This is a genomic window from Mycobacterium sp. IDUB_28 (assembly GCF_055419285.1).
In genome coordinates this window covers 1-54,868 of sequence record NZ_JBVAXK010000016.1, presented here as the reverse complement: position 1 = coordinate 54,868, position 54,868 = coordinate 1, and the positions used below count along the sequence as shown (strand labels likewise).

Annotated in this window: 63 protein-coding genes, 1 tRNA gene and 1 pseudogene (1 of these 65 cut by a window edge); 27 read left to right on the top strand and 38 right to left on the bottom strand. The window is 66.7% G+C overall.

Annotation, left to right across the window (positions count from 1 at the left end; genetic code table 11):
- Both ACZYZ9_RS24510 and ACZYZ9_RS24505 read left to right on the top strand, forming a co-directional pair.
- Positions 1-510 carry the 3' portion of an MMPL/RND family transporter gene (locus ACZYZ9_RS24510; RefSeq protein ID WP_081282177.1) on the top strand. The gene continues 2,574 nt to the left of window position 1, outside the view, so the window shows 510 of its 3,084 coding nt (coding positions 2,575-3,084); its start codon lies beyond the left edge, outside the window; its stop codon occupies positions 508-510.
- Positions 511-531: 21 nt separating this feature from the next.
- Positions 532-1,128 carry a TetR/AcrR family transcriptional regulator gene (locus ACZYZ9_RS24505; protein ID WP_065119148.1) on the top strand — a complete coding sequence of 199 codons (597 nt, stop codon included), beginning with the start codon at positions 532-534 and terminating at the stop codon, positions 1,126-1,128.
- Between the two features lie 230 nt (positions 1,129-1,358).
- Here ACZYZ9_RS24505 and ACZYZ9_RS24500 read toward each other — a convergent pair.
- Both ACZYZ9_RS24500 and ssd read right to left on the bottom strand, forming a co-directional pair.
- Positions 1,359-2,345: pseudogene (locus ACZYZ9_RS24500) on the bottom strand (TadA family conjugal transfer-associated ATPase); the annotation flags it as partial.
- The gene (gene ssd / locus ACZYZ9_RS24495) at positions 2,342-3,394 is read right to left on the bottom strand and encodes a septum site-determining protein Ssd (protein ID WP_463828774.1); all 1,053 of its coding nucleotides are present in this window, start codon (positions 3,392-3,394) and stop codon (positions 2,342-2,344) included. The pseudogene ACZYZ9_RS24500 and the gene ssd, both read right to left, overlap by 4 nt.
- Before the next feature lie 482 nt (positions 3,395-3,876).
- On the opposite strand from ssd, the gene ACZYZ9_RS24490 reads away from it, so the two are divergent.
- Positions 3,877-4,734 (top strand): HAD-IB family hydrolase, encoded by an 858-nt coding sequence (locus ACZYZ9_RS24490; protein ID WP_463828765.1) that lies wholly within the window; start codon positions 3,877-3,879, stop codon positions 4,732-4,734.
- 458 nt (positions 4,735-5,192) lie between these two features.
- Here ACZYZ9_RS24490 and ACZYZ9_RS24485 read toward each other — a convergent pair whose 3' ends face one another.
- Genes ACZYZ9_RS24485 through ACZYZ9_RS24465 form a run of 5 tightly spaced genes read right to left on the bottom strand, consistent with a single transcriptional unit; the run spans position 5,193 to position 10,964 of the window.
- Complete coding sequence (locus ACZYZ9_RS24485) at positions 5,193-5,945, bottom strand: Fic family protein (protein ID WP_463828773.1); 753 nt, start codon at positions 5,943-5,945, stop codon at positions 5,193-5,195.
- Positions 5,946-5,980: 35 nt separating this feature from the next.
- The gene (locus tag ACZYZ9_RS24480) at positions 5,981-7,615 is read right to left on the bottom strand and encodes a dipeptide ABC transporter ATP-binding protein (protein ID WP_463828764.1); all 1,635 of its coding nucleotides are present in this window, start codon (positions 7,613-7,615) and stop codon (positions 5,981-5,983) included.
- Positions 7,612-8,433, bottom strand: coding sequence for an ABC transporter permease (locus ACZYZ9_RS24475; protein WP_463828763.1), 822 nt, complete (start codon positions 8,431-8,433; stop codon positions 7,612-7,614). The genes ACZYZ9_RS24480 and ACZYZ9_RS24475 overlap by 4 nt, the downstream gene beginning before the upstream one ends.
- The gene (locus tag ACZYZ9_RS24470; protein ID WP_463828762.1) at positions 8,426-9,352 is read right to left on the bottom strand and encodes an ABC transporter permease; all 927 of its coding nucleotides are present in this window, start codon (positions 9,350-9,352) and stop codon (positions 8,426-8,428) included. The genes ACZYZ9_RS24475 and ACZYZ9_RS24470 overlap by 8 nt, the downstream gene beginning before the upstream one ends.
- A 1-nt stretch (position 9,353) precedes the next feature.
- Positions 9,354-10,964: a peptide ABC transporter substrate-binding protein gene (locus tag ACZYZ9_RS24465; protein ID WP_463828761.1), complete on the bottom strand. Its 1,611-nt coding sequence runs from the start codon at positions 10,962-10,964 to the stop codon at positions 9,354-9,356.
- A 26-nt stretch (positions 10,965-10,990) separates the two neighbouring features.
- Here ACZYZ9_RS24465 and acs point away from each other — a divergent pair, with 26 nt between their 5' ends.
- A complete protein-coding gene (gene acs / locus ACZYZ9_RS24460) occupies positions 10,991-12,943 on the top strand; it encodes an acetate--CoA ligase (RefSeq protein ID WP_463828760.1) in 1,953 nt (650 codons plus the stop codon).
- A 1-nt stretch (position 12,944) separates the two neighbouring features.
- Here the strand turns inward: acs and ACZYZ9_RS24455 are convergent, their stop codons facing one another.
- A complete protein-coding gene (locus ACZYZ9_RS24455; protein ID WP_463828772.1) occupies positions 12,945-13,607 on the bottom strand; it encodes a S1 family peptidase in 663 nt (220 codons plus the stop codon).
- 245 nt (positions 13,608-13,852) lie between these two features.
- Between ACZYZ9_RS24455 and ACZYZ9_RS24450 the strand changes: the two genes are divergently transcribed.
- Both ACZYZ9_RS24450 and ACZYZ9_RS24445 read left to right on the top strand, forming a co-directional pair.
- Positions 13,853-14,377, top strand: a complete 525-nt coding sequence (locus tag ACZYZ9_RS24450; protein ID WP_463828759.1) for a phage holin family protein — start codon at positions 13,853-13,855, stop codon at positions 14,375-14,377.
- Positions 14,378-15,322 carry an alpha/beta fold hydrolase gene (locus ACZYZ9_RS24445; protein WP_463828758.1) on the top strand — a complete coding sequence of 315 codons (945 nt, stop codon included), beginning with the start codon at positions 14,378-14,380 and terminating at the stop codon, positions 15,320-15,322.
- Here the strand turns inward: ACZYZ9_RS24445 and marP are convergent.
- The 4 genes from marP to nth are packed head-to-tail and all read right to left on the bottom strand — an operon-like array spanning position 15,315 to position 18,678.
- Positions 15,315-16,511 carry an acid resistance serine protease MarP gene (gene marP, locus ACZYZ9_RS24440; RefSeq protein WP_463828757.1) on the bottom strand — a complete coding sequence of 399 codons (1,197 nt, stop codon included), beginning with the start codon at positions 16,509-16,511 and terminating at the stop codon, positions 15,315-15,317. The genes ACZYZ9_RS24445 and marP overlap by 8 nt on opposite strands.
- 5 nt (positions 16,512-16,516) lie before the next feature.
- Positions 16,517-17,344, bottom strand: a complete 828-nt coding sequence (locus ACZYZ9_RS24435) for an NUDIX hydrolase (protein ID WP_463828756.1) — start codon at positions 17,342-17,344, stop codon at positions 16,517-16,519.
- Complete coding sequence (locus ACZYZ9_RS24430) at positions 17,341-17,988, bottom strand: TlpA family protein disulfide reductase (protein ID WP_463828755.1); 648 nt, start codon at positions 17,986-17,988, stop codon at positions 17,341-17,343. Before ACZYZ9_RS24430 ends, ACZYZ9_RS24435 begins: the two co-directional genes overlap by 4 nt.
- 9 nt (positions 17,989-17,997) lie before the next feature.
- Entirely contained in the window at positions 17,998-18,678 is a 681-nt protein-coding gene (nth, locus tag ACZYZ9_RS24425) for an endonuclease III (protein ID WP_463828771.1), read from the bottom strand.
- 183 nt (positions 18,679-18,861) lie between these two features.
- Here nth and ACZYZ9_RS24420 point away from each other — a divergent pair, with 183 nt between their 5' ends.
- Together ACZYZ9_RS24420 and crp are read left to right on the top strand one after the other, a co-directional pair.
- A complete protein-coding gene (locus tag ACZYZ9_RS24420) occupies positions 18,862-19,164 on the top strand; it encodes a hypothetical protein (RefSeq protein WP_463828770.1) in 303 nt (100 codons plus the stop codon).
- Positions 19,165-19,272: 108 nt separating this feature from the next.
- Positions 19,273-19,947 carry a cAMP-activated global transcriptional regulator CRP gene (gene crp, locus ACZYZ9_RS24415; RefSeq protein ID WP_463828754.1) on the top strand — a complete coding sequence of 225 codons (675 nt, stop codon included), beginning with the start codon at positions 19,273-19,275 and terminating at the stop codon, positions 19,945-19,947.
- Here the strand turns inward: crp and ACZYZ9_RS24410 are convergent.
- The 3 genes from ACZYZ9_RS24410 to ACZYZ9_RS24400 are packed head-to-tail and all read right to left on the bottom strand — an operon-like array spanning position 19,944 to position 21,358.
- On the bottom strand, positions 19,944-20,738 hold the full coding sequence (locus tag ACZYZ9_RS24410) for an MBL fold metallo-hydrolase (protein WP_463828753.1): 795 nt from the start codon (positions 20,736-20,738) through the stop codon (positions 19,944-19,946). The genes crp and ACZYZ9_RS24410 overlap by 4 nt on opposite strands.
- A 6-nt stretch (positions 20,739-20,744) precedes the next feature.
- Positions 20,745-21,200, bottom strand: a complete 456-nt coding sequence (locus ACZYZ9_RS24405) for a RidA family protein (RefSeq protein ID WP_463828752.1) — start codon at positions 21,198-21,200, stop codon at positions 20,745-20,747.
- On the bottom strand, positions 21,197-21,358 hold the full coding sequence (locus ACZYZ9_RS24400; RefSeq protein WP_120794267.1) for a DUF4177 domain-containing protein: 162 nt from the start codon (positions 21,356-21,358) through the stop codon (positions 21,197-21,199). Before ACZYZ9_RS24400 ends, ACZYZ9_RS24405 begins: the two co-directional genes overlap by 4 nt.
- A 76-nt stretch (positions 21,359-21,434) precedes the next feature.
- On the opposite strand from ACZYZ9_RS24400, the gene bagA reads away from it, so the two are divergent.
- Positions 21,435-22,457, top strand: a complete 1,023-nt coding sequence (gene bagA, locus ACZYZ9_RS24395) for an ATPase BagA (RefSeq protein WP_463828751.1) — start codon at positions 21,435-21,437, stop codon at positions 22,455-22,457.
- Entirely contained in the window at positions 22,454-23,596 is a 1,143-nt protein-coding gene (bagB, locus tag ACZYZ9_RS24390) for an ATPase BagB (RefSeq protein WP_463828750.1), read from the top strand. The genes bagA and bagB overlap by 4 nt, the downstream gene beginning before the upstream one ends.
- A 469-nt stretch (positions 23,597-24,065) precedes the next feature.
- On the opposite strand, the gene ACZYZ9_RS24385 is transcribed toward bagB, so the two are convergent.
- Positions 24,066-24,416 (bottom strand): WhiB family transcriptional regulator, encoded by a 351-nt coding sequence (locus ACZYZ9_RS24385; RefSeq protein WP_463828749.1) that lies wholly within the window; start codon positions 24,414-24,416, stop codon positions 24,066-24,068.
- A 360-nt stretch (positions 24,417-24,776) separates the two neighbouring features.
- Here ACZYZ9_RS24385 and ponA2 point away from each other — a divergent pair, with 360 nt between their 5' ends.
- From ponA2 to ACZYZ9_RS24365, 4 genes are all read left to right on the top strand, one after another.
- Entirely contained in the window at positions 24,777-27,209 is a 2,433-nt protein-coding gene (gene ponA2 / locus ACZYZ9_RS24380) for a transglycosylase/D,D-transpeptidase PonA2 (protein ID WP_463828748.1), read from the top strand.
- A 43-nt stretch (positions 27,210-27,252) separates the two neighbouring features.
- The gene (locus ACZYZ9_RS24375; protein ID WP_463828769.1) at positions 27,253-28,212 is read left to right on the top strand and encodes a metallophosphoesterase; all 960 of its coding nucleotides are present in this window, start codon (positions 27,253-27,255) and stop codon (positions 28,210-28,212) included.
- Positions 28,209-29,315, top strand: a complete 1,107-nt coding sequence (cds1, locus tag ACZYZ9_RS24370; protein WP_463828747.1) for an L-cysteine desulfhydrase Cds1 — start codon at positions 28,209-28,211, stop codon at positions 29,313-29,315. The genes ACZYZ9_RS24375 and cds1 overlap by 4 nt, the downstream gene beginning before the upstream one ends.
- Before the next feature lie 53 nt (positions 29,316-29,368).
- Positions 29,369-29,442 (top strand) — tRNA-Pro (locus ACZYZ9_RS24365).
- A gap of 65 nt (positions 29,443-29,507) precedes the next feature.
- On the opposite strand, the gene ACZYZ9_RS24360 is transcribed toward ACZYZ9_RS24365, so the two are convergent.
- From ACZYZ9_RS24360 to ACZYZ9_RS24340, 5 genes are all read right to left on the bottom strand, one after another.
- A complete protein-coding gene (locus ACZYZ9_RS24360) occupies positions 29,508-29,663 on the bottom strand; it encodes a hypothetical protein (RefSeq protein WP_463828746.1) in 156 nt (51 codons plus the stop codon).
- A gap of 72 nt (positions 29,664-29,735) precedes the next feature.
- On the bottom strand, positions 29,736-31,118 hold the full coding sequence (locus ACZYZ9_RS24355; RefSeq protein ID WP_463828768.1) for a cytochrome P450: 1,383 nt from the start codon (positions 31,116-31,118) through the stop codon (positions 29,736-29,738).
- Positions 31,119-31,143: 25 nt separating this feature from the next.
- Positions 31,144-31,443 (bottom strand): DUF4193 domain-containing protein, encoded by a 300-nt coding sequence (locus tag ACZYZ9_RS24350; RefSeq protein ID WP_463828745.1) that lies wholly within the window; start codon positions 31,441-31,443, stop codon positions 31,144-31,146.
- Between the two features lie 135 nt (positions 31,444-31,578).
- On the bottom strand, positions 31,579-31,872 hold the full coding sequence (locus ACZYZ9_RS24345) for a hypothetical protein (protein ID WP_463828744.1): 294 nt from the start codon (positions 31,870-31,872) through the stop codon (positions 31,579-31,581).
- A 158-nt stretch (positions 31,873-32,030) separates the two neighbouring features.
- Positions 32,031-32,309: a WGxxGxxG family protein gene (locus tag ACZYZ9_RS24340; RefSeq protein ID WP_463828743.1), complete on the bottom strand. Its 279-nt coding sequence runs from the start codon at positions 32,307-32,309 to the stop codon at positions 32,031-32,033.
- Between the two features lie 190 nt (positions 32,310-32,499).
- On the opposite strand from ACZYZ9_RS24340, the gene ACZYZ9_RS24335 reads away from it, so the two are divergent.
- Complete coding sequence (locus tag ACZYZ9_RS24335; RefSeq protein WP_463828742.1) at positions 32,500-33,039, top strand: cysteine hydrolase family protein; 540 nt, start codon at positions 32,500-32,502, stop codon at positions 33,037-33,039.
- Positions 33,040-33,072: 33 nt separating this feature from the next.
- Positions 33,073-33,243 (top strand): hypothetical protein, encoded by a 171-nt coding sequence (locus ACZYZ9_RS24330; RefSeq protein ID WP_463828741.1) that lies wholly within the window; start codon positions 33,073-33,075, stop codon positions 33,241-33,243.
- Position 33,244: 1 nt separating this feature from the next.
- On the opposite strand, the gene ACZYZ9_RS24325 is transcribed toward ACZYZ9_RS24330, so the two are convergent.
- Genes ACZYZ9_RS24325 through ACZYZ9_RS24305 form a run of 5 tightly spaced genes read right to left on the bottom strand, consistent with a single transcriptional unit; the run spans position 33,245 to position 37,056 of the window.
- On the bottom strand, positions 33,245-34,006 hold the full coding sequence (locus ACZYZ9_RS24325) for an endonuclease/exonuclease/phosphatase family protein (RefSeq protein ID WP_463828740.1): 762 nt from the start codon (positions 34,004-34,006) through the stop codon (positions 33,245-33,247).
- Positions 34,007-34,008: 2 nt separating this feature from the next.
- Complete coding sequence (locus tag ACZYZ9_RS24320) at positions 34,009-34,638, bottom strand: SAM-dependent methyltransferase (RefSeq protein ID WP_463828739.1); 630 nt, start codon at positions 34,636-34,638, stop codon at positions 34,009-34,011.
- Positions 34,635-35,387, bottom strand: coding sequence for a PIG-L deacetylase family protein (locus ACZYZ9_RS24315; RefSeq protein WP_463828738.1), 753 nt, complete (start codon positions 35,385-35,387; stop codon positions 34,635-34,637). The genes ACZYZ9_RS24320 and ACZYZ9_RS24315 overlap by 4 nt, the downstream gene beginning before the upstream one ends.
- Positions 35,384-36,331 carry an acyl-CoA dehydrogenase family protein gene (locus ACZYZ9_RS24310; protein ID WP_463828737.1) on the bottom strand — a complete coding sequence of 316 codons (948 nt, stop codon included), beginning with the start codon at positions 36,329-36,331 and terminating at the stop codon, positions 35,384-35,386. The genes ACZYZ9_RS24315 and ACZYZ9_RS24310 overlap by 4 nt, the downstream gene beginning before the upstream one ends.
- Positions 36,328-37,056, bottom strand: coding sequence for a glycosyltransferase family 2 protein (locus ACZYZ9_RS24305; protein WP_463828736.1), 729 nt, complete (start codon positions 37,054-37,056; stop codon positions 36,328-36,330). The genes ACZYZ9_RS24310 and ACZYZ9_RS24305 overlap by 4 nt, the downstream gene beginning before the upstream one ends.
- Positions 37,057-37,142: 86 nt before the next feature.
- Between ACZYZ9_RS24305 and ACZYZ9_RS24300 the strand changes: the two genes are divergently transcribed.
- Together ACZYZ9_RS24300 and ACZYZ9_RS24295 are read left to right on the top strand one after the other, a co-directional pair.
- Positions 37,143-37,682, top strand: a complete 540-nt coding sequence (locus tag ACZYZ9_RS24300; protein ID WP_463828735.1) for a hypothetical protein — start codon at positions 37,143-37,145, stop codon at positions 37,680-37,682.
- 29 nt (positions 37,683-37,711) lie between these two features.
- Entirely contained in the window at positions 37,712-37,855 is a 144-nt protein-coding gene (locus tag ACZYZ9_RS24295) for a hypothetical protein (protein ID WP_463828734.1), read from the top strand.
- Positions 37,856-37,862: 7 nt separating this feature from the next.
- Here ACZYZ9_RS24295 and ACZYZ9_RS24290 read toward each other — a convergent pair whose 3' ends face one another.
- A complete protein-coding gene (locus tag ACZYZ9_RS24290; protein ID WP_463828733.1) occupies positions 37,863-38,120 on the bottom strand; it encodes a DUF7218 family protein in 258 nt (85 codons plus the stop codon).
- A 185-nt stretch (positions 38,121-38,305) separates the two neighbouring features.
- On the opposite strand from ACZYZ9_RS24290, the gene mbp1 reads away from it, so the two are divergent.
- The 3 genes from mbp1 (at position 38,306) to ACZYZ9_RS24275 (ending at position 40,909) form a co-directional block, all read left to right on the top strand.
- Positions 38,306-38,536, top strand: a complete 231-nt coding sequence (gene mbp1 / locus ACZYZ9_RS24285; RefSeq protein WP_463828732.1) for a microaggregate-binding protein 1 — start codon at positions 38,306-38,308, stop codon at positions 38,534-38,536.
- Positions 38,537-38,725: 189 nt separating this feature from the next.
- Positions 38,726-39,922, top strand: a complete 1,197-nt coding sequence (locus ACZYZ9_RS24280; RefSeq protein WP_463828731.1) for a glycosyltransferase — start codon at positions 38,726-38,728, stop codon at positions 39,920-39,922.
- Between the two features lie 6 nt (positions 39,923-39,928).
- Entirely contained in the window at positions 39,929-40,909 is a 981-nt protein-coding gene (locus tag ACZYZ9_RS24275) for a helix-turn-helix transcriptional regulator (protein ID WP_463828730.1), read from the top strand.
- On the opposite strand, the gene ACZYZ9_RS24270 is transcribed toward ACZYZ9_RS24275, so the two are convergent.
- The 5 genes from ACZYZ9_RS24270 to ACZYZ9_RS24250 form a co-directional block, all read right to left on the bottom strand.
- Positions 40,910-41,548 carry a PAS and ANTAR domain-containing protein gene (locus tag ACZYZ9_RS24270; RefSeq protein WP_463828729.1) on the bottom strand — a complete coding sequence of 213 codons (639 nt, stop codon included), beginning with the start codon at positions 41,546-41,548 and terminating at the stop codon, positions 40,910-40,912.
- 49 nt (positions 41,549-41,597) lie between these two features.
- Complete coding sequence (locus ACZYZ9_RS24265) at positions 41,598-42,653, bottom strand: DNA topoisomerase IB (protein WP_463828728.1); 1,056 nt, start codon at positions 42,651-42,653, stop codon at positions 41,598-41,600.
- A 66-nt stretch (positions 42,654-42,719) separates the two neighbouring features.
- Positions 42,720-43,214, bottom strand: coding sequence for a DUF6328 family protein (locus tag ACZYZ9_RS24260; protein ID WP_463828727.1), 495 nt, complete (start codon positions 43,212-43,214; stop codon positions 42,720-42,722).
- 65 nt (positions 43,215-43,279) lie between these two features.
- Positions 43,280-43,678 carry a heme-binding protein gene (locus tag ACZYZ9_RS24255; protein WP_463828726.1) on the bottom strand — a complete coding sequence of 133 codons (399 nt, stop codon included), beginning with the start codon at positions 43,676-43,678 and terminating at the stop codon, positions 43,280-43,282.
- A gap of 287 nt (positions 43,679-43,965) precedes the next feature.
- Positions 43,966-44,334: an STAS domain-containing protein gene (locus ACZYZ9_RS24250; RefSeq protein ID WP_463828725.1), complete on the bottom strand. Its 369-nt coding sequence runs from the start codon at positions 44,332-44,334 to the stop codon at positions 43,966-43,968.
- A gap of 155 nt (positions 44,335-44,489) precedes the next feature.
- On the opposite strand from ACZYZ9_RS24250, the gene ACZYZ9_RS24245 reads away from it, so the two are divergent.
- From ACZYZ9_RS24245 to ACZYZ9_RS24220, 6 genes are read left to right on the top strand one after another with little or no spacing between them, the layout of a single operon-like run.
- Entirely contained in the window at positions 44,490-45,371 is an 882-nt protein-coding gene (locus ACZYZ9_RS24245; protein WP_463828767.1) for an STAS domain-containing protein, read from the top strand.
- Positions 45,372-45,382: 11 nt separating this feature from the next.
- Positions 45,383-45,772, top strand: a complete 390-nt coding sequence (locus ACZYZ9_RS24240) for an STAS domain-containing protein (protein ID WP_463828724.1) — start codon at positions 45,383-45,385, stop codon at positions 45,770-45,772.
- Positions 45,762-46,172, top strand: coding sequence for an anti-sigma regulatory factor (locus ACZYZ9_RS24235; protein WP_463828723.1), 411 nt, complete (start codon positions 45,762-45,764; stop codon positions 46,170-46,172). The genes ACZYZ9_RS24240 and ACZYZ9_RS24235 overlap by 11 nt, the downstream gene beginning before the upstream one ends.
- Before the next feature lie 31 nt (positions 46,173-46,203).
- A complete protein-coding gene (locus tag ACZYZ9_RS24230) occupies positions 46,204-46,803 on the top strand; it encodes a SpoIIE family protein phosphatase (protein WP_463828766.1) in 600 nt (199 codons plus the stop codon).
- Positions 46,800-49,019: a SpoIIE family protein phosphatase gene (locus tag ACZYZ9_RS24225; protein WP_463828722.1), complete on the top strand. Its 2,220-nt coding sequence runs from the start codon at positions 46,800-46,802 to the stop codon at positions 49,017-49,019. Before ACZYZ9_RS24230 ends, ACZYZ9_RS24225 begins: the two co-directional genes overlap by 4 nt.
- Positions 49,020-49,036: 17 nt before the next feature.
- A complete protein-coding gene (locus ACZYZ9_RS24220) occupies positions 49,037-50,056 on the top strand; it encodes an iron-containing redox enzyme family protein (RefSeq protein ID WP_463828721.1) in 1,020 nt (339 codons plus the stop codon).
- On the opposite strand, the gene ACZYZ9_RS24215 is transcribed toward ACZYZ9_RS24220, so the two are convergent.
- From ACZYZ9_RS24215 to ACZYZ9_RS24190, 6 genes are all read right to left on the bottom strand, one after another.
- Positions 50,049-50,255, bottom strand: a complete 207-nt coding sequence (locus tag ACZYZ9_RS24215) for a CDGSH iron-sulfur domain-containing protein (RefSeq protein ID WP_463828720.1) — start codon at positions 50,253-50,255, stop codon at positions 50,049-50,051. The two genes, ACZYZ9_RS24220 and ACZYZ9_RS24215, sit on opposite strands and share 8 nt — an antisense overlap.
- Positions 50,252-50,944, bottom strand: coding sequence for a HemK2/MTQ2 family protein methyltransferase (locus tag ACZYZ9_RS24210; protein ID WP_463828719.1), 693 nt, complete (start codon positions 50,942-50,944; stop codon positions 50,252-50,254). The genes ACZYZ9_RS24215 and ACZYZ9_RS24210 overlap by 4 nt, the downstream gene beginning before the upstream one ends.
- A 56-nt stretch (positions 50,945-51,000) precedes the next feature.
- Positions 51,001-51,561: a type 1 glutamine amidotransferase domain-containing protein gene (locus ACZYZ9_RS24205; protein WP_463828718.1), complete on the bottom strand. Its 561-nt coding sequence runs from the start codon at positions 51,559-51,561 to the stop codon at positions 51,001-51,003.
- 13 nt (positions 51,562-51,574) lie between these two features.
- Positions 51,575-52,744, bottom strand: coding sequence for a zinc-dependent alcohol dehydrogenase (locus ACZYZ9_RS24200; protein WP_463828717.1), 1,170 nt, complete (start codon positions 52,742-52,744; stop codon positions 51,575-51,577).
- Positions 52,741-53,577, bottom strand: a complete 837-nt coding sequence (locus tag ACZYZ9_RS24195) for an SRPBCC family protein (protein ID WP_463828716.1) — start codon at positions 53,575-53,577, stop codon at positions 52,741-52,743. Before ACZYZ9_RS24195 ends, ACZYZ9_RS24200 begins: the two co-directional genes overlap by 4 nt.
- 184 nt (positions 53,578-53,761) lie before the next feature.
- Positions 53,762-54,748, bottom strand: a complete 987-nt coding sequence (locus tag ACZYZ9_RS24190; protein ID WP_463828715.1) for an LLM class F420-dependent oxidoreductase — start codon at positions 54,746-54,748, stop codon at positions 53,762-53,764.
- Positions 54,749-54,868 lie beyond the last annotated feature (120 nt).

Genomic DNA, 54,868 nt, shown 5'->3' with positions numbered 1-54,868 from the left:
GTCGTCGGCCTCATCCTGATCGTCCTACTCCGCGCCCTGGTCGCACCGCTCTACCTACTAGGCACCGTCATCCTCAACTACGGGGCATCACTAGGAATCGGCACCCTGGTATTCCAATACGGCCTCGGCAATGAAATTGCCTGGCCCGTACCACTTCTGGCGTTCATCATCCTGGTCGCCGTCGGCGCCGACTACAACATGCTGCTCATCTCACGACTCCGCGAAGAATCCACCCGCAACATCCGCGTCGGCGTGCTCCGCACCATCGCCAACACCGGCTCCGTCATCACCTCCGCCGGACTCATCTTCGCCGCCAGCATGTTCGGCCTCATGATCGGCTCGATAGCAATCATGATCCAAGCCGGACTCATCATCGGCTGCGGCCTACTCCTGGACACCTTCGTCGTGCGCACCCTCACCGTGCCCGCCATCGCCACCCTGCTCCGCGAAATCAGCTGGTGGCCACAACGAAACCCACTGCGCCACAAACCCGCTCCCGCCCAAACCTAGGCACACCCACCGGGACCGACCATGACCACCGCCAACCCCACACCCCCCACCCTCAGAGACCGACGCCGCACCGAACTACTCACCCACATCCACGCCACCGCACACCAACTCTTCGCCCAACACGGCTACTCCGCAGTCACCACCGACGACATCGCCGCCACCGCCGGCATCTCCATCAGCACCTACTACCGCCACGCCCCCAACAAAGAACACCTACTCACCGCACCGATCCAACAAGCCATCGCCCACATCACCACCACCTACAACACCCGCCCACACACCGAAACAGCGGCCACCTCCCTCATCCACCTCCTCGCCGATCACCTCGGCGAAACAGCCAACCGACACTCCCAACAGTGGAAACAAGCCCTGCAGACCGCACCACACCTACTCAACAGCTCAACACTGCTCAGCGACAACCAAACCCGCCAACTCACCACCATGGTCGCAACCCGCATGAACACCGACCCCACCACCGACATCCGCCCCACACTGCTCATCCACACAGCCCTGAGCACTGCACAAATCGTGCTCCAACACTGGCTCAACACCACCACCCCGCCACTGCACACCCAACTACAACACGCCCTTCACATCACCCTCGCCGGATTCCAATAAAAGCACCGCGCCTTCCCGCCGAAGCTTGAGCGGCCCCATCCCCACACCCCACCCACCGACCCCAGGACGCACTACTCACATCGCCCCATCCACCAGCAACGCCAACGAATCTCAACAACACCGCCACCATCAGATACGACCCACAGATAACACTGTCCCCCACGAAGGAAACCACCCTCAACGACATCATGGGACACAACCAGAAACACCCCTTAACCGCCTACAGATAACACGGCCGCGGCGAGCTGGGTGTGCAGCGCGGCCCGGTCCAGCCCGCCGAGCGCGCCGAGTGCCTCCAGCCGGGCCGGTACCTCACCCGGGCTGTTGGCATGCACGGTGCCCGCACCGCCTTCGTGTCCGGTGTTCAGCGCGGCCAGCAGGTCGACCACTTCGGCGCCTCTGACCTCTCCGACCACGATCCGGTCCGGGCGCATGCGCAGCGCCTGGCGGACGAGTTGGCGCACGGTCACCTCACCGACGCCTTCGACGTTGGCCCGCCGCGCGACCAGCTTCACCAGATGTGGATGTGCCGGCGCCAACTCGGCGGCATCCTCGACGCACACGATCCGCTCGGCCGGTGAGACCGCGCCGAGCATCGCGGCCAACAGCGTCGTCTTGCCGGCCCCGGTGCCACCGCACACCAGGAACGCCAGCCGGGCGGCGATGATCCCGGCCACCAGCTCGGCGGCTACGGGGGTCAACGCCCCGGCGGCGGCCAGCGCCGCGAGATCCTGCGTTGCCGGCCGCAACACCCGCAGGGACAGGCAGGTACCGCCCGCCGCCACCGGCGGCAACACCGCGTGCAGGCGCACCGCGAACCCGCGTGCGCCGATCCCGGCCAGCTGTCCGTCCACCCACGGCTGGGCATCGTCGAGCCGCTGGCCGGCCGCCAGCGCCAGCCGTTGCGCCAACCGCCGCACCGCCGCCTCGTCGGGAAACCGAATATTGCTGCGTCGCAATGCGTTTCCATCATCAACCCACACCGAGTCGGGCGCGGTCACCATGACATCGGTGGTGCCGTCGGCGCACAGCAATGGTTCCAGGATGCCGGCGCCGGTCAGTTCGGTCTGCAGCAGCCGCAGGTTCGCCAGCACCTCGGTGTCGCCGAGAATGCCGCCGGACTCGGCGCGAATCGCCGCGGCCACCACATTAGGCCGCAGCGGTCCCGACTCGGTTGCCAGCCGTTCCCGGACGCGTTCGATCAGCGAGCCGTTCATGCCGCGCGGCCGTCCAGCGTCGTTCGGCCGCTTGCCAACACGCCGACGACGCGGCGCGCCGCCGCCGCCAACGCCGATCGCCGCCCCAGCCGCAGCCCGGCGTGCTCCAGTCGTTCGGCGAGGTGCGGTTCGGCACGCATCGATGCCAGCAACGGCACGCCCGCGATCTCGGCGACCTCGGCCGCACGCAACCCCCCTGGGGACGGACCGCGCACCACCGCGCCCACATTCGGATTGATCGCGGCCAGCACCGGCGCGATCGTGGCAGTGGCTGCGCAAGCCCGCACATCACACCGGCTGACCAGCACCACCAGATCGGCGGCGGCCAGTGCGACGTGGCTGGCCTCGGACAGACGCCGCGGCAGGTCGCACACCACGGTGACTCCGCCGCGGCGGCCGGCTTCGGCGATCGCCTCCACCGGTGCGGCGTCCAGCTCGCGGCCGTGCCGGGTCCCGGACAGGACACTGATCTCGCGGCGCCGCGGCAGCACGTCCCGCACCGCCGACCAGTTCAGCCGACCACCCTGCAGCGCCAGGTCGGGCCACCGCAACCCCGGCGACGCCTCGTCGCCCATCAACAGGTCGATGCCGCCACCCCACGGATCCAGGTCGAGTAGCAGCGACTCTCCGGCGACCTCCGCGACGGCGGCGGCGAACAGCGATGCCCCCGCCCCGCCGCAGCCGCCGACGACCGCAAGGACCTGGCCACGCCGCCTGACATCACGCGCCGATTCGGCCGCTTCCGCCAGTGCGCACACCAGGTCCGCTTCCTGCTCGGGCATCCGCAGCACCTGCTCGGCGCCGACGGCGACGGCGGCCGCCCAGGTCGCCGTGCCGGACTCAGCACCGGTCAACACGCTCACGTGGGCGCGACGGGGCAGGGCGGACTGCGCACAGCACTGCGCTGCGTCCGAATCGAGCACCACCGCGGCCGCGGCCAGCCACGTTTTCCTGCTCACCGGGGTGTGGGCACCGGTATGCACCACCCGCGCGCCGACGGCGGCGCCGACGCGATCCAGCTCCTCGCGCAGATGCGAATCGGTCAGCATCGCCAGCACGCCGGAGCCGGCGGTGCGCGGGGAATTGGTCACCCTTCTACGCTGGCGCGCCACCGGTATTGCCCGCCAGTGCCGAAGGCCAATTTGTGGAGAAAGTCCGGTCTGTGTACAAATGTTCGCTGAATGGCGCGACTTCGCGACCAAGCGCTATTTCGGCAATGGTCGACAAACGGGTTCTGAGACCCGTAGCGGTGAATTTTTTACCCCAGAAAAGGGACGACCCCCGCCAGGGGGGGAGGAGGCGAGGGTCGTCGTGTATCAGCCCCGGGGGGTCGGGCTGATACACCCTCGGCTCACGGCCGAGTAATGCTTACTATACACATGCCAGCCGGGCTTCACGCAAGTACTCAACCAACCGAAAGTGCCGCCTGAGCCGTGAAAACACCGACCGGAGAAAGACACCCTTCGTATTCGCGTGCTCGATTCGGGCCGGAGATCACGGGTTTGCCGCATCCCGGACCTATGCTGGATCGGTGACCGTCCCCGACCCGGCCGCGCAGCAGCAAGTCTCGCCGCAAATACCGGGACCGACAGTGCCGGGCCTGCGCACCGCCGCTTTCTTCGATTTGGACAAGACCATCATCGCCAAGTCGAGCACGCTGGCGTTCAGCAAACCCTTCTTTGCGCAGGGGCTGCTTAACCGTCGTGCCGTTTTGAAGTCCAGCTACGCGCAATTCATCTTCCTGCTCTCCGGGGCAGATCATGACCAGATGGACCGAATGCGAGCTCACCTGGCCAATATGTGCATCGGGTGGGACGTCGAACAGGTCAAGTCGATCGTCAGCGAGACGCTGCACGACATCGTGACGCCGCTGGTGTTCGCCGAGGCCGCCGATCTGATCGCCGCGCACAAATTGTGTGGCCGTGACGTCGTGGTGGTATCGGCATCGGGTGAGGAGATCGTCGCGCCGATCGCCCGTGCCCTGGGCGCCACGCATGCCATGGCGACCCGGATGGTGGTCGAGGATGGCAAGTACACCGGCGAGATCGCGTTCTACTGCTACGGCGAAGGCAAGGTCCAAGCGATCCGCGAGCTGGCCGTGCGCGAGGGGTATCCGCTGGAGCACTGCTACGCGTACTCCGACTCGATCACCGACCTGCCGATGCTGGAGATCGTCGGCCACCCGTCGGTGGTCAACCCTGACCGCGGGTTGCGCAGGGAGGCCCTGGACCGCGGCTGGCCGGTGTTGTCGTTCTCCCGGCCGGTCTCGTTGCGCGACCGGATCCCGGCGCCGTCGGGTGCCGCGATCGCGACGACGGCCGCGGTGGGTGTCACCGCGGTGGCTGCCGGCGCCGTCACCTACGCGCTGTTGCGGCGCTTCGCGTTCTAGTCTCCGGCGACAGGGCGCCGACGGACGTCGCCCCAGCTTTCCCAAACGCCACGGCAGCAAACACTTTTCGCGCACGAGCCGAATCCGTTGCGCAACTTTGAGGCGTCAGCCCCTTGCTGTGCCAGTGCTCTAGTAGTACAAAGGAGACACGGCAGCCCGGTGAGGCCAAGGTCGATCCGGAAGAGAAGGTTCGATCTCCCGACCCGGGCACCCAGCACGGTTCCCGGCACCCACGCGGAGTCATAGCCGCGATAATGGCAGAAGTGTTGCGGGCCTGCGTAATTGCGAAGATGGAATGCCGCGACGGCCCTTTGGGTGGGGCTGCAGCAGGAAGTGTCGCAAACGCGCCGAGGCCACCCACGCAGCCCACATAATGCACGCTTGGTAACCGAGAACCGTGTTGGCGGGCGGCGATTCGAAATCTTCGTGTCGCCGCCCGCTTCGCATTTGTCGCAGGGTTATTTCGGCGGGCCGCCGGTTACTGATTCAGCAATCATCAGCGCCTCCTGCGCACCGGCTCTCATCGCCCGGCAACACAGCACCAACCACGCCGCGACTCCGTCGGGCGAGCCCGAGGCGAACTTCAGCGCGGCGTCCCGGTACGCGGCGGACTGCCGCATCCAGTTCACCTCCGGCACTCCCAGCCCGTGCGGATCGAGCCCCCGTGCGATCGTCACCAACCGCGACACCGCGCGGGCCACCACCCCGTCACCGCTGCCGAATGGCTTGAGCGTCAACAACTCCCCGTGCGCCACCGCAGCAACTACGGCCGCCGATGCTGCTGTCGGGCGAGTCACCAGGTCGGCCAGCAACTCGAGGCGCGGACCGATCTCCGGATCGGTCCGCGGCCGGCCGAGCCGGTCGGCGTCGACCTGGTCGGCGGCGGCAAGCATGTGCAATCGGGCCAGTGCCTGCAGCGGCGCCTTCTGCCAGACCGCGATCAGCGGGCCGCTGCCACCTTCCAGCGCCTGGGCCACCCGCAGCGCACCGCCGAACACGGGATCACTGACGCCACCGTGCTGGGTGGCGGCCTCCGCCACGTCGTCCAGGCGCACCGGGCCGCCGTCGAGCACCGACGACGCCCGTGCCGCGCGCAACGACGCCTCGGCGGCGGTCACCGGCCAGCCGCGCAGGTTGGCCCGGTGCCGGTGCGCCCGACCCAGCGCCTCACGCGCCCGGTCGCTGGCTTCGGCGACACCGGGCAGGTCCATCAGCGGAGCCAGCGGGTCGGTCACAGAGAGCCAAACTAGCGGGACGCCGCCGGGGCGCCGGGGATGGCCTCCAACAACTGCCGGGTGTAGTCGTGCTGTGGCGCGGTGAAAACCTGTTCGGTGGCGGCGTGTTCGACCACCCGACCGTCCCGCATCACCAGCACGTCGTCGGAGATCTGGCGGATCACCGCCAGATCGTGGCTGATGAACAGATACGTCAGGCCCAGCTCGGCCTGCAGTTCGGCCAGCAGGTTCAGGATCTGCGCCTGCACCAGCACGTCGAGCGCGGAGACCGCCTCGTCGCACACCAACACATCGGGCCGCAGCGCCAGCGCCCGCGCGATCGCCACCCGTTGCCGTTGCCCGCCGGACAGTTCGCGGGGCAGCCGGTCCAGCACCGAGGACGGCAGCGCCACCTGGTCGAGCAATTCGCGCACCGCCCGCCGACGCTGGGCACGGTCGCCGACCCGGTGGATCCGCAGTGGCTCCTCCACCGCGCGGGCCACCGAGTACATCGGGTCCAGGCTGCTGTAGGGATTCTGGAAGACCGGCTGCACCCGACGGCGAAACGCCAATTCTGCGCGGCGGTCCAGCGTGGTGATATCGGTCCCGTCGAAAATCACGCTGCCCGACGTCGGCCGCAACAGGCCCAGCACCATCCGCGCCAGCGTCGACTTGCCCGAGCCCGACTCGCCGACCACGGCCAGGGTGCCGGCCCGGGCCAGCCGGAACGAGACGGCGTCGACGGCGCGAAAATCCGCGCGACGCCACGGCACGCCGGGTGATTCGCGGTAGGTCTTGGTCAACTCCGACACGACGAGGATGTCCGCCGAACCCCCAGCGTGCTCGGTCGCCGTCGCTGCTACCCGTTCCCGAATCTGGGCTGAGCGCTTGTCCCGAGCCCGCAGCGACGGCGCGGCGGCCACCAGCCGACGCGTGTACTCGTGTTGCGGGTAGCGCAGAATCTCCTGCGCTGCACCGGATTCCACCACGACACCACGATGCACCACGATCACGGACTCGGCCCGCTGCGCCGCCAGCGCCAGGTCGTGGGTGATCAGCAGCAGCGCAGTCCCCAGTTCGTCGGTGAGGTGGCCGAGATGGTCGAGGACCTGGCGTTGCACGGTGACGTCCAGCGCCGACGTCGGTTCGTCTGCGATCAGCAGCCGCGGCCGGCCGGCGAGTCCGATCGCGATCAGCGCGCGCTGGCACATCCCGCCGGACAGCTGGTGTGGATACCGGCCGGCCTGCCGGGCCGGGTCGCGCATCCCCGCCTCGGCGAGCAGCTCAACCGCGCGCCGTCGCGCCGCACGCCCATCGGCATTGGCCCGCAACGCTTCTCGAACCTGAAAGCCGACTTTCCAGACCGGGTTGAGGTTGGTCATCGGATCCTGCGGCACATAGCCGATCTCCCGGCCCCGGATGTCACGCATCGCGCGTTCACCGGCCCGGGTGATGTCGCGGCCGTCGAAAACAATGCGGCCGGCGGTGATTCGGCCACCGGGCGCGAGCAGTCCCAGAACGGCCGCCGCCGCGGTGGACTTGCCCGACCCCGATTCCCCCACCACCGCGACGGTCTGCCCGGGCAACACCGAGAAAGACATCCCGCGGACCGCCTGCTGGTCGCCGAAGCGGACCTCCAGACCCGCTACCGACAACAGCGCGCTCATGCCCGCCACGCCCGGGACGCCGGATCCAGACCGTCGCGCAGCGCGTCCCCCATGACCATGAACGCCAGCACCGTGATCGCCAGCGCGCCGGCGGGATAGAACAGGATGGGTGAACCGGCCCGCAGCCGCATCTGCGCCACGTTGATGTCGCCACCCCAGGAGACCACCGACGGCGGTAACCCGACACCGAGGTAGGACAACGTCGCCTCGGTCACGATGAAGGCGCCCAAGGCGATGGTGGCCACCGCGATGACGGGGCCTATCGCGTTCGGCACCGCATGCCGGAGCAGGATACGAAACCTGCCCAGCCCCAATGCTTTCGCCGCCAGCACGTAATCGCTGCCCCGTACCTGGAGAATCGAGCTGCGCGCGATCCTGGCCACCTGCGGCCAGCCGAACAACGCCAGGATGGCGATCACCGTCCACACCGTTCGGTGCCGCAGCACCTGCATGAGCACAATGGCGGCCAACAGCAGCGGCAACCCGAAGAACACGTCGGTCAGACGGGACACCACCGCGTCGAGCCAGCCACCGTAAAAGCCGGCCAGGGCGCCCAACACCCCGCCGACGACGAACACGGCCATCGTTGCGCCGAGCCCGACCATCACCGACGCCCGGGCGCCATAGATGGTGCGCGCGTAGATGTCATGGCCCTGCAGGTCCGTGCCGAACCAGTGCGCGGCCGACGGGGGCAGCAGGCTCTGACCCGGGTCGGCGTAGGTGGGGTCGGCCCCGGTGAACAACGACGGAAACGCCGCTACGAGCAGGATCAGCACGATCATTGCCGCAGCGATGACGAACTTGGGTCGCCTATACATACCGGATCCTGGGATCCAGCGCGGCGTAGAGCAGATCCACCAGCAGATTGCTCACCAGGTAGATCAGCACCAGCACCGTGACGATCGACACCACTGTAGGCGCCTCCTGCCTGGTGACCGCCTGATACAGCACACCGCCGACGCCGTGGATGTTGAAAATCCCTTCGGTCACGATGGCGCCACCCATCAGCGCGCCCAGGTCGGCACCCAGGAACGTCACCACCGGGATCAGCGAATTGCGCAGGATGTGCACGGTGACCACCCGCGACCGCGACAACCCCTTGGCGGTGGCGGTGCGCACATAGTCGGCGTGGGCATTGGCGGCCACTGCGGAGCGGGTCAGCCGCACCACGTAGGCGAAGGACACCAGACCCAGAACGATGCCGGGCAGCAGCAGCCGGTCGAAGCTGGCCCGTCCCCCGACCGTGACGGGCGCCCACCCCAGCCGGACCCCGAACACGAACTGCGCCAGGAAGCCCAACACGAAAATCGGGATCGCGATGATGACCAGTCCGGCGACCAGCACCGTGGCATCGAAGACACCGCCCTGGCGCAGTCCGGCGATCACGCCGAACCCGATCCCCAGCACCGCCTCCACCACCAGAGCGATCAGCGCCAGCCGTATCGTCACCGGAAAGGCATGTGCCAGAACGGCGCTGACCGGAAGACCGGAGTACGCGCGGCCCAGATCGCCGTGCAGCAGGCCACCCAGGTAGCGCAGGTACTGCACCAGGAACGGGTCGTCGAGGTGGTATTGGGCGCGTAGTTGCGCGGCGACCGCCGGGCTCAGCGGCCGGTCGCCGGCGATGGCGGCCACCGGATCGCCGGGCAGCAGGAACACCATGCCGTAGATCAGCAGGGTGGCGCCCAGGAAAACCGGCACCATCACCGCGATCCGGCGCAGCACATACCAGCCCATGTCAGCCCTTGTGCAGGTTCTCGTAGTCGGGCAGACCGTTCCAGGTGGGCTGCACATTGCTCACCTGAGCCGACCAACCGATCACACTGATGTAGTACCACAGCGGAATGGCAGGCATGTCGCGCAACAGAATTCGCTGTGCGATGTTGACCCGAAGATCGGCCTCGTGCACGTCGGGCGCCGCTTCGGCGGCGGCCAGCGCGGCGTCGAACTCCCGACTGGAGTACCCCACATCGTTGGAACCGGCGCCGGTGGCGTAGAGCGGTGCGAGGAATTCGATCATCGACGGGTAGTCCCCGATCCAGCCGGCTCGGAAGGCCGTATTGATGGTCCGGTTGGTGATTTGGGTGCGGAACCCGGCGAACGTGGGCTGTGGCGCCCCGGCCGCGTCAATACCGAGCACGTTCTTGATGCTGTTGGCCACCGCGTCCACCCACTCCTGATGACCGCTGTCGGCGTTGTAGGCGATCGCGTACCGTCCCGTCCACGGCGAGATGGCATTGGCCTGTGCCCAGAGTTGCTGCGCGCGAGCAGGATTGAAGTCCAACGCATCGCTTCCCGGAATGTTCGGGTCGAACCCCGGCAGCGAGCTGGCAGTGAAATCCCTTGCCGGCTGCCGTGTTCCGCTGAATATCTGTTGGCAGATCTGCGGGCGGTTGATGGCCGCCGACAGGGCCAGTCGGCGCAACCGGCCCTCCTCGCCGCCGAAGTGGGGCAACCGCAGCGGTGTGTCCACCGACTGGCTGACCGCGACCGGCGCCTTGACGGCATTGCCACCCAGGTCGCGCTGATAGATAGGCAACGCGCTGGACGGAATCGTATCCAGCACATCCAGATTGCCCGACAGCAGGTCGGCGTACGCGGTGTCCAGGTTGGCGTAGAACTCGAACCGCAGACCTTTGTTGTGCGGCTTGCGGTTGCCGTGGTAGTCGGGGTTGGGCACCAGGTCGATCTTGACGTTGTGTTCCCATGCCGGCCCGTCGGCACTGTCGGCGAGCCGGTAAGGCCCGTTGCCGACCGGGCTGCGGCCGAATGCCGCCATGTCGCGAAATGCCATGGGCGGCAACGGGTAGAAGGCGCTGTGCCCCAGGCTCATGATGAAGTCGATGGTCGGTGCCTGCAGCCGGACGGTGAACTCGAGATCGTTGACGACGCGCAGCCCGGACATGCTGGTAGGCCGGCCGTCCCCGGGTGGGCCAGCCACTTCGTCGTAGCCGGCGATCGGGCTGAAGAAGTTCTGCTGCAGTTGGGCGTTGGCGCTCAACGCCCCGTAGTTCCACGCGTCGACGAACGAATGAGCGGTGACCGGCGAGCCGTCGGTGAACTTCCATCCCGGTTTGAGCACAATGCGGTAGTTGATGTTGTCGGTGCTCTCGATCGACTCGGCCACCTCCGGGGATGGCCGGCCCGCCGCGTCGTACGACATCAGGCCCGCGAACAACCGGTCGATGATGCGGCCGCCGTTGGAGTCGTTGGTGCCGGTCGGGATCAGCGGGTTGGGTGGCTCGGCACCATTGACCACCACCACCTCGGGTGTCAGCATGCCGCCGCCACAGCCCGCCAAGTGAGCAGACACCAGCAGGGCGGCCAGCGCGGCCCGCATCCGACGCATGACAGCGACCCTAATAGGCTCGCTACGTGACAGACGCCACCGCCGAAGGCCCGTCTACTTACCCACCGCCCGAGCACTTCGTCGACCAGGCCAACGCCCGCGCGGAGCTCTACGAGAAGGCCGCCGAAGACCGCCTGGCGTTCTGGGCCGAACAGGCCGACCGGCTGGCCTGGGAGACGCCGTTCACCGAGGTGCTGGACTGGTCGGACGCGCCGTTCGCCAAGTGGTTCGTCGGAGGCAAGCTCAACGTCGCCTACAACTGTGTGGATCGCCATGTCGAAGCCGGCCACGGCGACCGGGTCGCGTTCCACTGGGAAGGCGAGCCCGACGACCACCGTCGCACCTTCACCTACGCGGACCTGCAGACAGAAGTGTGCAAGGCGGCCAACGCGCTGACCGACCTCGGCCTGGTGGCCGGGGACCGGGTGGCCATCTACCTACCGCTGATCCCCGAGGCGGTGATCGCGATGCTGGCCTGCGCCCGACTGGGCGTCATGCACACCGTGGTGTTTGGCGGCTTCACCGCGCACGCGCTGCAGGCCCGGATCGCCGACGCCGACGCCAAGCTGTTGATCACCGCCGACGGCCAGTTCCGCCGCGGCAAGCCCGCACCGCTGAAAGAGGCCGCCGACGAGGCGGTCTCGGTCGACGGCAGCCCGGTCGAGCACGTGCTGGTGGTGCGGCGCACCGGGGTCGACGTGTCCTGGGACGACGACCGCGATCTGTGGTGGCACGATGTCGTCGACGCGGCCGCCCCGGAGCACGTGGCCGAGGCCTTCGATGCCGAGCAGCCGTTGTTCCTGCTCTACACCTCGGGCACCACCGGCAAGCCCAAAGGGATCGTGCACACCAGCGGCGGTTACCTGACCCAGTGCGCCTACACCATGCACGCGATCTTCGACGTCAAGCCGGACAGCGACGTGTTCTGGTGCACCGCCGACATCGGCTGGGTCACCGGACACACCTACGGCGTCTACGGGCCGCTGTCCAGCGGCATCACCGAGGTGCTCTACGAGGGCACCCCGAACACCCCGAGCCAGCACCGGCATTTCGAGATCATCGAAAGATACGGCGTCACAATCTATTACACGGCTCCTACGCTGATCCGCACGTTCATGAAGTGGGGGCGGGAGATTCCGGACGCGCATGACCTGTCCAGCGTGCGACTGCTGGGCACGGTCGGCGAGATCATCAATCCCGAAGCCTGGCGCTGGTACCGCGACGTGATCGGCGGCGGGCGGGTGCCGGTAATCGACACCTGGTGGCAGACCGAGACCGGTGCGGCGATGATCTCCCCGCTGCCCGGCGTGGCCGCCGCGAAACCCGGTTCGGCGATGGCGGCGCTGCCCGGCATCTCGGCGAAGATCGTCGACGACCACGGCGAACCGCTACCTCCCGACAAGGAGGGGGAAGAGCACGTCACCGGTTACCTCGTTCTGGACCAGCCGTGGCCGGGGATGTTGCGCGGTATCTGGGGCGACCCGGAGCGGTACCAGAAGACCTACTGGTCCAAGTACGCCGAGCACGGCTACTACTTCGCCGGCGACGGCGCCCGCTTCGACCCCGACGGCGACATCTGGGTGCTGGGCCGCATCGACGACGTGATGAACATATCCGGGCACCGGATCTCCACCGCCGAGGTGGAGTCCGCGCTCGTCGGACATTCCGGAGTGGCCGAGGCCGCGGTGGTCGGGGTCACCGACGACACCACCGGCCAGGCCATCTGCGCGTTCGTCGTGCTGCGGGAAGACTATGAAGCCAGCGACCGTACCGTCGAGGATCTACGCGGCGAGGTCGCCCACGAGATCTCCCCGATCGCCAAGCCGCGCGAGGTCCACATCGTGCCCGAGCTGCCCAAGACCCGCAGCGGCAAGATCATGCGGCGACTGTTGCGCGACATCGCCGAGAACCGGGAACTGGGCGACACCTCGACGTTGCTGGACCCCGATGTATTCGACGCGATCCGCGAGGCGAAGTAGCTCAGTCGGCGATCGGCACGAATCCTGAACCGGGCCGGTTCTTGGCGTTGATGTCGGCCAGGTCGGCATTGATCGACATCACCACCGCGGGCGTGTGGAGCGGGATGTACTTGGTGACACAGGTGGGCAGATTGTCGCTGAAAGCGCCGTGAATCATCCCGACCAGCATGTTGTCCACCGTCACCGGCGCACCGGAATCCCCCGGTCCACCGCAGACCTGCATCAGGATGGTGCCTGGGTCCTGCCCGGGTCCCCAGGTCACCCCGCACGAGTTGCCGGTGGTGCGGCCCTGCTTGCAGGCGACCTGACCGGCCGTTGGTTCGGGGCCGATGCCGTTGACGGCAAAGCCGTTGAAGTTCGCCACCGGCGTCACCTTGGCCGGATCGAACCTGATCACCGCGTAGTCCAGACCGTCGTTGCCGGCGACCATGGTGCCCACCTGGCCCCGGTTCTCGGCCCCCTCGGCGGCGACCGGCGCGCCGGGACCCCCGCAGTGCGCGGAGCTGAACCCGATGAGGTCGCCGAACTTGTCGTGCCCGATGGCGGTCAGCGTGCACAGGGTGCCGGTGTTGACGACGATGCCCGCACCGGCGCCGAGCGGGACTTTGTCGTCGGCGGCCGCGGTGCTGACGGGCAGGATCAGAAGGCCCAGGAACGCGGCCATCACCGCCGCGACCCGGAGGGGCTTTCGGCCGCTGGGCGCCTTCTGCAAAGTGATACTCCCGTCAGGATGGTCGAAAAGAGGAAGAAGATGGATGAGAGGTTCGGAGAACAGTCCGCCCAGTGTATTGGCCGGGTTCGCCGCGGGTTCGGCTGGCCTCGTCGGGCATCGGGCCACATGGCAACATGAACCGCGACGACTGACGCGCCACCGGAGCTGCAGGGGCGTTGCAACGGAGAGGATCGTCTGTGAGCAAACCCGACAAGAACGGTGTGCCCAACACGCTGACCACGATTCCGCTGGCCGACCCACATGCCAGGGTCGGCGACCCGTCGGTGGGCGACCTCATCAAGGACGTCACGACGCAGATGTCGACGCTGGTGCGCGCCGAGGTGGAATTGGCCCGCGCCGAGATCACCCGGGATGTCAAGAAAGGGCTGACCGGCAGCGTCTTCTTCATCTCCGCGCTCGTCATCTTGTTCTACTCCACCTTCTTCTTGTTCTTCTTCCTCGCCGAACTCCTCGACACCTGGCTGTGGCGCTGGGCGGCGTTCCTGATCGTCTTCGCGATCATGGTGGTGGTCACCGCCGTGCTCGCGCTGTTCGGTTTCCTCAAGGTTCGCCGAATCCGCGGCCCGCAGCAGACCATCGAATCGGTGAAAGAGGCGCGCACCGCGTTCACTCCGGGGCACGACAAGAACCTTGCCGCGGCACCGCAGTCCAAGGCGATCACGGCCGACGCCAAGACGCCCGCCGATCCCTCGGGTTGGTAGATGGCGGCTCCCGATCCGTCGATGGTCCGGATCGACGGGCCGTGGCGGCATCTGGACGTGCATGCCAACGGCATCCGGTTCCACGTCGTGGAGGCTGACGCCGGCATACCGGCCACCGGGCGGCCGCTGGTGATCCTGCTGCACGGCTTCGGCTCGTTCTGGTGGTCCTGGCGGCACCAACTGCGGGACTTGACCGGCGCGCGGGTGGTCGCGGTCGACCTGCGCGGATACGGCGGTAGCGACAAGCCGCCCCGCGGCTACGACGGCTGGACGTTGGCCGGCGATACGGCGGGTCTCATCCGGGCGCTCGGCCACTCTTCGGCGACGCTGATCGGCCACGCCGACGGCGGACTGGCCTGCTGGGCCACCGCGCTGCTGCACTCGCGGCTGGTGCGCGCCATCGGTCTGATCAGCTCGCCCCACCCGGCCGCCCTGCGCCGCTCCACGCTGGCCCGGCGCGACCAGGGTCGCGCGCTGCTGCCCACCCTGCTGCGGTATCAGGCGCCGTGGTGGCCCGAGCGGTCGCTCACCAAACACAACGGTGCCGAGATCGAGCGCCTGGTCCGCAGCCGCAGCAGCTCTCCATGGGTTGCCTCCGCAGATTTTTCCCAGACCATCGGGTATCTGCGCACCGCCATCCGGATCCCGGGGGCCGCGCACTGCGCGCTGGAATATCAGCGCTGGGCGGTACGCAGCCAGTTGCGCAGCGAGGGACACCGCTTCATCAAATCGATGGTCGCCCCGCTCGCTGTCCCGCTACTGCACATCCGCGGCGACGCCGACCCCTATGTGCTGGCCGCCCCGGTGGAACGCACCCAGCGCTACGCGCCGCACGGCCGCTACATCTCGGTCACCGGCGCCGGGCATTTCAGCCACGAAGAGGCGCCGCGGGAAGTCACCCGACACCTCATGCGGTTCCTCGATCAGGTGCACCGGGTCAGTTGACGCAGGCTCCGGTGGCCACCGGCTGGCTCGCGCCGATCCTGCCCAGCTGACTGCGCACCTCGTCGGCCGTCAACACGAATCCGGTGTCGGCGTCGTCGACCGCTGCGCCGAACACCACGCCGAGCACGTTGCCGTCGAGGTCGACCAGCGGCCCACCCGAATCGCCCTGTTCCACATTGGCCCGGATGGTGTAGACATCCCGGGTGACCGGCTGTGGGCTGCGGTAGATGTCCGGTCCGCTGAGCTTGATCCGCTCGCGGATCCGGGCCGGGGAGGCGGTGAAGTTGCCGCCACCCGGATAACCCAGTACCACCACGTCGGTGCCGGTCTTGGCGGGAGAGTACTCGAAGACCAGCGGCGTGGCCTGCAGGCCCGGCACCGCGAGGATGGCGATGTCCACCGCCGAGTCGTAGGACACCACGGTGGCATCGAGGGTCTTGCCGTTGGCCTGGATCGAGACGCTGTTGGACCCCGCGACCACGTGCGCGTTCGTCATCACCCGTTCCGGGGAGATCACGAATCCGGTGCCTTCGAGCACTTTCTGGCAGCTCTGCGCGATGCTGCGGATCTTGACGACGCTGGGCGCGACGGCGGCCACCACCGGGTTGTTGGCCAGCGCCGGATCCGGGGAGGCGACCGGGATGACCGGGGTGCGGCTGAAGGGTTCCAGCACCGCGGGCAGCCCGGAGGTGTTCAGCAGGCCCGAGAGCCGTTGCCGCAGCGGCTGTTTCAGCCACGACGGGGCCACGTCATTGACCGTGGCGAGCACCTGCGAACCCTTCACCGCGGCGGCGAGTTCGGGCTGGTCCTTGGACTGCGTCAGCGGGGTGGCCAGCAACCAGGCCGCGGTCAACACCACCTGGAGCTGGATAGCTACGCCGATCACCGAGTCGATGGTGCGGATCGGCTTGTTGCGGATCGCCCCGCGCACCGCGCGTCCCAGCACCACGCCGGCGACCTCACCGACTACCACCAGCGCCAGGATCAGGAACAGCGCGGCGAACAACTTCGCCCGCGGCGCGGCGATATGGCTGACGATGTGCGGCGCCAGCAGCACCCCGGCGACCGCGCCCAGCAAGACACCCGCGAACGACAGCACCGACCCCAGCGCGCCGGACCGCCACCCGGAGATCGCTGCGATCAGAGCCACCGCCAGGATCGCGATGTCCAGCCACTGCGACGGGCTCATCGAGTTCACCGCAACCCACCCCTGTTCGTCGGGGTTTGCGCCGCAGGGTCGCCCACCAGCACCATCGCCTCGTCCAGCTCGCGGATGTCGTTGGTGTCCCAGGGCTGTGCCCAACCGGCGACGTCGAGAATGGCAGCAATCACCTGGCCAGTGAATCCCCACACCAGCATCTGGTTCAACAGAAACGCCGGACCGGCCCAGCGCCTGCCCAAGGTGCCGCGGTACACCATCAGCCTGTTCTCCGGATTGATGAAGGCCCGCACCGGCACCCGCGCCACGATCGCCGTCTCGGCGTCGTTGACGACGGTGACCGGACCGGGATCCGGTGAATAGGCCAGCACCGGCACGACATGAAAATTCGACGGCGCGATGAACGTCCGCTCCATCGTCGCCAGCGCGTGCAGCCGGCCGACGTCGATCCCGGTCTCCTCGCGTGCCTCGCGCAGCGCAGTGGCGACGGGTCCGTCGTCGCCGGGGTCGGACGCACCGCCGGGAAACGCGGCCTGCCCGGCGTGGTGACGCAGTGTGGCGGCGCGCACGGTCAGCAGCAGGTCGGCGTCATCGGGCACGCGACCGTCCGCCGGGCCGTCCTGCGGCCCGGAGAACAGCACCAGCACCGCGGCGTCCCGGCCGGTACGGCGCAACGACGATACCGATCTGGCCGCGGTCACCATGGCCAGCACGTCGGCCGGCAGGCGGCGCCGGTAGGCGTCGGGAATCTGGTCGACGTTGTCGACCAGCGGTCGTAACCAGGGCGGGCCGATATCGGGAGTCAGAGGAGTCGCAGCACTCACCGGCGTCTCCCTCCTGTCTCGACAGCCCGGCTCGCTCACCCCGCCCCGTCTCCGATCACGGCCGCGATCTCCTCAGCGCTGCCGAACGCCCGCGGCAGGGTTTGGGCAACGCTACCGTCCGGCCGCAGCACCACCGTCGCAGGCATCACGTTAACAACCCGCAGCGCAGCCGCCACTTTGCGGCGACCGTCCTGCAGGGTCGGCAACCGCACGCCGAGTTCGGTCAACCGCAGCAGCGCGGCTGTCTCGTTCTCGTCCTGATGCACCGTCACCACGGTGACGTCGGAACCGACCCGGCGCTGATATTCGGCCATCGCAGGCAGTTCTGCAGTGCACGGCGCACACCAGTACGCCCACAGGTTGAGCACCACCCGCCGGCCGGTCAACGCTCTGCCCAGGTCCACGGCCGCACCGTCGGCCGCGCACTCCACCACGACGCCCCGCAAGGCGCCCTCGCCCTCCCCCGGTCCCGGCCCCGGGCAGGCCGGCAGTCCGGCGCGCCGGCGTGGGCCCGCCAGCGCTGCGGGGGTGTCGGCGTCCCGGTGTTCACGCTGCACCGGCACCTGCGTGTGCGCCGGCGGCACCGGCTCCCCGCGCAGTTCGGCCACGAAAGCGACCACCAGCGCGACCACCAACACCAGGACCGCAATCGTCCAGCGAGCCGTGCCGGAAAGTGCTTTCATCCGGGCGGGTTACAACCCGGCCAGGGCCAGCAGGTGGTCGGTTTCGGGTCCTTGGACCAGCGGCGCGGCCAGCAGTGGCTCGGTCGGGCCAAGCCCGTAGGAGGGACAGTCCTTGGCCAGCACGCAGACTCCACAGGCCGGTTTGCGGGCGTGGCACACCCGGCGGCCGTGGAAAATCACCCGGTGACTGAGCAATGTCCATTCCTTGCGCTCGATCAGCTCACCAACGGCGCGCTCGACCTTGACCGGGTCCTCTTCCTCGGTCCATCGCCACCGGCGCACCAACCGCCCGAAATGGGTGTCGACGGTGATGCCGGGAATGCCGAAGGCGTTGCCCAGGATGACGTTGGCCGTCTTGCGGCCCACCCCGGGCAACGTCACCAGTTCGTCCATCGTCCGCGGCACCTCGCCGTCGAACCGCTCGACCAGGGCCTGCCCCAGCCCGATCAGCGACGACGCCTTGTTGCGGAAGAAGCCGGTGGGATGGATCAACGTCTCCAATTCGGCGCGGTCGGCCTGCGCGTAATCCAGCGCCGTGCGGTACTTGGCGAACACCGCCGGGGTGGTCAGATTCACCCGCTTGTCGGTGCTCTGCGCCGACAAGACGGTAGCCACCGCCAGTTCCAGCGGCGACGTGAAATCCAGTTCGCAGTAGACGTGCGGAAACGCTTGCGCCAGAGTGCGATTCATCCGCCGCGCCCGTCGCACCAGACCCGTCCGGGTCTCATTGGACCAGCGCTTGGACGCCTTCGCCGCTGTCACCTACGACAGAGTACTTATTTCGTGATCTGACTGAGACCCCGCCTTGATCGAAGTCCGTGTTTACTCTCCCTTGTGTTGTGGTTGCTGGTGGCCTGCATTCCCGGGTTGCTGATGCTGGCGGCGCTCGGGCTCGGGCGGCTGGAGAAGACCCTTGCCCACGACGCCGTCAGCAGCACGGACGTCGCCGCATTCCGGGAGCAGGCCGAGGCGGTCGACGTGCACACCCTGGCCCGCGAGGGCATGCCCGAGGCCCTGGAGTATCTGCACCGCCGTCATGCTCTGGGACTTGCCGCCGCACCCCAGTCCCGGTTGCTGACCGGGCGCCATCACGCCGAGACATTCTTCGTCGCCGACGTCGTCGGACGAATCGAGACGGGACTCCCCACCCGCATCCGACACGTCAATCGTGTGTAGCGTTGGCAGGCCGCACAGATTGGCCTACCTTTAGAATCGTGTCGGCCGTCACAGGTTGGCCTGCCCGTATCAACTTCGTCACCAACTGAAGAGGCAAGAAGAGGCAACGTGGACGAGATCCTGGCAAGGGCAGGAATCTTCCAAGGGGTTGAGGCCAGCGCGGTCGCCGCGTTGACCAAGCAACTGCAGCCCGTTGATTTCCCCCGTGGACACACGGTTTTCGCTGAAGGCGAGCCGGGTGACCGGCTGTACATCATCGTCGCCGGCAAAGTGAAGATCGGTCGCCGGTCCCCGGACGGCCGGGAGAACCTGCTGACCATCATGGGACCGTCGGACATGTTCGGCGAGCTGTCGATCTTCGACCCGGGCCCCCGGACGTCGAGTGCGACGACGATCACCGAGGTGCGCGCGGTCTCGATGGACCGCGACGCGTTGCGGGCCTGGATCGCTGACCGCCCGGAGATCGCCGAGCAGCTGTTGCGGGTGTTGGCACGGCGGTTGCGCCGCACCAACAACAACCTGGCCGACCTGATCTTCACGGACGTGCCCGGCCGGGTGGCCAAGCAGCTGCTGCAGCTGGCGCAGCGGTTCGGCACCCAGGAGGGTGGCGCGATGCGGGTCACCCACGATCTGACCCAGGAGGAGATCGCCCAGCTGGTGGGCGCCTCCCGGGAGACCGTCAATAAGGCGCTGGCCGATTTCGCGCACCGCGGCTGGATTCGCCTGGAGGGCAAGAGCGTCCTCATCTCGGACTCCGAACGTCTGGCCCGCCGGGCTCGCTAACCGGACTCGGCGCGCAGGTAGTCCAATTGCACCTGCACCGACCACTCGGCCGCGTCCCAGAGCTTCTCGTCGACGTCGGTGTAGACGTGTTCGACGACCTGCCGGGCAGTCGCGTCGTCGCCCAGCGCGCGCAATGCGGCGCGCACCTGCTCGAGCCGCTCGTGCCGGTGGACCAGGTAGTCGTGCGTGACGGCGGTCAGATCGCCGAGGTCGGGCCCGTGCCCGGGCAACACCGTGCGCCGGCCGAGTCCGCGCAATCGCTGCAGTGACTCGAGGTAGTCGGTCAGATTTCCGTCTTCGGAGTCCATCACGGTGGTGCCGCGACCCAGCACCGTGTCGGCGGTCAAAACCGCGTCGTCGAGGATGAAGGACAGTGAGTCGGCGGTATGGCCGGGAGTGGCCATCACCTTGATCGTCAGGCCGGCGGCGTCGATCACCTCGCCGTCGGTGAGATGACCGCCGAGTCCGCGCAGGAACCCGCTGCCCGCCGACCGCACGGTCGCCCCGGTCAGCTCGACCAGCTTGTCGATGCCGTCGGTGTGGTCCGGGTGGCGGTGGCTGATCAGGACCAGGCTGATGCGTCCGAGCGCCGCCACCCGCGCGATGTGCTCGTCGTCGTCGGGCCCGGGGTCCACGATCACCAACTCGTCGCTGCGCGGGCCGCGCAGCACCCAGGTGTTGGTGCCGTCCAGGGTCATCAGACCCGGGTTGTCGGCGAGCAGCACCGAGGCAGTCTCAGTGACCGCCCGCAGCTGACCATAGGCGGGATGCGTCAACGCCGACTCAGTCACGGCCCGTTACCCGACCTCCACGATCAGCTCCACTTCCACCGGCGCGCCCAGGGGCAATTCGGCTACGCCCACTGCCGAACGCGCGTGCACGCCGCTGTCCCCGAAAACCTCGGCGAGCAATTCCGACGCGCCGTTGACCACACCCGGCTGACCGTGGAAACCCGGCGCGGACGCGACGAATCCGACCACCTTGACCACCTTGGTTACCGAGTCCAGGCCCACCAGCGAATCCACCGCGGCCAGAGCGTTGAGCGCGCAGATCCGCGCCAGGCTCTTGCCGACGTCCGGGGTGATGTCGCTGCCGACCGCGCCGGTGGCGGGCAGCTTACCGTCGACCAACGGCAGTTGGCCGGCGGTGTAGACCAGGTTGCCGGTGCGCACCGCGGGAACGTAGGCCGCCAGCGGCGCGGCCACTTGGGGCAGCGTGATGCCCAGCTCCGCGAGCCGGGCAGTGACGCTCACTTGGGGCGTTTGAGATAGGCGACGTGCTGTTCGCCGGTGGGACCTGGCAGCACCGCAACCAGCTCCCAACCGTCGGCGCCCCACTGGTCGAGAATCTGCTTGGTGGCGTGGGTGAGCAGCGGAATCGTCGCGTACTCCCATGTCGTGGGTTGGGTCATGACGCGAGCTTATCGGCCGGTGTTGACCAGCTCCGGCCAGCCCGCTGGCCGGCCGAACCGGTAGGGCTAGCATGCGATGGTGGCAAACACATCGAGCGGCGGTAACTCCGTCGGGTGGCCGTCGCGGCTGTCGAAGGCCCGGCTGCATTTCGTGACGGGCAAGGGCGGCACGGGGAAGTCGACGATCGCGGCCGCGCTGGCACTGACGCTGGCGGCCGGCGGCCGCAAAGTCTTGTTGGTGGAAGTCGAAGGCCGCCAAGGGATTGCGCAACTCTTCGACGTACCGCCGCTGCCATACCAGGAGGTCAAGATCGCCACCGCCGAACGTGGCGGGCAGGTCAACGCGCTGGCGATCGAGCTCGAGGCCGCGTTCCTGGAGTACCTGGACATGTTCTACAACCTGGGACTGGCCGGCCGGGCGATGCGCAGGATCGGTGCCATCGAGTTCGCCACCACCATCGCACCCGGTCTGCGCGACGTGTTGCTCACCGGCAAGATCAAAGAAACGGTCATCCGGCTGGACAAGAACAAGCGGCCGCTCTACGACGCGATCGTCGTCGATGCGCCCCCGACCGGTCGGATCGCCCGCTTTCTGGACGTCACCAAAGCGGTCTCCGACCTCGCCAAGGGCGGCCCGGTGCACTCGCAGGCCGAAGGCGTGGTCAGACTGCTGCACTCCGACCAGACCGCCATCCACCTGGTGACGTTGCTGGAGGCGCTGCCGGTGCAGGAGACGCTGGAAGCGATCGAGGAACTCGCCGAGATGCAGTTGCCCATCGGCAGCGTCATCGTGAACCGCAACATTCCGGCCTACCTCGACTCCGGCGACCTGGCCAAGGCCGCCGAAGGTGTCGTCGACGCGGACTCGGTCCGCGCCGGGCTGGCAACGGCCGGCATCGAATTGGACGACAACGACTTCGCCGGCCTGCTGACCGAGACCATCCAACACGCCACCCGGATCGCCGCGCGCGCCGAGACCGCACAACAGCTCGACGCGCTGCAGGTGCCGAGGCTGGAATTGCCGACCATCTCCGACGGCGTCGATCTGGGCAGCCTGTACGAGCTTTCCGAAGCGCTTGCCCACCAGGGGGTTCGATGACTACGACGCAGTCCCATAAGCCGGAAACCCTTGACATGGCGGCTCTTTTGGCCGACACGTCCAACCGGGTCGTGGTGTGCTGCGGTGCGGGCGGTGTGGGCAAGACCACGACTGCCGCAGCCATCGCGCTGCGGGCAGCCGAATATGGCCGCACCGTAGTGGTTTTGACGATCGACCCGGCCAAACGCCTCGCACAAGCGTTGGGGGTCAACGACCTTGGGAATACGCCGCAGCGGGTACCGCTGGCACCCGAGGTCCCCGGGGAGTTGCACGCGATGATGCTGGACATGCGCCGCACCTTCGACGAGATGGTGATGCAGTACTCGGGTTCCGAACGGGCGCAATCGATTCTGGACAATCAGTTCTATCAGACCGTCGCGACCTCGCTGGCCGGCACGCAGGAATACATGGCCATGGAGAAACTGGGCCAGCTGCTGGCTCAGGACCGGTGGGACCTGGTGGTCGTGGACACTCCCCCGTCGCGCAACGCGCTGGATTTCCTGGATGCCCCCAAGCGGCTGGGCAGTTTCATGGACAGTCGGCTGTGGCGCCTGCTGCTCGCGCCCGGACGGGGTCTCGGTCGCCTGGTGACGGGTGCCATGGGCCTGGCCATGAAGGCGATGTCGACGATCCTGGGTTCGCAGATGCTCGGGGACGCGGCAGCGTTCGTGCAATCGTTGGACGCGACATTCGGCGGTTTCCGCGAGAAGGCGGACCGCACCTATGCGTTGCTGAAACGGCGCGGCACCCAGTTCGTGGTCGTGTCGGCCGCCGAGCCGGACGCGCTGCGCGAGGCGTCGTTCTTCGTGGACCGGCTGTCCGAGGAGTCCATGCCGCTGGCGGGCCTGGTGTTGAACCGCACCCACCCGATGCTGTGTTCGTTGCCGGCCGAACGGGCCATCGATGCCATCCAGAAGTTAGCGGCCGAGACCGATTCGGAAGCCTCCTCGCTGGCCGCCGCCGTGCTGCAGATTCACGCCGACCGGGCGCAGACCGCCAAGCGGGAGATTCGACTGCTGTCGCGGTTCACCGGCGCCAACCCGCATGTGCCCGTCATCGGGGTGCCGTCGCTGCCGTTCGACGTCTCCGACCTCGAAGCGCTGCGTGCTCTGGCCGACCAGATCACCTCGACCGCATAACCAGCGGCGATACCCCGCCTGGGCGATTTATTTGACGCCGTTACAACGGCAGTAGTCACCATTTGCCCCATCAGTAACGCTCAATAGCAGCTTGACCTGCGCAAATAAGCATCATTTCATGGTGCGATCAACTAACTTGTAACACTTTCGTCATGATGAAGGCTTGCCGTAGCGTCGGTCCGCGCTGGGCTGCAGGCATGCTGCGCGGGGGCGGAATCAGCGTCCACCCGCTGCGCGTTCGCAGGTTTCCGACTCCGCTGAGTCCAGCGTCCGGCACGGCCCCCCACCTGCACCGATATGGGGGTAACCGGCCTTTATTTGACGGCCGTTCAACGGATACACCAAATGCGACCCCGCCCAGGGGGCCGAAAAAGTGCCTTTGAGCTGCGCATATAAGATTAGGGCCGCAGCATACTGAGGCAGGTTGTAACAGAAAAGTAATAGGGAAGGACGTGCCGTGCGGCCCGGGTCAGATGATGCTGCGACGCCTACGCTTGTCGAAGTAGTCGGACCAGGAGACCACCTCGGGGTGCTGCTTGAGCAGGGCCCGGCGCTGACGTTCGGTCATGCCGCCCCACACGCCGAACTCCACCTTGTTGTCCAGGGCGTCTGCACCGCATTCCTGCATCACCGGGCAGTGCCGGCAGATCACCGCAGCCTTGCGCTGGGCGGCCCCCCGCACGAAGAGTTCGTCGGGATCGGTTGCCCGGCACAGTGCCTGCGATACCCAGGCGACGCGGTCATCGGCTTCGACGCTGCGCAGCAGGTTTCCGGTGGACGTGAGGTTCGTCTTACGAGCGCCCGGGCGCGATCCTGACACGAGCTGATCCCTTTCTCCCGGCCGCGAATCGCGACCGCCTCCTCGGGTACCAGCCGATGATGCGATCTGAGCCACACTGCGCATATCGGTGTTACCTGAATCTCAATGCGTATCTAAGTTAGGTGGTCAGGTGCTAATTGCGCAACAGTCCGATAACGGTTTTTCTGGGACGTCCGTGCCGTCTGGATCGTGATGCGGGCCTCGACGGCCGCCGCGGGCCGCCGTTGGGCCCTCTGACCTGTGATATCGCCGCCAGGTCGGCCGGCGACGTGGTGCGAATCCTGTTCAACACCTGCCGAAGAAAGTTTTCCCACCCCGCACGGCGCGGGGACGTGACGCGAGGTCGCTACTGTAGTACGCATGTCCGAGCGCCCCCCGGTCCCGCTGACGCTGCTGAAGCTGGCGGGGTTCTGTGTGCTCGCCAGCGTGGTCGCGACAGCGTTGATGTTCCCCTTCGCCGGCGGCGTCGGGTTGATGTCGAACCGCGCGTCGGAAGTCGTCGCCAACGGATCGGCGCAACTTCTCGAGGGTCAGGTCCCGGCCGTGTCCACGATGGTGGACGCCAAAGGCAACGTCATCGCCTGGCTGTATTCGCAGCGCCGTTTCGAGGTGCCGTCGGACAAGATCGCCAACACCATGAAGCTGGCGATCGTGTCCATCGAGGACAAGCGGTTCGCCGACCACAACGGTGTGGACTGGAAAGGCACGCTGACCGGGCTGGCCGGTTACGCCTCCGGCGACGTCGAGACCCGCGGCGGCTCGACCCTCGAGCAGCAGTACATCAAGAACTACCAATTGCTGGTGACCGCGCAGACCGACGCGGAGAAGCGGGCGGCCGTCGAGACCACCCCGGCGCGCAAGCTGCGCGAGATCCGGATGGCGCTCACGCTGGACAAGACCTTCACCAAGCCGGAGATCCTGACCCGTTACCTGAACCTGGTGTCGTTCGGCAACAACTCGTTCGGCATCCAGGACGCGGCCCAGACCTACTTCGGCGTCAACGCCATCGACCTGAACTGGCAGCAGGCCGCGCTGCTGGCCGGCATGGTGCAGTCGACCAGCTCGCTCAACCCGTACACCAACCCGGAGGGCGCACTGGCCCGGCGCAATCTGGTGCTAGACACCATGATCGAGAACATTCCCAATGAGGCCGATGCGCTACGCGCAGCCAAAGCGCAGCCGTTGGGCGTCCTGCAACAGCCCAAGGAGTTGCCGCGCGGCTGTATCGCGGCCGGCGACCGGGCGTTCTTCTGCGACTATGTGCAGGAATACCTGTCCCGGGCCGGCATCAGTAAGGAACAAGTGGCCCGCGGCGGCTACCTGATCCGCACCACGCTGGACCCGGACGTGCAGATCCCGGTGAAGGCGGCGATCGACAAGTTCGCGCCCCCGACGCTGAGTGGCATTTCGAGCGTGATGAGCGTGATCCTGCCGGGTAAGACATCGCACAAAGTGGTCGCGATGGCCAGCAACCGCAAGTACGGCCTGGACACCGAGGCCGGCGAAACCATGCGGCCGCAGCCGTTCTCCCTTGTCGGCGACGGCGCCGGGTCGATCTTCAAGCTGTTCACCACAGCGGCCGCGCTCGACATGGGCATGGGCATCAACGCCAATCTGGAGGTCCCCGGCCGGTTCCAGGCCAAGGGCCTGGGCAGCGGGGGTGCCAAGGGCTGCCCCAAGGACACCTGGTGCGTGGTCAACGCCGGCAACTACCGCGGATCGATGAATGTGACCGATGCGCTGGCCACCTCGCCCAATACCGCGTTCGCCAAGTTGATCTCCCAGATCGGGGTGTCCCGCGCGGTGGACATGGCTATCAAACTGGGCCTGCGGTCCTACGCCAACCCCGGCACCGCCCGCGACTACAACCCGGACAGCAACGAAAGTCTGGCCGACTTCGTCAAGCGACAGAACATCGGCTCCTTCACCCTGGGCCCCATCGAGGTCAACGCGCTGGAGCTGTCCAACGTCGCGGCGACGCTGGCGTCCGGGGGCATGTGGTGCCCGCCCAGCCCGATCGACAAGCTGATCGACCGCAACGGCAATGAGGTGTCGGTCACTACCGAGACCTGCGAACAGGTGGTCCCCGAGGGGCTGGCCAACACCCTGGCCAATGCGATGAGCAAGGACGCCACCGGCAGCGGTACCGCGGCCGGCTCGGCCGGTGCGGCCGGCTGGAACCTGCCGATGTCCGGTAAGACCGGCACCACCGAAGCCCACCGTTCGTCCGGCTTCGTGGGATTCACCAACCGGTACGCGGCCGCCAATTACATCTACGACGACTCCCCGGCACCGACCGACCTGTGTTCGGCGCCGCTGCGCCATTGCGGCAGCGGTGACCTGTACGGCGGTAACGAGCCGGCGCGAACCTGGTTCACTGCGCTGCAACCGATCGCGAACAACTTCGGTGAGGTGCACCTGCCGCCGACCGATCCGCGTTACCTGGACGGTTCACCGGCCGGGCGGGTGCCCAGTGTGGCCGGCCTGGACGTCGACCAGGCCCGGCAGCGGCTCCGGGACGCCGGTTTCCAGGTCGCCGATCAGCCCACCTCGGTCAACAGCTCTGCCAAGTACGGCGAGGTCGTCGGCACCACGCCCAGCGGCCAGACCATCCCCGGCTCGATCGTGACCATCCAGATCAGCAATGGCGTCCCGCCGGCACCGCCGCCGCCGCCCGAGGGGAGTCTGCCGCCGGAAGTGGTCGGATCGCAGGTGGTCGAGATTCCCGGTCTGCCACCTATCACCATCCCGCTGCTGGCACCGCCCCCGCCGGCGGCGCCGCCACCGCCGTAGCGGCCGGTCGGGCAGTAAACTGCCTGGCATGGCTGACGTCCGTCTGACTGCCCCGCTTCCCACGCTGCTACGCGCCGGCGCCGCCGTCGTCGGCTCGGCGGCTGCCGGAATCGGCTACGCCTCGCTTGTCGAACGCAACGCGTTCGTGCTGCGCGAGGTGACGATTCCGGTGCTGAGCCCAGGTTCCACACCGCTGCGGGTGCTGCACATCAGCGACCTGCACATGACCCCCAATCAGCGGCGCAAACAGGCCTGGGTGCGTGAGCTGGCCAGTTGGGATCCCGACCTGGTGGTCAACACCGGCGACAACCTCGCCCACCCTAAGGCGGTGCCCGCAGTCGTGCAGTCGCTGGGCGATCTGCTGTCCCGGCCCGGCGTGTTTGTCTTCGGCAGCAATGACTACTTCGGTCCCCGGCCGAAGAATCCGGCCAACTACCTGACCAACCCCGGCCACCGCGTCAAGGGTGAGCCACTGCCCTGGCAGGATCTGCGCGCGGCCTTCACCGAACGCGGCTGGCTCGACCTCACCCACACTCGGCGCGAGTTCGAGGCGGCCGGCCTGCATGTCGCGGCCGCAGGCGTCGACGACCCGCACATCGACCGGGACCGCTACGACACCATCGCGGGTCCGGCCAGTCCCGCGGCCAACCTCAAGCTGGGCCTGGTCCACTCACCCGAGCCACGCGTGCTCGATCGCTTCGCCGCCGACGGTTACCAGCTGGTGATGGCCGGACACACCCACGGCGGGCAACTGTGCCTGCCGTTCTACGGCGCCATCGTGACCAACTGCGGCCTGGACCGGTCCCGGGCCAAGGGGCCGTCGCAGTGGGGCGCCAACATGCGCCTGCACGTCTCGGCGGGACTCGGCACTTCGCCGTTCGCGCCGGTGCGATTCTGCTGCCGGCCCGAAGCGACCCTGCTGACCCTGATCGCCACCCCGATGGGCGGCCGCGACTCGACCAGCAACCTGGGCCGACAGCCGACTGCTACGTCGGTTCGTTGACCGACCGGACCCGCATCGCGGTCCGGAGTAAATCTCGCAGCTGGACCGACAATGCGATCCGGTTGATCGAAGCCGACGCGCGGCGCAGTGCCGACACCCATCTGCTGCGCTATCCGCTGCCCTCGGCGTGGGGTGACGACTCCGGCGTCGCGCTGTATCTCAAAGACGAGACGACCCACATCACCGGCAGCCTCAAACACCGGCTGGCCCGCTCGCTGTTCCTCTACGCGCTGTGCAACGCATGGATCGACGAGGGCACCACCGTGGTCGAGGCCTCGTCGGGTTCCACCGCGGTGTCCGAAGCGTATTTCGCTGCGCTGCTGGGTTTGCCCTTCGTCGCCGTGATGCCGGCCGCCACCAGCACGGCAAAGATCGCGCTGATCGAATCCCAAGGTGGCCGTTGCCATTTCGTGGACAATTCCAGCGAGGTCTACGACGAGGCGGTACGGGTCGCCGCCGAGACCGGCGGCCATTACCTCGACCAGTTCACCAACGCCGAACGCGCTACCGACTGGCGGGGCAACAACAACATCGCCGAATCGATCTATCTGCAAATGCGCGAGGAGACCCACCCGATCCCCACCTGGATCGTGGTGGGCGCCGGCACGGGTGGCACCAGCGCGACGATCGGGCGGTACATCCGATATCGCCGGCATTCGACGCGACTGTGCGTCGTCGACCCGGAAAACTCCGCGTTCTTTCCGGCCTTCGCCGAGCAGCGCTACGACGTCGTGACGGGAGCGTCGTCTCGGATCGAGGGCATCGGGCGTCCGCGGGTCGAACCGTCGTTCCTGCCGTCGGTGGTCGACCGGATGGTCGCGGTGCCCGACGCGGCCTCGATAGCCGCCGCGCGACACGTCAGCAGCGTTATGGGGCGCCGGGTGGGCCCCTCCACGGGAACCAATCTGTGGGGAGCCTTCGGTCTGCTGGCCGAGATGGTGGCCGACGGCCGCGGCGGTTCAGTGGTCACCCTGCTCGCCGACAGCGGCGACCGGTATGCCGACACCTATTTCGACGACGACTGGGTGGCTGCTCAGGGGCTCGATCCCGGCGGCCCCGCCCAGGCTCTGGCCGTCTTCGAGCGCTCCTGCCGGTGGGGCTAGCCACGCGTTTGGCGGTGCCGCCGGACGGTGCGATAGGCTGGCCAAGCTTCAAGCGGGGTGTGGCGCAGCTTGGTAGCGCGCTTCGTTCGGGACGAAGAGGCCGTGGGTTCGAATCCCGCCACCCCGACTCGCTGAAGACGAGCAAGGCCACCGACAGTTTTCACTGTCGGTGGCCTTCGCCGCATTCGGGTGCTAGTACCAGACTTTTCGACCGCCGATGGGGCGACCGACCGCGCCCAGAATCCACAACACCACGCCGACGAGCAACAAGATGCCGCCGATTGTGTAAAGAATGCTGATGCCGGTGAAGTAACCGACCACCAGCAACACGATCCCCAGGATAATCACGTCGCGCCCCTTCTGTTGAACGCTGTCTAATTGACTGACAAGTTGTTGAATACCCCGCTGCGCGCAGTTCAATCACGGGGTAGCGCAAGAGGATCTGGACCCGCTGGCGTGCGGACGGAATCGCACTCTGGTGCCGCGTCGCGGCGCCAGCATGATGGAGCGACGTACGATCCGCTCGGACGTGCTGTCCACCGCATCGAATTCGCCCTCGCGCACCAGCACCTGCAGCACAGTGATCAGCTCCCGCATGCTGAAAGCCGCACCCAGACAACGTTTTACGCCGCCCCCGAACGGTACCCAGGCATATGTCTGCGGCCGCGATCCCAGGAAGCGCTCCGGCCGGAATTCGCTCGGGCGGTCGTAGACGGCCGGATTCCGATTGATCGCAACGATGTGTACGACGATGCGGGTGCCGGCAGGGACCAGGTAACCGCCCAGTGCGAACGGCTGCGCGGCGACCCGCGCAGTCAGCGGCGCCGGCGGACGCACTCGCAGCGTCTCGTCGATCACTGCCGTCGTGAATGCTTCCTCACCGGCCCAGGCCTCTGCCCGCACCCGGCGCAGCGCGTCCGGATGATGCAGCAGCAGATCGAACACCCAGGCCAACGTCGTCGCGGTGGTTTCGTGACCGGCCAACATCAGGGTGATCAGATCGTCGCGAATTTCGCTGTCCGACAAGACCTGGCCGTCGTCGCCACGCGCGCACATCAACAGAGCCAGGATGTCGCGCTGAGTCGCCAGCGTGGGGTCGGCGCGGCGCGCAGCGATCAGGGGCATGACGACGTCGTCGATCTCCCGGTTGGCCCGCGCGCGCGAAGGCCAGATGCGCAACGTACCGAGGCCTCGCAACGCGTAGCGAACCGTCAATTGCTCTGAGACACCAAGGTTTAACAGCCGATCGAAGGGCTGTCCCAACCGCCGGACTTCGTCGGGATCGTCGACCCCGAAGATCACCCGGACGATCACGTCCAGCATCAACTTCCGTGCGGCATGCAGCATCTCGAAGGGGCGGTCCACCGGCCAGTCCCGCATCGCCGCCCGCGCGGCCTCTTCGATGATGGGCACGTATCCGCTCAGCGCGGACCCGTGCAGCGGCGGCGTGAGCAACTTGCGCCGCCGCAGGTGTTCCGGTTCTTCCTGCACGAACATCGATCCCGATCCGTAGATCGCTGCGGCGGGCCCCACTCCCGCACCGCCGAGTAACACGTCGGTCGGGGCGGTGAAGACTTCTTTCGCAAGTGCCGGATCGGACACGATGGCAACGTCACCGAGGCTGAGGATCGGCATTGTCATCAGCGGTCCATATCGACGGATCAACCGCATCATCCGCCGCTCGCCGCCGAGGAGGTACATCACGGCATACGCGGTTGCGCACGCGCCGCGCAACCCGCGCGGTGCGGGCAGACCGGGCGGCGAAGGTAGCCCCACGGTCGGTGACGCTACTGCATAGCCGATGCCATATGGCTGAGCCGGCTGAGTGTCAGGCGCAGTCCGCGCAGATCTGGCGTCCGCCGGTGGAGACGCGCAACCGGTTGCGATGCTGGACCAAATAGCAGCAGGAGCAAGTGAACTCGTCGGAGCGCTGGGGGATCACCACCACCGACAACTCCTCGCCGGACAGGTCGGCGCCCGGCAACTCGAAGAAGGACGCATCGTTGAGGTCGTCGTCGACGACCGCCGTCGCGAGCTTGGGCATGGACCCCAGTTCGCTGAGCGCATTCTTGTCGGCGGCGTCGGCCTCGGTCACCCGGCGGGCGTCATAATCGCTAACTGTCGGCATAGCTCTTCCCTCCTGAGTGACCGGGCTAAGCACCTAGTGGTCGCCCGTTGGCTCAGGCAGTACCCCGTTCGAATGCTGCTCACACCCACCGGAGAACAAGAAATTGCACACCCGCAAAATTTGCGTGACGCGGACTCAGAGCGCGGGCCAACCACCCGCATAGGACGCCACCGCAGGGACGGTTGTGGTGCGCGCGTAGGCTTTCCGCCGCTGCGTGCGGGAGGCCCAGGCCATCCCGAACCACGGCGACATGATGGCTGCCACCAGGGCGACGCCCGCCAGCAGTTCGTGGCCGGTCGCCAGCGCCACCAGACCAGCCAACAGTCCCAGCACCCAGACCGCGGCGGCCGCCACACCCGGCACGCTGATCACCCGACCACCGGTCGTGGTGTCCAGGCGCCCGAGCGGGTCAGACCCGAGATGAACCATGCTGCACTCCCAAGGCCGAAGCGAAAACCAGTATCCAGCTACTATAGCCTATGGATACTGTTGCTTGGCGCACTGAGTGGCGGGCGGCACGCCAACCGCACGCAGGGACGGGATGCGATTCCCGCTGCCCTACGTGCGGACTGGCATGCTGACGAAACTCAGGGGCGCGTTGCCGGGCCCGTGACGTGCGTCGCAGTGGTGTTGGCGTTCGGCCGACGGTCACGACGGAGCAGACCGGCCAAGCCGCCCAGCCCGAGCAGTCCGAGCAGTCCCCACTTGCCCGAGTTGTCCTCCTGACGCTGGTTGGTGTCGTTGTCCGCCAATGTGATCGTCGTCGCCGACGGCGCGGGAGCGATCTCGGTGGCGGCGGAAGCGACCCCGGCACCGCCGAACAGCAGGGCGCCGGTGACAGACGTGACAGCAAGGGTCTTGTGCATGGTGATACTCCTGAAATGGATGAATAGTGACGCCAGAGACCGAACCGGCTGTTTGAGTTCGACTGGCAACGCGACCTGCGGTGGTATCCGCAACGCTGGCAGAGATCTACCCGCCCGCGCGTCAGGTAAACCGGATCGCCGAGAAGATTTCAACAGGTGTGCAATGCAGATCCGCGGGTAGCCTGCGACGGTGAGCGACACCGCAGTGCTTGTCATCGACATGTTCAGTGACTACGACCATCCGGATGCCGAGCAGTTGGCCGAAAACGTCGCTGCCGTCATCGATCCCCTGACCGGGCTCATCAACGAGGCGAACGACCGCGACGACGTCGACCTGATCTACGTCAACGACAATCAGGGCGACTTCACCGCAGACCACGACGCCATCATCAGCAAGGCGCTGGCGGGCAAGCGACCGGATCTGGTCAAGCCGTTGGTTCCGGCATCCGGCAGCAATTTTCTGGTCAAGGTGCGGCACAGCGTCTTCTACGCCACATCGGTGGACTATCTGCTGCACCGGTTGGAATCCAAGCGCATCGTGCTGACCGGCCAGGTGACCGAACAGTGCATCCTCTACAGCGCATTGGACGGCTATGTCCGCCACTACGACGTCGTCGTGCCGCCCGATGCGGTGGCTCACATCGACGAGGGACTCGGGTCCGCCGCACTGAAGATGATGGAACGCAATATGAGTGCCGAATTGCTGGCCGTTGCCGACTGCCTGGGCTGACGTGCCCAGCTTGCAAAACCGAAGGGACAGTTCATGACCGAACACAAGCCGCAGAACGCCGAGTCCGACGCGGACTCCGACGACAGTGTCGCCGAGTCACGCGCTGGGCGCGAAGAGGACGGCGACTACGTAGGGCGCACCGGGGCCGACGACGACTTCGACGCCGGGGAAACCGGCGCGGAGGCGCGCAGCAACGACGGCTGAGCTACCGCTGTAGATCGACCATTAGCGGCCGGTGGTCGGAGATGGTCATCAGATCCGCTGCCCCGGCAGCACCGACAAGTTTTCGATCGTCGGTGAGGATGTGGTCGAGCTGGCGGACGGGGTCGGTCGCGGGGAACGTCAGCGCAGTTGCCAACGGCCGCATGCCCGTCCAGCGGTGCACGGCTGCCGGCGTCGCATTGAGGTCGCCCAGCAGCAGGCGCGGCCCGGGCGAACCTCGCAGCGCGCGAACCAGCCGCCGCAACTGGTACCTGTTCCAGCCCGGCACGAAGGACAGGTGGGTATTGGCCACCGTCATCGGTCCCAGTGGCGTCTGCAACCGCGCGATGACCGCCGCCCGTGGTTCCTCGTCGACAACCACCACTTTTCGGGCTCCCGGGAGGTAGACGGGTAGGCGCATCGGAATTCGGGGTAGCCGCACCACCTGCCAACTCGACGCCGGGAACCGGGAGAGCAGCGCGATCCCGTAAGCGGCGGTGCCGGGTTGTTCCTGTCCGGTGGCCGCCATCCACGTTGCCCCGGGCGTGCCGGAGATGGCTGCGACAAAGCGGTGCTCGACCGCGGCCATCGCTTCGGCCGCTGCCGCTGTCAGATCGGCCCGGCCGGATCTGGGCTGGTCGACGTCGACTTCCTGTAACGCAAGCACGTCAGGATCGAGTCGCCGCACGCAGTCCTGCAGCCGCTGCAGGTCGACCCCATCGCCCACGGTGCGACCGTGCAGGATGTTGAATGTCGCCACCCGCACGGCTATTCCCCTGCTCCGGGTACATCTTCTCGTGCCGCCACCGACCGTCCGTCGCCGGTGTCGAATACCTCGATGACGACGTCGTCGTCGCGGTAACCGCCCAGTGATTTGAGCCCCGGGGTGGCGTGCAGGATGTCGTGTGCCTGGTCGCCGGTGAGCGGGTAGTCAGCCACGGGATGCCGCCAGTGGGCGGCGAGCACGGTTGCGCCAGGTTGCAGGCGAGGGCATTCCCGGCGCAGCACGGCAGCCAGCGTGTCGGCGGTGAGGTAGTAGGCGACTTCGCTGAGCACCAGCAGGTCGAACGGCCCCTTGGGCCACGGCTCGTCCAGCGACCCGCGGGACAGTGTCACCCGGTCCCGGCAGCCATGGTCGACAAGCCGTGCGTCGGCGGCGCGGATTGCGGCCTCGGCCACGTCCGTCGCGGTGACGTGGGCGCAGCGCGACGCGAGCAACGTGGTCAACGTTCCGATCGAACAGCCCGGCTCAAACGCGTGTCTGTACCGGCGAATTGGCAGCAATGCCAGGGTGATCGCGTATTTGCGTTGTTCGTACCACCGTGACGACAGCTGCCAAGGATCGTCGGCGCTCGCATACATGCGGTCGAAGTACGCGTCGGGCAGTCGCGCGGTCATCGAAAGACCAACTCCCCCACCGCCATCAGCCGATCCAGCACCACGGGAGGCAGCACCGCGTGGGGGCCGTGCGGTTCGAACTGACTGCGAAAGCAGTGCGCGGCTTGTTGTTTGCGCTGCATTGCCCGACGGTCCGACGGCAGCGTGTGGGCGCTGCCCCAGGGCACGTCGGTATCACCCGGAGTGGCCCAGTGCCACATCCACACCGGATACTCCAACAGCTGTACCCCGTTGCGCGCGCACGCGGTCACGGCCGCGCGACCCACCGCCTCGTGATCGGGATGCCCGTCGCCCCGCCAAGTCGCCGCACACCAGGTACCGGGCGCGGACCCAGTGAGGATGTCGGTGAGCAGATCGGCGATTCGCTCCTCACACTCGCCCAATCTGCCGTCGGGCAACCCCAGCGATATCGGTGCGGCAACGCCTAATACCATTGCTGCACTGCGCAATTCGCTTCGACGCAGGTTTTCGAGACGGGTCCGCTCCGCAGCAGGCGCGTGCGGCTGCGCGGCACCGCCGTCGCTGACCGAGACCACTTCGACCGCCACCCGCGACGCGACGAGCTGTGCGATGGTGGCGCCCATCCCCAGCGTCTCGTCGTCCGGATGAGCTCCGACGACGACCAGTCGCGTGCACGGACTCAGATCCAGGGGTGGCGGCCGGTCGGCGGCCAGCCACTGCTGTGCGGACGTCCCACCGCTGGCCAGCGGAGTCGCAGCGAACCGGTGTCCGTTGCTCACGGTCCTCAACGGCCGGGCCGCCCGACCAATCGCCCGATCTCCGCCAGGTCACGCTCGGCATGGCTCTGCCGGATGTAGATGCTCAGGTCGGCGACCCGCTGCGCATGCCGCCCGTCCTGGCACAGCGGACCGGGTCCCAGTGCGCGTCCGGTGCGGGTGATCGCCTCGTCGGCCGCGTGTTCCACGACGGCGCGGACCCGCCGGGCCAGTAATTGCGCTGTGCCCGAACGGTCGAACGGATCCGCGTCGATCTGGGCTGCCGTGCCCGCCAGCATCGCGTCCCCGGCCGCCAGCGCGGCGTCGACCGCCCCCAGGTGCGCCAGCGCATACGCGTCGGCCGACTCGCTGCCGGCGCAGCGGTACAGCGGGTCGGCGACCCGGCGGGCACCCCCCAACCAGCACGCGGCAACCCCGATCGCCCCGTGCCAGAAGCCGGGCCGGGTCAGATACTGACCCGGGCTGCCGACCAGGATCGCGTGCACGTTGTTGAACTGCACCGACCGGGTGTCGCTGCCGGCCATTCCGGGGTTCCACCAGGTGCTGGGCAACGGTTTGACCCCGGTATCGGTCAGGGTCACCGCGAACAACCCGCGGCCGCCTTCCGGCAGCCGGGCGGTGACCAGCGCATTGGTGCAGAAACCAGCCCCCGAGCACCACACCTTGGTGCCATTGAGCAGATATTCGTCACCGGCGATGCCGGTCGCGGCCAGCACGGCGTCGGAAGCCTCCGCCGCCCACACGCCCCACAATTGGCGCGGCTCAGGTGGTTTGCCGCCCAGCTCGTCCAGGATTGCGACCGCGTCGACGTGCGCCTCCGCGATGCGGGCGGCCGGGATGTCCTCCTCGGCCAGCTTGGCCAGGCGCTGCCAGCGTTCGGCCGTGTGTCCCGAGGCGGGCAACGGCATCTCGAGCAGTCCGGATTCCAGCCAGTGCTGGACCAGTCCCGCGGTCATGAGCGGTCCCCTGCCATCGACTTCTTGCCGGCACCGGCCAAGGTGCGCAAGTGGTGTGCGAAACCGCGCGGTGCGCGGCCCTTGGTGCGCGCTGACGTGATCACCGACTGCGCAGCGTCGCGGCGTATCCGGTATCCGGCGGCCTCAAAACGCCCGACGAGTTCGACGTCCTCACCGGACGACAGCGCGCGAAACCCACCGACGTCCCAGTACGCCCGGGAATCGAATCCCATATTCGCGCCGTGCACGTGATCGTGCTCACCGTTGATGCGCTGGTTGTAGGCCCGCAGATACCGGCGCGCGACTTCGACACCGTGCCGGCGCCAGTCAGCCACCCGCACCAGGCCGAGATACATATCGGCGCCGCAATCGAGTTGGCGCACCAGCCAATTCGGTTCCACGGTGCTGTCGGCGTCGGTGGTCGCATACCAGCAGTCGGCGTCGGATCCGAACTGGGTACGGACGAAGTCGAATCCCGCTGCCCGCGCAGCACCGACATTGCGCGCCTCCACCCGAACGAAATGCACGTCGGCGCCGTACCGCCCGGCCAGCTCGGCACTGTCGTCCTCACTGGCGTCCAACACGACGACCACGGTAACCGGTATGGGGGCACACAATGCCGCGGTCAGGACCGCGCGCAAGCAGGCCGGCAGACTCGCGCTCTCGTTGTGGGCGGGAATCACGACCGCAGCGTGGTGATATGGACGCGGCGCTGCGGTTGACATAGCGAGATGAATTTCCGGTTTGCCCACTGCTTAAACGGCGCTGGTCAGGTTGCCAACGACGGCGCACCGGGTATGTGATTACCGCGATGACCACTCAATTGCGCGAGGCACTCCGAGTCGCCGCGTCCGCGCTCAAGGAACACGGCCCGCCCTTCGCCTTGGCGGGCGGCTATGCGCTGTGGGCCTACGGTGCGCCCGAACCTACCCACGACGTCGACTTCGTAGTCGCCGAGTGCGATGTGCCCGCTGCTGTCTCGGCGCTGGAGAAGACGGGCCTCACCATCGAGCGGCCACCGGAGGACTGGCTGTTCAAGGCACACAACGGTGACGCGGTGGTCGATGTGCTGCACCGGGTCAACGGCGCTCGGGTGGAGCCTGCTGACCTGGATCCGGCCGAAGACCGTGTGGTGCTGGGACTTTCGTTGCCCGTGCTGCCACCGACGGTGGTGTTCATCCAGCGGTTACGCGCTCTGACCGAGCATTACTGTGACTTCGGCCATCTCATTCCGGCGGCGCGAGCAGTGCGGGAGAAGATCGACTGGGCCCTGGTCGAGGCCGAGACGGCCGACAACGACTTCGCAGTCGCGTTCCTCGTGCTGGTCGATCGACTCGGTGTGCGCGCGTGAAATGTGCGCTGCTGGGTATCTCCTAACCCATGGACTCACACCCTGACCGGGACGAAGACCTGGCTAACGTGGTCGACGACCTCGAGGAAAATGTGACGGGCGAGACCGCGGAAGAAAGGCGCGCGGCTGAACCGGAGCCGCCGGACAGCGCTAAGCAGGAACCGCCGGATTGATCGCCGGTCAGTGGTTGCGCAGCTTCGCGACCAGCTTGTCCTTGGTCAGACCTGAATATTTGGATATGCCAAGCTCTTTGGCCCGCTTCTTCAACTCCGGCACCGTCCAGTCGTCGTAGGATCCCGACTTGCCGCCCTTGCGGCTGACTTTGGACTTGCCTTGACCGGCAGCCGCATTGGAGATCCGTGCCGCCTTCTCTTTCGAATCACCCTGTTTGCGCAAGTCTTTGTAGAGTTTCTCGTTCTTGATCGACGAGTTCGGCATACTTGTCACCCTCCTGCCCGGTGCTCGGAAAACCGCAGCTAGGTTGCCCCGTTACGGCGCAATCTAACCGCGCCGGTGATTCACCGAGATTCACCGACGGCCGCTGGTTTGGCCGGGTCGCCACCGGGAACACGGGACTCGACTGGCCGAAATGGACTGGCACCACATACGAAAGGAATGAATCGATGGGCGACAGCGGACCCGAAGAAGGCGCCAAAGGCGTTGCCGAAGGCATCAAGGGCAAGGCCAAAGAAGTCATCGGAAACGTGACCGGCAAAGAGGACCTGGCCAACGAGGGTGAGGCGCAGCAGGACAAGGCCGACGCCCAGCGGGACGCGGCGAAGAAGGAAGCCGAAGCCGAATCCGCGCGGGGCGGAGCTGAGGCAGCCGAGGAGCGCCAGAAGTCCAACCAGTAGTTCCTGGTCAGGTGCGCCGGCGGTAGGTACAGGTACAGCCCGCCGCCGGCGCTCCTGCATGCCCCGATCAGCCTGCGCATCTATCCGAAAAGCGAACCGCTGGGCCGTCGCCGTTTGCCCAAACCATCGAAAGGGATATCTCCGACTTCTCGTAGTACAGACGAAGGAGTCTCGAGAAATGAACTGTCAGTGAGAGTTGCCGTCGTCAGCGGGGATGACGCGTTTTCTGATTACGAACAATATGGGGTCGCCGACGAGGCATCGTTCTGCGCCGCGCTCGCGGAACAGGGAGTGACCGTGCAGGCACATCGCCGCCGTCGAGACGAATTGATCGCGACACCCGTCAAACCAACTTATCGCCAAGCCTCTGCTGAGGTCGGCCCGTACGATTCGGTGCCGCCGGTGGAGGTTTTGCCGTGGATCGGTCAGTGGTCTGCGATGCTGACCCGGCAGTGGGCGGCGGACCCGCCCGACATCGTGCACGCCTTCGGGTGGCTGGGCGGGTTGGCGGCACAACTGGCCGCCCGACCGGACCGGTTGCCCGTCGTGCAGAGTTTCTACGGTCTCGCGGCGCCGGACGGCACCGCGGCCGACGCGGAACGCGCCCGGATCGAACCGCTGCTGGTCCGCAATGCCGCGTGGGTGACCGGCGGCAGCACTGCCGAGGTAGACACCTTGACCCGGTTACGCCGCCGCCGCGCGCAGCTTTCGGTCCTGTCCACCGGAATCGACGTCGATCTCCACACGCCGCCCGGACCGAGGGTGGTCGACGACGGCTCGTTTCGCATTCTGCAGCTGGCACCGAACAGCATGCCCTGCAACGGATTCGACAAGTCCGTTCGCGCACTGGTCAAACTTCCCGCCGCGGAGTTGGTGATTGCGCAGACGAACCCCCTGGACGCAACAGACAGACCGACGGCAGCGCTGCGGGAACTCGCCGCCAGACTCGGTGTCCGCGACCGGGTGCACTTCGTCGGACACGTTGTCCCCGAAGATGTTCCGGCTCTCATGCGGTCCGCCCACGTGGTTGCGTGCACACCCCGACGGGCGCCGCAGGCGACGACGGCGTTGCAAGCCATGGCCAGCGGAGTGGTAGTAGTCGGTGCCGCCGTGGACGCTCTGAACGATGTGGTGATCAACGGGGTCACCGGACTACTGGTGTCCCCCGATGATTCTCGCGAATTAGCGTCAGCCCTGCGCGCTCTTGAGCACCAGAGCTTTCAGCGGGACAGCATGGGTTCGGCCGGCCGCTCCCGGGCGGTGTCGCGGTTCAGCTGGAATCGGGTCGCGATGGATGCACTGAGCATCTATCACCAGACCCTGTCGCGACACCTGGGGGTGCCACGAGACCCGGCAGGCCGCGTCAAGTTCCACACCGTGGCATAGGAACAGATGCCTGTGCTACCCGCAAGAAACGGGAATTACTACTCCAGCAACGCAATTCGATACCGGCAATTCCGTACCACCACGTCCGAGACCGCGACTCAGTTCTTCGCCGAGGCGTACCAGCCGGGGTGGCGGATCAGCAGTCTGGCGCGCGGCACCTCGATCACCCATCGGCGTTTCGAAGCCGATTGCGTCACGGTGGACGAGTTGCTGGTGGAAGGTCGGGTGGGGTGTGAGATCCGACCCACCGACTCTGTCGTGGCCATTCAGCCGCGCGCGGGTTCGCTGACCGTGGCAGGCGACCCGGGCGCTCGGCTGGAAATGGCAGTGCTCGCCGCCGACGGTCTGCCCTGCGTGCTGCAGGCCAACACCGCACGCTTTCACGTCGTCAGCATGAATCTGCAGCTGTTGAGTCACGTTGCGGCCGAGCGAGGTGGGCCGCTGGCGCAGCGATTCCAGTTCCTGGACTGCCGTCCGCGCACCGACGCTGTTGCCCATTCCTGGAGTCAGGCACTCGATTACGTCATCGCCAGCTTCGGACGCGCGGAGACGACCAGTCAGCCGTTGATCGTTGCGGCGGCAGCGCGCCTGCTCGGTGCTGCGCTGCTCGAGTGCTTCCCATCCAATCTGCACGCCGACCGCGAACTGCTGAGCAACCCGACCCTGCCGCCCAGCCTGAAGGTCGCGGTCTCGTTCGTTCACCGCCACTGCGGAGATGGTATCGGCGTCAACGACATTGCCGACGCGCTGCGCATGACGCCGCGGGCGGTGCAGTACCTGTTCCGGCAACACCTGGGCACGACGCCGACCGAGTATCTGCGGCGCACCCGGTTGCAGCGTGCCCATCAAGACCTCAGCGCCGGCGACCGGTCCACCACCACCGTCGCCGAGATCGCGCAACGCTGGGGCTTCAGCCACACCGGCCGATTCGCCTCGATCTATCGTGCCAGCTACGGGCAGAGCCCGCACACCACCCTGCAGCAGTGATCAGTGCCCGTCGCGCGGAGTTCGCAAGAGCCGGTCGACCCGATAGGCAGCGTCGTCTTCGTCGTCCTGCGTGGTGATCTCAGCGACCACCCGCTCGGCGATATTGCGCAGTTTGACGTTGGATTCCTGGGACAGTCTGACCAGTATGTCGAAGGCCGAATCGGAGTTGACGCCGTAGCGCAGCATCAGGATTCCCATGGCCTGGTTGATGACGGCGCGGCGGGAATCGACGGCCAGCAGCGCCTCGCTGAGATGCTTTTGCAGGTCGGCGTCGAACTGGTCGGTGATGTCGATGTAAAAGCCGCCGATTCCAAGCAATCGGCCGTCGGGCCCGGAGAATCGGTCTCCCACCACTACGACAACGTGGGTCTCGCCCCGGGTGTCGATGATCCGGTGTCTGCTGCTGAACGCGGCACCGTGCCGGCGCACCTGCTCGATGAGCTCCGGCACGGTGGGTTTGTCGTCGGGATGTTTGTGCTTGAGCAGCAATTGGGTGTTCGGCGTGACGGTACCGGGTTCGTAACCATGCATCCGTGCGACCTCTTCGGACCACTCCCAACGGTCCTCACGGGTCAGGTAGCGGAATCTACCCACCGCGGGCCACCGGCGGCCCTTCTTTCGCCGCGAATCTGCGCACACCCGCCTCATATTATTCGGCCCCGGTACGCACGGACCCCTTTTGCACGACTCAGGCCGTTTTGGCCAGCCTCGCAGTCCCAGATGCATTGTCACTTCGGGCGACTCGCCGGATCAGCTTGTGGGTGGCCTCTTCCAGAATGAGTTGACCGGCGCCAGCACGACGGGCCCGTGCGGCCCGCTGCACCGCCTTCTCGATGGTCGCTCCCTGCCGGTAACCGCGGACCACCCGCGGATCGACGTAGGAGCCGCGCGCGACCGCCGGGGTGTTGCCCAACTCCGCAGCGACCTCCCGCATGACGGCGGCTTCGATCTTCTTGGCCTGCCGTTCCGATACCGCGGGGTCGGCGTCGGCGAACGCCGCGGCGGCCAGCACCGTGCCGTGCCAGGTGCGCAGGTCCTTCACGCTGTACTCGCTGCCGACCAGCTCCTTGAACCGCGTGTTGATGTCGTCAGCCTTCACCTCGACCCAGTTGGAACCGTTGCGGCACACCAGGAATCGACCGCTGCAGTCGGTCCTGCGTAATAGCGCGCGTACCGCCCGGACCACTTCGGCGTTCTTGACCTCGTACTGACGTTGCACACCGCTCTTGGCGGGGTAGTCGAACGCCACCGCGTCCTTACTTACCGTCACGTGCTCACACAACAGCGTCGCCAGCCCGTAGGACTCGTTCTCCTCGGCGTACTGCTCACCGCCGGCCCGGAAGTAGCCGAGGTCCAGCAGGTGCAGACCCAACGCCAGCACCCGTTCCCGATTCAGTCCGCGACTGTCCAGGTCGCGTGCGATCTGCTCGCGCCAGGCCGGCAACTTGGTGGACAGCTCCAACACCCGGTCGAACTTCTCCTCGGCGCGTTCCTGTTGCCAGAGCTCGTGATACAGGTATTGCCGGCGGCCGGCCGCGTCGGTCCCGACAGCCTGGATGTGACCGTTGGGATACGGCGAGATCCATACCTTCTTCCAGGCCGGCGGGATGACCAGGTCCTTGATCCGCTGCACCGTCTTGTCATCCGTCAGCAGGTCACCGTCCGGGCCGTAGAAGGCGAAGCCCTTACCGCGGCGCTTGCGGGTGATTCCCGGCTTGCTCAACACACTGCGGCGCAGCCGCATGGTGGGTCCTCCGCATGTCCCCGACTCGCGGTCGGCTGCAGCCTGAATTACCCGCGCGGCCAGCACTTACACCTTGCGCAGCACCAGCGGCACCAGCAGCCAGGCGACACCCAGCAACGCCAGTGCACAGCTCCCCGCGGTGATGCCGGCAATGTTGCCGGCGACCGCACTGAAGATGATCACCGTCATCCCCGTCAGCGCCAGCCCCAACAGGCACAGCCCCCAGAACGCACAGCGGTGCGCCGCGGAAACCAGGACAGCGGTCCGGTGCCGCCGGAACAGCAGGCGGTGCAGGCCGACCGGTGTGATCAGCATGATCGTCGCACCCACTGAGCACCCGACGGTCACCAGGTACACCACCCGCATGTCGTGGTTCAGCACGTCGAACCGGGTTTGGAACGGCAGCGTCAACAGGAACCCGGTGAGCAGTTGCACACCGGTCTGCACCACTCGCAGCTCTTGCAGCAGGCTGTTCCAGTTGCGGTCGAGCCGCTCGACTTCGGTTTCCCCACGTTCGCGGCGATCCCAGTTCTGGTCCCGTTCCGGATGATCGACATCCATGGCGTGATCATGCCGAACGACCCGCCACCGGGTGGTGGCGGGTCGTTCGGTTCAGTGCGGTTGAATCAGCCGGCCATGAACTCGTGGTAGGCCGACTCCAGGTTCGACGGCAACGCCGTCACATTGCACTGCCGTTCGGTGTCGCCGATCGGCGCCAGAATCCCACGCAGGTCGTGGTACTCGTTGGGATGCGCGGTGAAGTAACCGCGAATGTTGGCGGCCGCCTCACCCCGCGGCTGACCGTAGGCGTCCATTACCACCCGGTTGGCGCCCGGGTGACCGGCGAGGTACTGCTGCGCTGCGCCGGTGACGGACGAGACGGTGGCGTTGACGCCTTCCGGGCTGCAGTCGGGTGCCGCCGCGGCCGATGGCGCGCCGACGATTCCGATAACGACTCCCCCGAGCAGACAACCGGCGCTGACACCGGCCACTCGTCGTGACGCGACGATACTGCTGAATCTCATAATGATGTGTTCCTCCGAATTAGCGAACTGATCGCCAGGGCTCCCGAGTCCCTGAAATCCAAAGTAGCGGAAGCAAAATCGCGATCGTTTGTTGTTCGCGGCTGCCGAACAAACCAAACCATCCGGGCTCGGGGAAATATGTGACACGAGCAACTCGTGTTGCCCTATTAGCTAAACGAACGAGTAAACGTGCACGCAAACGCTAAGAATTCTCAAAAACTCGGCGAGTTTCTTAACGAATCGTGACCTGAATTCGTGACGCAACCGTTATCTCGGATCCGCCCGGGTCAGCGGTTGAGCTTGCCGTCCCGCGCGCCGGTCAGGGCGTCGTCGAGAGACGGGTACAGCGGAAATGTCTTGTCCAGACCGGTCAGATGAATCGGTCGCCGGGTCGCCGGACCCCGGGCCACCACGCCGAACTCCGCAACGTCACCGAGTTTCTCGTAGGTGGCCGCCAGGATTTTCAAGCCCACCGAGCCCAGGAATTCCACCGCGGACAGGTCGATGATCAACGCGGCCGGTCGGTCGACCAACACGCCGTCGATTGCTTCGTCGAGGGCGGGCGCCGTGACCAGGTCGATTTCGCCGCCGATGCTGAGCACGACTACTCCGTCGTGGTCAGAGACCGTGGCGGTGATCGAATCAGGAGCTGACAATGGCGATCCTTCGTCCGGGTGTGGTGCAAGCCTAACCTGCTGCGGTAATGGCGAGAAGAAGAAGACCTCAACATCCTCAACCCTGCACCTCAAGCTAGTCTCCCCATAGCACCCGCGCCCGGCAGGCCTTGGAGGCAACGATGTCTGATTCGACGATGTCTGATTCGACGACGGATTTCACCAGCAATGCCGCCGCCGGCGTCTCCAGCGAAGGCTTGCTGCCGCAGCTGGTCCAGCACCTGAGACGGAACCGGACCGCGCTGCGCGAAGAGTGGGCCCGCAGAATCACCGAAGCCGAACTGCTCACGGCGATGACGCCGGAGGAGATCTTCTCCGAAGCGACCGCCGTCTACGACAACTACGTCGAGGTGCTGGAGACCGGCAGCGTCGAGGCGCTGCAGGACTACGCGCGCGACCTGTCTGAGCGGATCATTCCGCGGGGCGTGGAAACCGACGAAGTCCTCGGCATCGTGCTGCTGTTGCGCGACGTGCTGGCGCGCTCGCTGTTCGAGAAGTATCAGGCCGAGTTCGACATGCTGAACCAGGTGCTGGACGCCTATGAGCCCGCCGCCAACCGGATCGCCAACACCGTGGGCGTCAGCTTCGTCCAGGAGCGCGAACGCATCATCCGCCAGCAGCAGGAGGCCATCCGCGAACTGTCCACGCCGGTGCTGCAGGTGCGCGAACAGCTGCTGATTCTGCCGATCATCGGCGTGTTGGACAGTCAACGCGCCCGGCAGGTCACCGAGCAGTTGCTGCGGGCGATTCGCGCCAACCGGGCCAAGGTGGTCGTCATCGACATCACCGGTGTGCCCACCATCGACTCCACCGTGGCCAACCATCTGGTGCAGACGGTCGACGCGTCCGGGCTGATGGGTGCCAGCGTGATCATCACCGGGCTGTCCTCGGAGATCGCCCTGACGCTGGTGACGATCGGCCTGGACCTGTCCAAGATGAATGCCGTCGGCGACCTGCAGGGTGGGATCGAGGAAGCCGAGCGGCTACTCGGCTACGAAGTCACCCGCACCGGCGAGTAGCCAAGCTCCGCATGCCAGTTCCGATTCTGAAACAGGGCGCGATTCTGATCGCGACGGTGCAGGCCGCGTTGACCGACTCGGACACCGAGCGCCTGCGCGAAGATCTGATGGAGCGGGTCAGCCGGTTTCGCGCGCAGGGCATCGTTGTCGACGTCACCGCCATCGACGTGATGGATTCGTTCGCCGCCCGCTCGCTGCGGACGATCGCGCACATGACCCGGCTGCGTGGGGCGACCACCGTGATCGTGGGTCTGCAGCCCGAGGTCGCCTTCGCCATGGTGCAACTCGGCCTGGCCTTCGACGACATGAGCACCGCGCTCGACCTGGAAGAAGGCATCGCGGTGCTGCACAAGAAACTGGGACTGAATAAGTCGACGATCGGGCGCGACGGTGGCGGGTGAGATTGTGGTCGCCATCAACACCTCGGACGACATCGTCGCCGCCCGCAAAGCCGGGCATCAGCTTGCCCTCGACCTCGGCTTCTCGTTGACCGACGTCACGATGATCTCCACCGCGATCTCCGAGATCGCGCGCAATATCACCAGCTACGCCGGCCGCGGCGAGGTGCGGGTCGCGGTCGCCGACCGGGAGGGCCGCAGGGCGCTGGTGGTGCGCGCCGAGGACGACGGACCCGGCATCGCCGACATCGACCGCGCCATGGAGGACGGTTACACCACCGGGCGCGGGCTGGGTATGGGCCTGCCCGGTGCGCGGCGGCTGATGGATCGGTTGATCGTGGAGTCCGCGCTCGGTCGGGGCACGGTCATCGAGATGTGGAAATGGGTCCCGGCCCGTGCCTGAGCAGGTCCGGTCCGCGGGCCGGTTCGGTCCGATCGAGTGGGCGACGGCAAGTCGGGCACGGCCGGGCGAGCACGTCTGCGGCGATCAGTCGATCGCCGTCGATATCGACAACGACCACGCACTCTTCGGTGTGCTGGACGGCCTCGGTCATGGCCCGGAGGCCGCCAGCGCCGCGCTCACCGCGATCGAGGCACTCGACGGGGCTCGTAGCGAACGCCTCGAGGTGCTCATCCAGCTGTGCCACCGGGTGCTGGAGGGCACCAGGGGTGCCGCGATAACCCTGGCGACGATCGATTTCCAGGCGTCGAAACTCACCTGGACCGGCATCGGCAACGTCAGCGCCCACTTGGTCGCCAAAAGCATCAGCGGCGCCCAGATCCGGTCCAGCGCCCGACTGGCCGGCGGCATCGTCGGCTACCGGATACCGGAAACCCGTCCCGCACAAACGGTTCCGATCCGCACCGGGGATCTCCTGGTCGTCAGCAGTGACGGGATCACCGAAGATCACCTCGACCACATCGACTTCGCCGCGTCGGCCAAAGACATCGCCGAGCAGATACTCACCAAGCACGCCAAGGAAAGTGACGACGCGATGGTTCTTGCCGCGCGGCACCGGGGCATTCCGACATGAGCAGTTCGGACGACTTCCACACCCAGTACCGGTCCGCGCTGAGCAGTTACCTGGATGCCCGCGACGAGGACGTCCTGGCACGGGGTTACGAACTCGGACGCCGGGCGCTGCAGGAACGAATCAGCATGCTCGACATCATCGAGCACACCTTCCAAATGCTCAACGACCTGTCCAGGACCGCTGCCGCCGAGCGCGCCCCCGCCCTGGAATTCCTGCTGCAGACACTGGCGCCGCTGGACGTCGCAACCCGCGGATTCCTGGACGGCACAAAGAAATTCGCGGCCGAGCGGGCCCGGGCAGAGGATCTGGCGGATCGTGACAAATTCCGCACCGCGCTGGTGAACTCACTACAGGAGGGGTTCTTCGTCGCCGACCAGGATGGTGCGGTGATCGAAGTGAACAACGCGTTCGCCGATATTCTCGGCTACGGCGCCGAAGGCCTGCCCTACCCGTGGCCGCAGCCCTGGCTGGTCGATCAGGAGGGCGTCTACCGGCACCAGCGGCGGCTACGCAGCGAAGGCAGCGCCCAGTACGAGATTCCGGTCCGCCACCCGAGCGGCCATCTCTTGTGGGTGGCAGTGAGCATCAACGCAGTCCGCAGCCCCGACGACGAGGGCGACGTCTACGTCGGCACGGTGCGTGACGTCACCGCCCAGCGCGCATTCGCCGCGCGCGAGGGTGCGGTGCTGCGACTGGCCACCTCGGTGGCCGTGGCCAAGAGTGTGGCCGAGGTGCTGCAGGTGACCCTCGAAGAGTGCCGCACCGCCGTCGACGTGCAGCGCGTGGTGGCGGTGTTGTGGCCCAGCGGCGATGGCGAGCCGACCGTCGAGGTCGCCGGCGAACCCGCTGAATCGAGCTGGCGCACAATGGATCCGGTCCTGCGGCAGACTTTCCTGGATGCCCGTCACCAGTTGCCGCTGACGGCCAAGACGGTCGAGTGGCCGGACGCGCCGGGCAAGGCCCGCGGGTTGGTCGTCATGCTGTCCGGCACCGGGGATGTCGCGCTGTGGTTGGAGCTTCGTACGCCGCGCTGGGTCAGCGGGGAGGACCGGTTGCTGGTGACCGTTCTGATCGGCCATCTCAGTCTGGCCATTCAGCATGTCCGCCAGTTCGAGAATGCGCGGGTGACGTCGCTGACGCTGCAGCGGGCCATGCTGCCGCCGATGCAGCCGCCGCCGGGCTTCGCGGTGCGGTATGAACCGGCGGTCGAACCGCTGGAAATCAGCGGCGACTGGTACGACGTGATCGCGATCGACGACCGGCGCATCGGGATCGTCGTCGGTGACTGCGTGGGCCGCGGGTTGCCGGCGGCCGCGATCATGGGTCAGCTGCGCAGCTCGTCGCGGGCCTTGTTGCTCACCGGGGCCAAGCCGGCCGTGCTGCTCGAGCAGCTCGACGCGGCGGCGTCGCTGATTCCGGACGCCTACTGCACGACGGTGTTCCTGGCGATCTTAGACACCGAGTCCGGGGTGCTGGAGTACAGCAATGCCGGCCACATGCCCGCCGTGCTGGTCAAGCCCCGACCGGGGTCGGATTCGGAGACGACGCTGCTGACCAATGCCGGTTCGGTGCCACTTGCCGTGCGCCGCAACACAAGTCGTCCGCAGGCCGCCGAGGTGCTGCCGCCGGGATCGACGCTGATGTTGTTCACCGACGGCTTGGTGGAGCGCCGGCACGAGTCGATCGACGATGGCCTGGCCCGGGTCGCCGAAGTGCTGACCGACGCGGCTCAGTTGCCGGTCGACGCGGTGGCCGAAACGGTGCTGGACAAGCTGGCGCCGCAGGCCGGCTACGACGATGACGTCGCGATGGTGGTCTACCGGCACCAACTGGCGCCGCTGCGCATCGAAACCGATGCCACCGCAGCTCAGCTGGCGGCGGTGCGACGGCGGCTGCGTTCGTGGTTGCGGGCCGCCGAGGTCCCGGAGGAGCTGGCGGGCGACATCGTGCTGGTGGTCGGAGAGGCCTGCACCAACTGCGTCGAGCATGCCTATGCCGGGGAACCCGCCATGAAAATGCTGGTCGAGATGCGTGCCGACCACGGCGAGATCCGGGCGCGGATCGTCGACACCGGTCGTTGGAAACCCCCGGCGGCGAATCCGCGCACTGGCGGGCGTGGCCTGCCGCTGATGCGGGCGATGAGCGAGTCGATGGAAGTCGACCACGGCGTCGACGGCACTACGATCGAGGCCGTCTTCCGTTTGCCTGACCGATAGCGGGGTAAAAGATCGTTGTGACTCATGTGTCGGTAGCCGTGGAGCCTGTCCTGCCCGCGGCACACGGTCCCCTGTCGACGGCGGTGTGCCGCGCGTTGACGGCGCCGGCCGCGCGCGAGCAGTCCGGCCGGATCAGTGCTGCGGTAGGTGACTCCGACCCGTACGGCCTTGACCTGCAGCTGGCGCTGTACCTCTGCTACGAGCTGCACTACCGCGGTTTCGCGTCGGTGGACCCGGGTTGGGAGTGGAATCCCGCTCTGCTGGGTTTCCGGGCCGAATTGGAGCGGGTCTTTCTGGCCGGCGTGCGCCGCGACGTGGGACCCATCGGGCCCACCGACACGGCAGCCGCCGAGATGGACGCCCTGGCAATCGAACCCAAGAACGGCACGGGTCTGTCCTACTACCTGCGGGACAGCGGCACCTGGGAGCAGATGCGGGAGTACTTCGTCCACCGATCGCTGTACCACCTCAAGGAGGGCGACCCGCACGCCTTCGCCATTCCCCGGCTCACTGGTACCGCCAAGGCAGCCTTCGTCGCGGTGGAGTTCGACGAGTACGGAGCCGGCCGGGGTGCCCAGATGCACCAGCAGCTGTTCGCTGACCTACTGGAGGCGGCAGACCTGGATTCGACGTACCTGGGTTATCTGGATTCGGTGCCCGCGGAGGCGTTGGCGGTGGTGAACCTGATGTCGATGTTCGGGTTGCACCGCAGGCTGCGGGGTGCGGCGGTCGGTCATTTCGCGGCGACCGAAATCACGTCGCCGCCGGGGTCACGACGGATGGTCGACGCCCTGCACCGCATGCAGGCGCCCGCGGCGTGCGTCGAGTTCTACCGTGAGCACGTGGAGGCGGACGCCGTGCACGAGCACGTGGTGCGCCTCGACGTGGTGGGAGATCTCGTTTCCCGCGAACCGCAGTTGGACTGCGATGTCGTGTTCGGCATCCGCGCCAATGCGGCCGTGGAGAACCGCCTGGCAGATGTCATCATGGCGTCCTGGCAGCGGGGGGAATCGTCGCTGCGGCGGCCGCTCAGCTAGTCAGGTTCTTGACTTTGGTCGACCGGCATCTGCGATGGCTGGTATCGCACAGCGGATAGTCCTGGCTGCGCCGACAGGTGCAGATCGCGACCATGAAGCGGTCCGATTCCACGACATTGCCGTCGGGCATCTCGATTCGCACCGGACCGGAGACCAGTACCGGACCGTTGGGAATGACCTGCACTCGCGTGGTGCTCATGGCTTGTCTGCTCGAATGACCACGATTTCTTCCTCCCGATGGCCCGGGCGGATGAGCCCCAGTTCCTCGAGCCATTCTGCTCGTGCCGTCAGCACCGGTCCAAACGGAATGAGTTGACTGGCAACGACGTCGGCGTCCAACCCGGTGGCACGCAGCTGGTCGATCGACTGCTGCACACCGGCCAGCGCCGAGTGCACCAGGAGCAGAGATCCGCCGTTGCACAACAACTTTGACGCCGTTTCGCACAGCGGGTCCAGTACTTGCCGACCGTCGGGGCCGGCGTTCCACGCCCACGACGGACCGGCTGCTGCGGGGATACGGTCGGTGTCGTCGAGCGGAGGGGCGGGCACATACGGCGGATTGGAGACCACCACGTCGAACGGAGCGCAATCCAACGCGTCGACCCACGAGCCTTGGCGCACATCGACATCGGCTCCGACGCAGGAAGCGTTGCTGCGTGAATAGCGCACGGCCTGCGGACAGATGTCGAAGGCGGTGATGCTGGCACAACCCATCTGTGCCGCCGAGATCGCGACGTAACCCGATCCGGTACACAGGTCCAGCACCCGACGGCCCCGGATCAGACCCGTCCACCGCATGGTGTCCACGAGCAGGTGCGAGTCGTGCTGCGGCTGGTAAACCCGTTCGGCAATCGGAGTCGAATCCGAAGCTGGCAACGTGGCTGTCATGGCCAGATTAATGCCCGCAGACGATCGTGTTAAACCTGCTTTGCCAATGCCCGGTGCTATCGGGCGCGCGCCGGAGCCTGGGCAAGCTGCTTGATGACGGCTTTGCAGAACGCGTCGAGGTCCTTCGGTGAGCGACTGGTGATGATGTTTTTGTCCTCCACCACCTCTTCGTCGACCACCCGGGCACCCGCGTTGCGCAGATCGGTGCGGATGCTGCCATACGACGTCATCCGGCGGCCGGCAACCACGCCGGCTTCCACCAGCGTCCAGGGCCCGTGACAGATGGCGGCGACGGGCTTCCCGGAGTCGACGAAGTCCCGCACGAAGGTGACGGCATCTTTGTTGGCGCGTAACTTGTCAGGATTGACCGTGCCGCCGGGCAGAATGAGTCCGTCGTACTCGTCGACCGATGCGTCCGAAACCTTGCGGTCGACCTTGATTGTGCCCGCCGGCTCCAGATCGTGGTTGCGGGCCTCGATTTCACCGTCTTCCAGCGACAACAGGTAAGTCTGGGCTCCGGCCTCCTGCAGCGCCTGGCGGGGTTGCTCGAATTCGACCTTCTCCACCCCGTCGGCGGCCAGAAACGCGATCCGCTTGCCGTCCAATTCATTTGACATGGTTTCCACTCCTTTACGGGTTGAGGATCACCTTGGTGCAGCTGTCCTGCTTGTGCTTGAAGATCTCGTAACCATGCGACGCCTGGTCGAGTTGCAGGTGGTGACTGATGATGACGGTCGGGTCGATATCGCCCTTGCGGATGCGTTCCAGCAACGGTCGCATATACCTGTGCACGTGGCACTGACCCGCCTTGATGGTCAACGATCGGTTCATGACCGCGCCGATGGGGAACTTGTCGATCAACCCGCCGTAGACGCCGACGATCGAGATCGTTCCACCGTTGCGGCAACTCATGGCCGCCTCTCGAAGTGCGTGTGGCCGTTCGGTTTCCAGCCGTGCGGCCTGTTTCACCCGGTCATAGGCGTCGACCAGAGTCGATCCGTTGCGGGCCTCCGACCCGACGGCGTCGATGCAGTGGTCCGGTCCGCGGCCGGCCGTCATGTCCTGTAGCTCATCGAGTACCGACGTCTCAGCGAAGTTGAGCGTCGTGGCTCCCAATTTCTGCGCCAGTTCAAGCCGGTACGGGACCTGGTCTATGGCAATGACTTTGGAAGCACCCAGCAACAGGGCGCTGACCATGGCGAATAAACCCACCGGGCCGGCGCCCCATACGGCCACCACATCACCCGGCTGGATGTCGCACATCTCGGCGCCCATGTACCCGGTCGGCAGGATGTCGGAGAGGAAGAGCACCTGATCGTCGGTCAGATCGTCCTCGACCTTCAACGGGCCGACATCGGCGAACGGCACCCGCACGTATTCGGCCTGCCCACCGGCGAACCCGCCCATCATGTGGGAGTAGCCGAAGATACCTGCGGGCGAATGCCCCAGCAACTTCTCTGCCATCCCAGCATTGGGATTGGAGTTCTCGCATAGCGAGTACAGGTCGCGGCTGCACGCCGAACATGCCCCGCATGCGATCGGAAAGGGGACCACCACCCGGTCACCGACCGTGAGGTTGCCGACATTCTTTCCGATTTCGACGACTTCGCCCATGAATTCGTGTCCGAGCACGTCGCCGCGCTTGACGGTGGGGATGTATCCATCGTAGAGGTGCAGGTCCGACCCGCAGATGGCGGTCGAGGTCACCCTAATGATGGCATCGCGGTCGTTGAGGATCTTCGGGTCCGGAACCGTTTGCACCTCAACGCTATTACGCCCGGCCCACACTGTTGCTTTCATGCTTGACTTCCTTGGTTGGCGGGTTGGGCGTTCTGCTGGTGCATCTGCTGGAAGGAGACCGTCCCGCCGGGCGATCCGTCCGAGCGCGTCACCTGGCCCGTTTCGATGATCTGTTTGAATCGACGGAGATCGTCGTTGACCTGCTGTTGCGGTGACTCACCGAGTAGCGCGGCCGCCGCCTTGGCCAGACCGCCACCCGGCAGTTGATAGCCGATGGTGACCCGGACTTCGGTGCCCTTGCCGGAGCCGTCGGGGGTGAAGTCGACACAGCCGCTGTTGTCAATTCCCGAGCCGGGCAACGACTGCCACGATATCCGCTTGCCGGGCACGTCGTCGACGATCCGCGCGTCCCATCGAATGGGTTGCCCCACCGGAGCGTTCGCGACCCAGTGGGAGCGGCCGTCGGCGTCGATGGTGACCGACTGCAGGTGATGCATGAAGCTGGGCAGGTTTTCCAAGTCCCGCCAAAAGTTGTAAACCTCGTCGGGAGAACGCAGTACGGTAACAGCGGCGCGCAGCGATTCATGATGTTGTCCGCCCGCATGGCGCGGGCTTTGACCGCCGGTGGTACTCAGAGCGGCGTACAGATCGAGGCCGCCGATCACCGTGAGGGCGGCGAGGGCGATGCTGCCCCTGGTGCGGCGACCGGGCCCACGCCGGGCTACGCCGGCAGCCAGCACTGCGACGTCAAGTACGTCGCCGGCCACCCGCGTCCACACCAGCTTTTCGGAACCCAGCAAAAGCGCTGCGCCGTGGCCACATTCGCGAACACCCAGCGCCTGCATGATCTTCCGAGCCCGCGGTGTCTCGTCGACACCGGCGAGGTCCGCCACTCTGCTTGGTGCCAATATCTCCGACAAACCAAGCCCAAAACTGGCTACGCCAAGGCCTTTCACCAATGCCACGGTCCTGCTAGCGGACTCATTCATTACCAACACCCCTCGTTCAGACCCGGTAGCGGATCCGACCCGCTCGTGTTACGGCAGCCATACCCGGGCTCTGGCCAGCCAAACCTGCCTAGGTCGAGGCTGCGCGCAACGACTCCAGCAGTGGTTCGGCGGCTTCCTCGAGGAATTGCTGCTGTGTGTCGCCGCCGATTTGGATGAGCGCGACGTCGCTGAAACCGCCTTCCCAGAACGGCTTGACTGCTTCGACGATGGCGTCCAGGTCCGGGCCGCACGGAATGCTCTCGGCGACATCTTCGGGCCGGACGAATTGCGTCGCGCCGGCGAAACCCGCGGGTGTCGGCAGGTCGGCGTTGACGGCCCAGCCGCCGGCAAACCACCGGAACTGGTCGTGTGCGCGCTTGATGGCGGTGTCGCGATCGGGATCCCAGCAGATCGGGATCTGGCCGATCACCCGCCCGGCCCCGGGCCACCCGCCGCTCTGCCGCGCCACATGCCACGCGTCGACCAGTTCGCTGTCGGGCTGCACCGCCACCAGGTGGTCGGCGAGTTTGCCCAGCTTGTCGACGCCCCTGGCACCCGCGAGCGCTACCGCGATGCCGGGCAGCACGTCGGGCACATCCCACAATCGCGCCGAATCCACTTGGAAGTAGTCACCCTTCCAGTCGACCAAGTCTCCGCTGAACAATTCGCGGATGATCTTGATGGCTTCGCGCAGCATGTCCTGCCGTCGCTCGACGGTCGGCCAACCTTTGCCGACCACATGCTCGTTGAGGTTTTCACCGCTGCCCAGACCGAGGGTGAACCGCCCGTCGGCGAGGATCTGAACGGTGGCGGCTTGTTGCGCGACGATCGCCGGGTGATACCGCATCGTCGGGCAGGTCACGTACGAGTAGAGATCTACGTTTTCCGTCGCGTGTGCCACGGCGCCGAGCACCGCCCACGCATTGGGAGCATGGCCCTGGGTAGCAAGCCACGGTGAGAAATGGTCGCTGCATACTTCGAAGTCGAACCCACGCTGTTCGGCCGAAACGGCATCGCGCACAAGCTCTTTCGGACCGCATTGCTCTGTCATCAAGGTATAGCCGAACCGTGCCATACCTAAGCGGGTACCCCGGCCCACCGAGTGCAAACGGTGCCGGTCAGAAGGGTGGTGGGTCGTCGTCGGGGTGGGGTGGTGGGTGGTTGTCGGCCCAGTGGGTCCAGTCGGTCCAGTTGG

Excerpts from the sequence above, each read along its gene's own strand:
- ACZYZ9_RS24215 (WP_463828720.1), bottom strand. The coding sequence starts at position 50,255 with ATGAGCACCACGCGAGTGCAGGTCATTCCCAACGGTCCGGTACTGGTC.
- ACZYZ9_RS24320 (WP_463828739.1), bottom strand. The coding sequence starts at position 34,638 with ATGACCGCGCGACTGCCCGACGCGTACTTCGACCGCATGTATGCGAGC.
- ACZYZ9_RS24290 (WP_463828733.1), bottom strand. The coding sequence starts at position 38,120 with ATGCCGAACTCGTCGATCAAGAACGAGAAACTCTACAAAGACTTGCGC.
- bagB (WP_463828750.1), top strand. The coding sequence starts at position 22,454 with ATGACTACGACGCAGTCCCATAAGCCGGAAACCCTTGACATGGCGGCT.
- ACZYZ9_RS24420 (WP_463828770.1), top strand. The coding sequence starts at position 18,862 with ATGCTGGCGGCGCTCGGGCTCGGGCGGCTGGAGAAGACCCTTGCCCAC.
- ACZYZ9_RS24445 (WP_463828758.1), top strand. The coding sequence starts at position 14,378 with ATGGCGGCTCCCGATCCGTCGATGGTCCGGATCGACGGGCCGTGGCGG.
- ssd (WP_463828774.1), bottom strand. The coding sequence starts at position 3,394 with ATGCTGACCGATTCGCATCTGCGCGAGGAGCTGGATCGCGTCGGCGCC.
- ACZYZ9_RS24260 (WP_463828727.1), bottom strand. The coding sequence starts at position 43,214 with ATGGATGTCGATCATCCGGAACGGGACCAGAACTGGGATCGCCGCGAA.
- ACZYZ9_RS24300 (WP_463828735.1), top strand. The coding sequence starts at position 37,143 with ATGACCACTCAATTGCGCGAGGCACTCCGAGTCGCCGCGTCCGCGCTC.
- ACZYZ9_RS24225 (WP_463828722.1), top strand. The coding sequence starts at position 46,800 with ATGAGCAGTTCGGACGACTTCCACACCCAGTACCGGTCCGCGCTGAGC.
- ACZYZ9_RS24295 (WP_463828734.1), top strand. The coding sequence starts at position 37,712 with ATGGACTCACACCCTGACCGGGACGAAGACCTGGCTAACGTGGTCGAC.
- ACZYZ9_RS24465 (WP_463828761.1), bottom strand. The coding sequence starts at position 10,964 with ATGCGTCGGATGCGGGCCGCGCTGGCCGCCCTGCTGGTGTCTGCTCAC.
- marP (WP_463828757.1), bottom strand. The coding sequence starts at position 16,511 with ATGAGCCCGTCGCAGTGGCTGGACATCGCGATCCTGGCGGTGGCTCTG.
- nth (WP_463828771.1), bottom strand. The coding sequence starts at position 18,678 with ATGAATCGCACTCTGGCGCAAGCGTTTCCGCACGTCTACTGCGAACTG.
- ACZYZ9_RS24310 (WP_463828737.1), bottom strand. The coding sequence starts at position 36,331 with ATGACCGCGGGACTGGTCCAGCACTGGCTGGAATCCGGACTGCTCGAG.
- ACZYZ9_RS24200 (WP_463828717.1), bottom strand. The coding sequence starts at position 52,744 with ATGAAAGCAACAGTGTGGGCCGGGCGTAATAGCGTTGAGGTGCAAACG.
- ACZYZ9_RS24470 (WP_463828762.1), bottom strand. The coding sequence starts at position 9,352 with ATGGGCTGGTATGTGCTGCGCCGGATCGCGGTGATGGTGCCGGTTTTC.
- ponA2 (WP_463828748.1), top strand. The coding sequence starts at position 24,777 with ATGTCCGAGCGCCCCCCGGTCCCGCTGACGCTGCTGAAGCTGGCGGGG.
- ACZYZ9_RS24475 (WP_463828763.1), bottom strand. The coding sequence starts at position 8,433 with ATGTATAGGCGACCCAAGTTCGTCATCGCTGCGGCAATGATCGTGCTG.
- ACZYZ9_RS24340 (WP_463828743.1), bottom strand. The coding sequence starts at position 32,309 with ATGCACAAGACCCTTGCTGTCACGTCTGTCACCGGCGCCCTGCTGTTC.
- bagA (WP_463828751.1), top strand. The coding sequence starts at position 21,435 with ATGGTGGCAAACACATCGAGCGGCGGTAACTCCGTCGGGTGGCCGTCG.
- ACZYZ9_RS24455 (WP_463828772.1), bottom strand. The coding sequence starts at position 13,607 with ATGGCCGCGTTCCTGGGCCTTCTGATCCTGCCCGTCAGCACCGCGGCC.
- ACZYZ9_RS24240 (WP_463828724.1), top strand. The coding sequence starts at position 45,383 with ATGCCAGTTCCGATTCTGAAACAGGGCGCGATTCTGATCGCGACGGTG.
- ACZYZ9_RS24255 (WP_463828726.1), bottom strand. The coding sequence starts at position 43,678 with ATGAGATTCAGCAGTATCGTCGCGTCACGACGAGTGGCCGGTGTCAGC.
- ACZYZ9_RS24305 (WP_463828736.1), bottom strand. The coding sequence starts at position 37,056 with ATGTCAACCGCAGCGCCGCGTCCATATCACCACGCTGCGGTCGTGATT.
- ACZYZ9_RS24275 (WP_463828730.1), top strand. The coding sequence starts at position 39,929 with ATGCCTGTGCTACCCGCAAGAAACGGGAATTACTACTCCAGCAACGCA.
- mbp1 (WP_463828732.1), top strand. The coding sequence starts at position 38,306 with ATGGGCGACAGCGGACCCGAAGAAGGCGCCAAAGGCGTTGCCGAAGGC.
- ACZYZ9_RS24190 (WP_463828715.1), bottom strand. The coding sequence starts at position 54,748 with ATGGCACGGTTCGGCTATACCTTGATGACAGAGCAATGCGGTCCGAAA.
- ACZYZ9_RS24480 (WP_463828764.1), bottom strand. The coding sequence starts at position 7,615 with ATGAGCGCGCTGTTGTCGGTAGCGGGTCTGGAGGTCCGCTTCGGCGAC.
- ACZYZ9_RS24245 (WP_463828767.1), top strand. The coding sequence starts at position 44,490 with ATGTCTGATTCGACGACGGATTTCACCAGCAATGCCGCCGCCGGCGTC.
- ACZYZ9_RS24210 (WP_463828719.1), bottom strand. The coding sequence starts at position 50,944 with ATGACAGCCACGTTGCCAGCTTCGGATTCGACTCCGATTGCCGAACGG.
- ACZYZ9_RS24430 (WP_463828755.1), bottom strand. The coding sequence starts at position 17,988 with ATGAAAGCACTTTCCGGCACGGCTCGCTGGACGATTGCGGTCCTGGTG.
- ACZYZ9_RS24330 (WP_463828741.1), top strand. The coding sequence starts at position 33,073 with ATGACCGAACACAAGCCGCAGAACGCCGAGTCCGACGCGGACTCCGAC.
- ACZYZ9_RS24265 (WP_463828728.1), bottom strand. The coding sequence starts at position 42,653 with ATGCGGCTGCGCCGCAGTGTGTTGAGCAAGCCGGGAATCACCCGCAAG.
- ACZYZ9_RS24205 (WP_463828718.1), bottom strand. The coding sequence starts at position 51,561 with ATGTCAAATGAATTGGACGGCAAGCGGATCGCGTTTCTGGCCGCCGAC.
- ACZYZ9_RS24400 (WP_120794267.1), bottom strand. The coding sequence starts at position 21,358 with ATGACCCAACCCACGACATGGGAGTACGCGACGATTCCGCTGCTCACC.
- ACZYZ9_RS24485 (WP_463828773.1), bottom strand. The coding sequence starts at position 5,945 with ATGGACCTGCCCGGTGTCGCCGAAGCCAGCGACCGGGCGCGTGAGGCG.
- ACZYZ9_RS24505 (WP_065119148.1), top strand. The coding sequence starts at position 532 with ATGACCACCGCCAACCCCACACCCCCCACCCTCAGAGACCGACGCCGC.
- ACZYZ9_RS24345 (WP_463828744.1), bottom strand. The coding sequence starts at position 31,872 with ATGGTTCATCTCGGGTCTGACCCGCTCGGGCGCCTGGACACCACGACC.
- ACZYZ9_RS24350 (WP_463828745.1), bottom strand. The coding sequence starts at position 31,443 with ATGCCGACAGTTAGCGATTATGACGCCCGCCGGGTGACCGAGGCCGAC.